The organism is Mycobacterium sp. pW045, from assembly GCF_041287085.1.
GTDB classification, from domain to species: Bacteria; Actinomycetota; Actinomycetes; order Mycobacteriales; family Mycobacteriaceae; genus Mycobacterium; species Mycobacterium algericum_A.
In genome coordinates, this window is record NZ_JBGGKU010000005.1 from 169,802 (window position 1) to 226,006 (window position 56,205).

Consider the following 56,205-nt stretch of genomic DNA (forward strand, 5'->3'; position numbering starts at 1 on the left):
GGACGGGGCTCGAGGCGGCTGCGCGCCGCCGCCGCGTTTACTCGCAGGTGGTGTCGGCGGCGTTGGTGACCGTCAGGTCGTCGGGCAGCTGGGTGGGTTCGACGCTGGCGCCGCGGTTGAGTTGCACGTTGATCTGCGAGCCGGCGACCGCCGGCCTGCTGACGGCGCGGAAATCCGCACCCAGCACCACTCGCACGATGCTGCCCAGCCCGGCGACCCGTTCGATCGGCGCACCGGTCAGCGCTGAGGCCACGGTGGCGGCGGCCTGTTCATTGCCCGGGGAGAACAGCACTTTGGTGGTCTTGACGGTTGCCGGGTAGTCATCGGCGCTGTCGACGTCGAAGCCCCAGTGCTGCAGGCCCTCAGAGGTGGCGGCGGCCAGGCCGGACTGGTCGGTGGCGTTGGACACCCGCACGGTGACCTCGCCGGGGGAGGTGGTGACCGCCCGGACCTGCTCGCTGTACGGCTTGGCGGTCGGGCTGGCCGGTGTCGCGGCGGCCTGGGTGGATTGCGGAGTCGGGCTGGTCGCGGTGGTCGGGACCGACGTGGCGTTGTGATCGTTCTCGCCGGGCAGCGGGTCGTCGTTGATGATGGCGTCGAACAGCGCTCGCATGTCGTCCATCCGAGGGACCTCGTCGCCGTTCTCGTCGGTCTCACTGGTCGGCACGGTGACGAAGGTGATGTGCCCGGCGGACACCTTCTGCAGCGACTGCCCCAGGTTCACCAGGTCCTTGGTCTTGATGTTGTCCACGTAGCTGTCGCCGATAAACATGTTGACCACGTTGTTGAGCTTGGTCGGGGAGAAGAAGGTATTGGTGGAGATCAGCGAGCGCAGCAGTGACGACAAGAAGAGCTGCTGGCGTTTGATCCGGCCGTAGTCGCCGTTGTCCTCGGTGGTGACGTTGCGGGCGCGCACGTAGCTCAGTGCTGTTGCGCCGTTGACCCGCTGGCGCCCGCTGTTCTCCAGCACGCTGCCCAGCTCGAGGTCGTAGAGCGGGCTGGTGGTGCACACCTCCACGCCGCCCAGGGCGTCGACCATCTTGCCGAAGCCGACGAAGTCGACGGCCATGAAGCGGTTGACCGCCAGCCCGGAGAGCTTCTGGATCTCCTTGACCAGACACTTGGGACCGCCGAAGGCGTACGTGGAGTTCAGCTTCGTCTCGGTGTAGACGGTGTCGTCGCTGTAGGTGCCGGTGTTCGGGTCGTAGATCGGGCCGTAGGCGCCGGTCTCGGGATTCCAGACCTCGCATTGAATCGGCGTGATCGCCAGGTCGCGCGGGAAGGACACCACCACCACGCGTTTCCGGTTCGCCGGGATGTTGACCAGCATGATCGTGTCGGACCGGGCACCCTCGGCGTCCTCGGTGCTGCCGGCGCCGATACTGCTGTTGGCCCCGGCCCGGGTGTCGGCGCCGACGATCAGGAAGTTCTCGTCGCCGTACTGCCCGGCCGCGTCGAGGATGTCGTGCGAGTTGGGGTCCAGCGCGCTGACGTGGTTGAGGCTGCGGTTCTTCGAGGCGCTCCACTGCCAGGCCGAACCGGTCAGCACCAGGGCCAGAACCGCCATCATGGCCGCTACCGCCCGCCCGGCCAGCAGCGCCCCGCGACCGGTCTTTCGCGGCCGCGGCTCGTCGGATTCAAGGTCGTCGTGCCCCGGCGGGTCGATTCGCGCCGGCGGTAGCTCGCGGGCCGCGCCCGGCGGTTCAGCGAGGCTCGACGCAGGAGAGGCGAAGCTGGGACCGCCGCTTGGACCCGGCGGTTCAGCGAGGCTCGACGCAGGAGAGGCGAAGCTGGGACCGCCGAGTGAACCCGGTAGTTCGGTGGTGGGCTCGGAGTCGGCCCAGTCGTCGGACCACGCGGTTTCACCGGGCTCGTCGTAGTCCGTGCCGTGAATCCGGTCGAGGTCGGGCAACTCCGAGGGGTAGGCCACCTCGGCGATGTCGGCGGTGGAATTCGGCGCGTCCGTCGCGGCGAAGGCCGCCCAGAGCTCAGGGTCCGGGTCGGGCTTGGTCTCCCCGGGTTCGGCGGCTTCTCCGCCAGTCGCGGGATCGGCAGCCGCCGCTGGCTCGTCGGCGACGGTGACGGCACGGCGCTGGCTGCGGCCACCGGACGGCGGAACGCCGCCGTTGACCCGCGCGATCAGGTCCGCGACGGTCACCGAACCGTCACCACGGTGGCGGCGGCGTGCCGCGGCCGGCCGGGGCGGGGCCGGCGCGGGGTCGTCGGCCGGGGTCTGCCAGCGTTCCCACGGCGCGGGTCCGGGCGGCGTCATCGTCATCAGCTGATGGTCACCGTCGTCCCGGCCCTCTCCAGGCCAGCGTCCAGGAGTGGCGTTATCGCCGTCACTCATGTCCTCACGGGCCTCCGAGTCTTCGGGACTGACGGGCGTCGATCACACGTCAGCCTGGCACGGGTGATCGCCGTCGATTCTCCGTGCCTGTTTTCTGCCCCCGCAGGGGACAACCCCCCCGGGGCAATAAGTTACTTATTCTACTGAGAAGTTTCCAGACACGCGATGTCGAGAACGTCTCATTTCAGCCACCCGAGTGCATAATGTCTGCTCCGCTCGGCACGGTGCAGTCGTCCGGGTCGGCGAGCCACCCCTCGGGCAGGGTGACCTGGGCCGGTGACCCTTGCCGTCCGCGCGGCCCGGTCGCCGCAGTTGGGAAGGGTATCGACCCATCGAGCTGGCTGAGCAGCGCGTCGAGGCTGGCCAGCGTAGTGACCATGGCCAGCGTGCGCCGTAGCTCCGAGCCCGCCGGAAAGCCGTGCAGGTACCAGGCCACGTGCTTGCGGATCTCCCGCATGCCCTTGTCCTCGCCGAAGTGCGACGCCAGCAGTTCACCGTGGCGCCGGATGATGTCGGCGACCTCGCCCAGCGTGGGCGGGGTCGGGATGGGTCGACCGGCGAATGCCGCCGACAGCTCACCGAACAGCCACGGGCGCCCCAGGCAGCCCCGCCCGATGACCACGCCGTCGCAGCCGGTCGCCGCCATCATGGCCAGGGCGTCGCCCGCCTCGAAGATGTCGCCGTTGCCGAGCACCGGGATCGAGCGCACCTGCGCCTTGAGTGCGGCGATCTGCTCCCAGTCGGCCTTGCCGGAGTAGCGCTGCGCTGCTGTCCGGGCGTGCAGGGCCACCGCCGCGGCGCCCTCGGCCTCGGCGATTCGCCCGGCGTCGAGGTGGGTGTGGGTGGCTTCGTCGATCCCGATCCGGAATTTCACGGTGACCGGGATGTCGGTCCCGGCCGTGCCGCGGACTGCCGCTGCGACGATGTTGCCGAACAGCCGGCGCTTGTAGGGCAGCGCCGACCCGCCGCCGTGCCGGGTCACTTTGGGCACCGGGCAGCCGAAATTCATGTCGATGTGGTCGGCCAGGCCCTCGTCGGCGATCATCTTCGCCGCGGCGTAGGTGGTGTCCGGGTCCACCGTGTAGAGCTGCAACGAGCGCGGCGACTCGGCGGCGGAGAACGTCGTCATGTGCAGGGTGGCCGGATGGCGTTCGACGAGCGCGCGGGCGGTCACCATTTCGCACACGTACAGCCCGCTGACCGTTCCGGCCCGGGACTGTTCCAGTTCGCGGCAGAGCGTGCGGAAGGCGACATTGGTCACGCCGGCCATCGGGGCCAGCACCACCGGGCTGGCGAGCGTGAGCGAACCGATCCGCAGCCCGCGCCGCTGCGCGGTCAGCACGTTACCGCCGGTGCCGCCGGTTACGGCGCCGATGAGGCGAATTCCTTCTTGGCGGCGCGCTTCTCGGCCATCTTGGCCTCCCGCTCGAGCCGGCGCTGCTTGGCCACCTCGAACTTCTCGCACGTCTGTTCCAGCTCGGCGACGATCTTGCCGATCTCGTCCTGGTAGCGGGCCGCTTCGCCGGTGAAGTCCCGTTCGAGGATGCGCCACTTCTTCAGCACCGGCATCACCACGTCGTCCAGGTGGATGCGTGGGTCGTAGACACCGCCGACGGCGATGATCACCGCCTTGCGGCGGAACTCCGGGACCACGTATCCGGGCATCTGGAAGTTGGCCAGCACCCGGTGCAGCGAGTACATCGCCTGCTCTGGCGCGATGTCGAAACCGGCCGCGCTGATGTCGCGGTAGAAGATCATGTGCAGGTTCTCGTCGGCTGAGATCCGGGCGAGCAGCTGGTCGGCAACGGGGTCGTTACAGGCCCGGCCGGTGTTGCGGTGCGAGATCCGGGTGGCCAGCTCCTGGAAGGTCACATAGACGACCGAGTCGAACAAGCTCTTGGCGAACAGGTCGCCGGAGACCTGCTGGTTCTGGCCCGGGCTGAAGCCGCGGTTGACGGTCTCCATCCGCAGCGTCTCCAGCTCGATCGGGTCGCAGTTGCGGGTCACGACGAGGTAGTCCCGCAGCGCGATGCCGTGCCGGTTCTCCTCGGCGGTCCACCGGTTCACCCAGGTGCCCCACGGGGCGTCCATGGTGAAGTTCATCGCGATCTCGCGGTGGTAGGAGGGCAGGTTGTCCTCGGTCAGCAGGTTCTGCACCATGGCTGTCCGGGCGACTTCGGACAGTTTCGACTGCTCGATATCCCAGTCCTGCCCGCCGAGGGCGTAGTAGTTCTTGCCCTCCGACCAGGGCACGTAGTCGTGGGGATTCCAGTCCTTGGTCATGGAGAAGTGCCGGTTGACCGCGTTCTCGACGACCGGCTCGAGTTCGTGCAGCAACTCCAGGTCAGTCCATTCGCGCGCCATAACAGCTCCCTGAGTATCTGTGTCGATCAGTTGCAGGCAATATATCTGTGTACGTCAGTGACATCAAGCTCGTTTGGGTGTGTTGCCGTCGCCGTCTTCGGGCCGGCCGGTATTGAGCAGCATGTCGACGCAGAAATCGATGAACTGGCTGCGAGTGGCGGCGAGCCGCCCGTCCAGGTAGGCGGTGAACAGGGCGGTCAACGCGCCGATCAGCCCGGTCGCGACCATGTGCTGCAGCGCCGGATCGCCGATCCGGGTGAGTTTGCGCTGCAGCATCCCGATGAAGTTGGGCATCCATTGCGCCCCGGAGTGGGTCAGTACCGGCTCCGTTGCCGGCGCGAGCAGTAGCACCCGGCCGAGCACGGGATCGTCGACCATCAACGTGACAAAGGCTTCCACGGCCGCTCGCGGCGTCTGGGCCGACAGCAGCGTTGTCATCGCGCGCGTACATACGTCGTCGTAGACCGCGCGGACGAATTCGTCGCGGTCGGTGAAGCTCTCGTAGAAGTAGCGTTCGGTCAGCGCGGCGGCCCGGCAGAGCGACCGGATGGTCAGCGTGGGCCCGTTCTCGTCGCCGAGCAGTCCGACGCCGGCCTCGATGAATTCGTCGCGGCGCAGGGCCGGGCGCTCCGCCAGCGGGACCCCGGACCAGCGGCCCCGGCGTTGACCGGACGGCACTTCAATCTCTCCTCGGGTCTGACAACGGTGGTAGTCGAAATAGCCTGCGGTTGCCGAGTTCCATCATGACGCACCGCGGGTACGGGCCGGCTTCGTCCGGCGGTGATTCGTCCCGGTTCGGCGCCGGTCGACGGGTGTGCCGGTCCGGCCGCGCGGGCCGACGCCGCGGCCGGATGCGTCCACGCACGTCGCCGCAGGCGCTCGAGGCTCGGCCCGTTAGTCCAGACAATAAAACCGCCTGGCCGCTTGTCTCTGCCCTTGACTGCGCCCATCGTGCTGCGGAATAGTGTTCTTCAGAACGAAGAATCACGTATGTTGTCCGGACAAATCTGCATACCCGGTGTCTGACGTCGCCGCCGGAGGGTGCGGATCTGCTGCTTGTGCCAGGAGAAGGCGGGTCATGGCGGATCACTCCAGCCTGCTGAGTCACTCGAGCTTGCTGGGCCTTGATGGCCGCGTCGTCATCGTGTCGGGAGCAGGTGGCGGCGGCATCGGGACGACGGTCACCGCGATGGCCGCGCAGGCCGGCGCCACGGTGATCGCGGTGAGCCGCTCGGCGGAGAACCTCGACGAGCACATCGCGCCGCTGGTCGCTGCCGGCCTGCCGGTGGTATCGGTGGCCGCCGACGCCGGTACCGACGAGGGCGTGACCGCGGTGCTCGACGCGGCGCGCAACGCCGACGGGCAGCTCTACGGGCTGGTCAACGTCGCCGGCGGGGCGGCGCCGTCGACCTGGATGGCCTCGACCCGGGTGGCCCGCTCCGATTGGCGGGAGATCTTCGCGCACAACCTCGAAACGGCGTTCTTCATGAGCCGTGCGGTCGCCGCCGAGCTGCTGGCGCAGCGGCGGCCGGGCTCGATCGTCTCGATCTCTTCGATCAGCGGGATGAACACCGCGCCGTTCCACATCGCCTACGGCACCGCCAAAGCCGGCGTCGTGGCGATGACGCGCACCATGGCCCTTGAGTTGGCGGCCGCCGGCATCCGGGTCAATGCGGTGGCGCCGGGGGTGACCGAGACCGCGGCATCGGGAACCTACGTCGACGAGGACCCCGATCGCGACCGAGGCGCGATCGCGTTGGGACGGCGCGGCCGACCCGAGGAGCAGGCCGGGCCGATCCTGTTCCTGCTGTCGGACCTGTCCAGTTACATCACCGGGCAGACCCTGCTGGTCGACGGTGGACTCAACCTCAAGTGGAGTCACCTCGGCGCGGACAACACCTCGCTGTTCCTCAAAGACGAAACCTTCCGCGCAGCGATGAGGAGGATGTCATGACCGATCCGGTGCACAACGCCGATTCGGCCGAAGAACTGTCGCAACCCATGACGATCGGCGTCGAGGCCTACACCTCGGAGAGCTACGCCCGTGCCGAACGCGACAAGTTGTGGCGCAAGGTGTGGCAGCAGGCCGGCCGGGTCGAGGATCTGCCGGAGGTGGGCAGCTACCTCACCTACGACATCCTCGACGACTCGATCATCGTGGTGCGCACCGGCTCGACCTCAGGCTCGGACTCTTTTCGGGCCCACCACAACGTCTGCCAGCATCGCGGCCGCCGGCTGGTCGACACCCCGGCCGGGGAGAAGAACGCCTGCGCGCGCACCCGCAAGTCATTCGTCTGCGGCTTCCACGGCTGGAGCTACGGCCTGGACGGGGCATGCACCCACATCCGCGAGCAGGACGACTGGCAGGGCACCCTGACGCCGGAGAACACCCACCTACGCCCGGTGCGCGTCGACACCTGGGGCGGCTGGGTCTGGATCAATATGGATCCGGACTGCGAGTCCCTGGCGGACTACCTGTTCCCCGCCGCCAAGATCCTGGAACCGTTCGGCCTGGAGAACATGCGTTACAAGTGGCGCAAGTGGCTGGAATTCGACTGCAACTGGAAGGTCGCGATGGAGGCCTTCAACGAGACCTACCACGTCTACACGACCCACCCGGAGTTCAACAGGTTCGGCGAGTTCAAGGGCTGGGCCAAGGTGCAGGGCCGCCACAGCAACATCGGCTACGACGCTCCGGAGGATCTGGAGACCACCAAGTCCAAGATCCGGCTGGGCACCGGTGCCGACCCCCGGGTGTCGACCGCGGAGATGCAGATCTACACCATGGAGGAGACCAACGCCACCACCACGGCGACGCTGGTCAACGCCGCCAAGCGACTGGTCGACGAGCTTCCCGAGGGCACGCCGGCCGAAAAGGTCCTCGAACACTGGCTGGCCTCGGCACGCCGCGACGACGAAGCCCGCGGCGTCATCTGGCCGACGATCCCGGCCGACGTGCTCGGGCAGGCCGGCACCGCCTGGCAGATCTTCCCGAACTTCCAGATCGGCCAGGGTCTCACCAGCGCACTGTGTTACAGCGCCCGGCCGCATCCCAGTTACAACCCGGACAAGTGCATCTTCGAGGTCTCGGTCTTCGAGCTGTTCCCCAAGGGCGAGGAGCCGCAGACCCGCTGGGAGTACACCCCGGTGGGGGACCCGCGGTGGCGCTCGGTGCTGCCGCAGGACTTCTCCAACATGGCCGCCGTGCAACAGGGGATGAAATCCCTTGGCTATCAGGGCGCCAGGCCCAACCCCTACCGGGAGCGCGCCATCGTCAACCTGCACCACCAGCTGGCGAAATACATGGCCGCCGGCGCGCCCGAGCAGATCCCGACAGGAAATGACCGATGACGGAGTGCCCGCCGACCCAGACCCCGGACGACTTCGACATCGAAGCGCTCCGTGAGAAGTACGCCGCCGAACGGGCTAAACGCATTCGCTCCGACGGATCGAGTCAGTACCTCGAACTCAAAGACGATTTCGTGGAGTTCGCCGAGGTGGATCCGCACACCGCGGTGACGCCACGTGAACCCATCGACGCCGACATCGAAGTCGTGGTCCTCGGCGGTGGCATCGCCGGACTGCTGGCCGGCGCCTACCTGAAGAAGGCCGGCGTGCGCGATGTGCGGGTCATCGAGATGGCCGGCGACTTCGGCGGCGTCTGGTACTGGAACCGCTTCCCCGGAATCCAGTGCGACAACGACGCCTACTGCTATATCCCGATGCTCGAAGAGCTCGACTTCATGCCGTCCAAGAAGTTCGCCGACGGCGCCGAGATATTCCAGCATTGCCAGAACATCGGCAAGCACTTCGGCCTCTATGACGGCGCGATCTTCTCGACCCAGGTACGCACCGTCCGCTGGGACGAGGAACTCCGGCGCTGGCGGCTGACGACGAACCGGGGCGATGACCTGCGGCCGCGGTTCGTGGTGATGGCCCAGGGCTCCTACAACCGGCCCAAGCTGCCCGGCATCGCGGGCATCAAGGACTTCATGAACGCCGGCGGCCACGTCTTCCACTCGGCCCGCTGGGATTACGACTACACCGGCGGTGACTCAGGCGGTGGCTTGGACAAGCTGGCCGACAAGCGCGTGGCGCTGGTCGGCACCGGCGCGACCGGTGTGCAGCTGGTCCCGCACCTGGGCCGAGACGCCAAGCATCTCTATGTTTTCCAGCGCACCCCGTCGTCGGTGGATTTCCGCGGCAACGAGCCCACCGACCCGCAGTGGGCGGCGTCGCTGCAGCCGGGTTGGCAGGCCGAACGCAAGCGCAACTTTCACCGCTGGTCGCCGTTCGAGGGCGTGGTCTTCGACGCCCCCGATATGGTGTGCGACTTCTGGACCGAACTGGGTCGCAACCTGACCGCCCGCATCGGCGCCAGTCCCGACCCGACGGCGCTGGGCGTCGAGGAGATCATGGCGATGCGGGAGGAGGAGGACTACAAGATCATGGAGCGGCTGCGCCGCCGGATCGCCGACATCGTCGAGGATCCGCAGACCGCCGAGGCGCTCAAGCCGTACTACCGGTTCATGTGCAAGCGACCGACCTCCAGCGACACCTACCTGCCCGCGTTCAATCGGCCCAACGTCACGCTGGTCGACGTGGCCGAGTCCAAGGGCGTCGAAAAGCTCACGGAGAAGGGCATTGTCGCGGGCGGAGTCGAGTACGAGGTCGACTGCGTCATCTTCGCCAGTGGTTTCGAGATCTCCACGGAGATCAGCCGTCGATACGCGATGGACGTCATCGAGGGCCGCGACGGCGTGTCGTTGTTCGACCACTGGCGCGACGGGTTCCGGACCCTGCACGGGATGACCAGCCGCGGCTTCCCCAACCAGTTCCACACCGGTTTCATCCAGGGCGGCGTGTCTGCCAACACCACCGCGATGTTCGAGCAGCAGGCCGAGCACATCGCCTACATCATCGCCGAGGCTTTCAACCGGGGAGCGACGGTCGTCGAGCCCAGTCAGGAAGGCCAGGACGCCTGGGTGAACACCATCCGGGAGTTGGCGTTCGACAATTCGGCGTTCGACTTGTCCTGCACGCCCGGCTATTACAACAACGAGGGCCGGGGGTTCGGCGACGCCAGCCGCTCTTTCCTGGGAGAGGTTTACTCACCGGGCTTCTACGCCTTCGATGATCTGTTGAAGCAGTGGCGCGAGGCGGGCGACCTGAAAGGTATGGAACTGCAGTGACATTGCAGACGACGAGCACGTTGCCGACACGCGACCTCACCGAGCGCATCGCAACCGAGGTCCACGCCGACAAGGCGGCGCTGCTGAGCGGCGACCATGCCGGGGCGATCCGCGAACTGCTCGAGCGGCGCGGCGTGCTGGTGTTCCCGCAGATCGGGTTCACCGACGCCGAACAGATCGCCTTCACCGAGACGCTGGGCACGCTGGCGCCCGAACGGGACGGCGAGGCCGTCTACGACGTCACCTTGGACACCAACGTCAACAAGCAGGCCGACTACCTCAAAGGCTCCTTCTACTGGCACCTGGACGGCACCATGAACCAGGTGCCGATCCTCGCATCGCTGCTGTCGAGCAGGGTGCTGCCGGCCGACGGCGGCGGTGACACCGAGTTCTGCAACACCTACGCCGCCTACGACGACCTCTCCGAGGACGACAAGGACCAGATCGCGTCGCTGCGCGCCATGCACTCCGCCTGGAACTCGCTGCTGTACTACGACCCCGAGCCCGACTTCGCGACACTTCGGCAGATGATGGCGATCGGAGAGCGGGAACTGCCCGTGGTCTGGACGCACCGCAGCGGGCGCAAATCGCTGATCCTGGGCTGCACCGCCAGCAACATCGTCGGCATGGACTACGCGCAGAGCACCAAAACCCTGGTGCGGCTACGTGATTGGGCTACCCAACCACAGTTCGTTTACCGGCACCGGTGGTCGGTCGGCGATCTGGTCATGTGGGACAACACCGGCACGATGCACCGGGCGCTGCCGTACGACCCGAACTCCGGCCGGATGCTGCGACGGACCAAGCTGGCCGGTGAGGAACCCTTCGCTTGAGCACAGGGCAGCCGCTGAACTTCCATGGCCGGGTCGCCGTGGTGACCGGCGCCGGGCGGGGGCTGGGTCGCGCTTACGCGCAGCTGCTGGCCGAGCGGGGCGGGCGGGTCGTGGTCAACGACACCGGTGCCGACCTCAGCGGTGACGGCGTGCGCGAGGACCCCGCCGAGGCGGTGGCCGCCGAGATCCGCGACGCCGGCGGCGACGCGATCGCCTGCACCGCGTCGGTCGCGACACCGCAGGGCGGCCGGGACATCATCGCCGCGGCGCTGCAGCATTACGGCCGGCTCGACGCCGTGATCCACAACGCCGGAAACGTCCGACGCGGCTCGTTGCGGGACATGAGCTCGGAAGATTTCGACGCCGTCCTCGACGTTCACCTGCGGGGGGCCTTCCACGTGGTGCGGCCGGCCTTTCCGGTGATGTGCGATGCAGGCTACGGTCGCATCGTGTTGACCTCGTCGATCGGCGGCCTCTACGGCAACTTCGGTGTGGCCAACTATGCGGCCGCCAAGGCCGGCGTGATCGGGCTGAGCAATGTCGCGGCGCTGGAGGGCGCGCCGGCCGGTGTCCGCTGCAACGTCGTGGTGCCGGCGGCGGTGACGCGGATGGCCGAGGGCATCGACACGTCCGGCTACCCGCCGATGGAGCCCGAACTGGTCGCGCCGGTGGTCGGTTGGCTTGCGCACGAATCCTGCTCGGTCACCGGCGAAGTGCTGATCGCGCTGGCGGGCCGGGTCGCCCGGGCGGTGGTGGCCGAAAGCCCGGGCGTCTACCAGCCGTCGTGGACCCTCGAGGAGGTGGACCGACGGATCGAGGAGATCCGGGATGTCACGGCGCCGGTGGTCTTCCCGGTGGTGCCGGACGGCCACGCCGACCACATCCGATACAGCTTCGGCCTGGCCCACCCGGTCCAGGTGCCCGACGAGACCCAGGGAACCCGGTAGTTCAAAGGAGTGTAGTGATGCGCGAATACCTCAAGTTCTACATCGACGGCCAGTGGGTGGACCCGGTCGAGCTCACCACCCTCGACGTCGAGAACCCGGCCACCGAGCAGGTCGCCGGCAAGATCGCGCTCGGTTCGGCCGCCGACGTCGACCGTGCCGTCGCTGCGGCGCGGCGGGCGTTTGCCGGCTGGTCGCAGAGCAGCCGTACCGAACGCCTGGATCTGCTGCAGTCGATCCTGGCCGAATATCAGCGCCGCAGCAGTGATCTCGCCGATGCGGTGCACGAGGAGATCGGGGCGCCGCCCGCGCTGGCCGGGGGAACCCAGGTGCAACTCGGGCTCGGCCACATGCTGACCGCGATCGACGCGCTGAAGAACTTCGCGTTCGAAGAACAGCGTGGCGACACCCTGGTGGTCCGGGAGCCGATCGGGGTCTGCGGTCTGATCACCCCGTGGAACTGGCCGCTGAACCAGATCGCGGTGAAGGTCTACCCGGCGCTGGCGACCGGGTGCACCATGGTGCTCAAACCCTCGGAGGTCGCGCCGTTCTCGGCCTACATCTTCACTGAGATCATGGCCGCCGCGGGCGTTCCGGCCGGCGTCTACAACATGGTCAACGGCGACGGTCCCGGCGTCGGGGTGGCCCTGGCGCAACATCGCGACGTCGACATGGTGTCGTTCACCGGTTCGACCCGGGCCGGTGTCGCGGTGGCCGAGAACGCCGCGCCGACGGTGAAGCGGGTGACCCAGGAACTCGGCGGCAAGAGCCCCAACATCGTGCTCGACGACGATGCGTTCGCCGCCAGCGTCACCGCGGGCGTGTCGGTCATGATGGTCAACTCCGGGCAGAGTTGCAATGCGCCGTCACGGATGCTGGTGCCCAACTCCCGGATGGACGAGGCCATCGCGATTGCGAAGGCGGTCGCCGAGCAGGTGAAGGTGGGTGATCCCGCCGACGCCAAGGCGATCGGCCCGGTGGCGTCGGCGGCGCAGTTCGCCAAGGTGCAGGGCCTGATCGAGCAGGGCATCGCCGAGGGGGCGACCGTCGCCGCGGGCGGCGCGGGCCGGCCCGACGGACTCGACAGCGGCTACTTCGTTCGACCGACGGTCTTCGCGCACGTGAACAACCAGATGACGATCGCGCGCGAAGAGATCTTCGGCCCGGTGCTGTGCATCCTCGGCTATGACGACCTGGACGAGGCCGTCGAGATCGCCAACGACACCGACTACGGCCTGGCCGGCTACGTGTCGGGCGCCGACCTCGACGCCGCGCGCGGGATCGCCCGCCGGATCCGGGCCGGCTCGGTGGCGATCAACCACGCCTTCGACATGAACGCACCGTTCGGCGGCTACAAGCGCAGCGGCAACGGCCGTGAGTGGAGCGATGCCGGTTTCCACGAATATGTGGAGATCAAGAGCACGTTGGGCTACGGGGCCGCCGCCGGTTGACAACCGGCGGCCGGGCCCGGCCCGACCATTCGATGACTATTCGTAGTGGACGGTGATCGAGCCGCCTTCGGGAACAGCCTGGCAGGTCAGGATGTAGCCGTCGGCGACCTCATCATCGTCGAGTGCGGTGTTGGCGATCATCTTCGCGCTGCCCTCGCTGATGTGGGCGATGCAGGTGCCGCAGTTGCCGGCCTCGCAGGAGAACGGCGGTGTCAGCCCGGCCCGCCGGGCGCTCTCCAGCAGGGTCTCGCCGGCGACGCGCGGCACCGACTCCTTCTTGCGCCCGAGGTGAATCGTCACCGTCCCGCTCACCTCGGCCGCGGTGCCGGCAGCGGCCGGTGCCGCCGTCGGTATCTCGGCGGCAGCGCCGCCGGTGTCGAAGTCCTCGACGAACAGCCGACCCGGGCCCGGCCAGGCCTGGCGCACCACCGCCATGAAGCCCTCCGGGCCGCACAGGTAGCAGTCGGCCCCGGTGTCCGCGCCGACGAACGCGGTGACGGCCGCCGCGTCGAGCAGCCCGTTCTCGGCGTCGCGATGCCGCTGCACCGACAGCCGGCCCGGGTACCGGGCGGTGAGTTCGCTCAGCGCGTCGTCGAAGATCGCCGCCGAGGCGTCCCGGTCGGCGCAGAGCAGCCGTACTGTGCGGTCGGTGGTGGCCAGCGCGCTCTTGGCCAGCGACAGGATCGGCGTAATCCCGCTGCCGCCGGAGAATCCCAGCAGCGGGGAGTCCGAGGAGTCCAGGCAGAAGGTCCCCGCCGCGCGGGTCATGGTCAACTCGTCGCCCTCGGCGAGGTTGTCCAGCAACCAGTTCGACACCTTCCCGCCGGGCACCCGCTTGACCGTGGTCATCAGCTCGGTGTCGGTCTCCGGGGCGCTCGACATGGAGTAGGACCGGTAGAGCTCCTCGCCGTCGACGTGTACCTGGAACGTCGAGTACTGACCGGCCCGGTAGGGGAACGTCCCCTCATGCGGTGCCAGCACGAACGTGTACGCGTCGGCGGTCTCCTTGACGATGCGGGTCACGGTCGCCCGCTGGAAAACATGAGTGACCGCCATGACCACCCCTTCCGGTTTGCGTTCTTCGTTACAGAGAATACTATTCTCTCAAACCGATAGGATCTTCTCAAATGTCTTCTGGGCTGCGTGCGTCATCCACCGCGGTGCTCACGTTCGAGGACCGGCAGTTACCCCTGCCGGAGCTTGACGCACGGGCCGGCGCGCTGGCGGCCGCGCTGGCCGCCGACGGCGTGACGGCCGGTGACCGGGTCGCGTTGATGGCGTCGAACCGGCCCGAGTTCGTCGTCGCCGTGCAGGCCATCTGGCGGCTCGGGGCGGTGGCCGCCCTGATCAGTCCCGCCTGGAAGCGCGACGAGGTGGCGCACGCGCTGGCGCTGACCCAGCCCCGCTACGCGCTCGGCGACCAGTCGGTGCTGGCCGAGCTGATGCCGATGCGGCATCTCGACGACGAGATCGCCCCGGTGACGGCCGTGGCGCCCGCCGATGACCCACCGGAGCCGGGCGCCGACGCACTGCTGGTGTTCAGTTCCGGTACCACCGGCCTGCCCAAAGCGGTACGGCACACCCACGCCTCGCTGGCCGCGGGAGTGCGGCACTGGCGGGATGCGCTGGGGCTGACCGCGGATGACCGGATCCAGGTCGTGACCCCGCCGTCACACATCCTCGGGCTGCTCAACATCCTGACCGCGCTGAGCGTCGGGGCGCAGGTGCGGCTGCACCGCCGCTTCGACATCGACGTGATGCTGGCAACGATCGGCCAAGACCGGATCACCGTGGAGATGGCGGTGGCACCGATCGCGCTGGCCATCGCCGCACACCCGGAGCTGGAATCGTTCGACCTGTCGTCGCTGCGCTACATCATGTGGGGCGCCACGCCCATCACCGCCGCCGTCGCCGAACAGGTCACCCGGCGCACCGGGGTCAGCTGGGTGCCCGCCTACGGCACCAGCGAGCTGCCGGTGCTGGCCTGCAGCCCGACCGACGGGGCCCGCGGGGACGAGGCGGTGCTGGACACCGTCGGTCGCCCGGTTCCCGGGGTGGCGCTTCAGGTGGTGGACATGGCCACCGGCGAGCCGCTGCCGCCGGGCGTCCCCGGTGAGATCCTGGCCCGTTCCGAGTCGTTGATGGCCGGCTATCTTCCCGACGAGGCGACGTCGGAAGTATTGCGCGACGGCTGGTTTCACACCGGTGATGTCGGCTACCTCGACGCCGGCGGTTGGTTACGGATCACCGACCGCTGCAAGGAGATGATCAAGGTCCGCGGTTTTCAGGTGGCCCCCGCCGAGATCGAGGCGGTGCTGCACGAGCATCCGGCCGTCGCCGACTGCGGGGTGTTCGGGGTGCCCGACGAGCGCGACGGGGAGGCCGTCGTGGCAGCGGTCGCGCTGCGCGCACCGGTCAGCGAGGCTGAGCTGACCGAGCTGGTGGCCGATCGGCTCGCCACCTACAAGCACCCGCGCCGGGTCGTGGTCGTTCCCGAGATTCCCCGGCTGCCGTCCGGAAAGCTGTTGCGTCGACTACTGAAGGAGCGCCTATGGATGTCCGGCTGAATGCCGAGCAGCGACAACTGCGGGAGGCCGCGGCGAAGCTCGCCGACGATCTGGGGCCCGGCTCGGTCGCCGAACTCGACGATGCCGGTCGAGTGGCCCGGCTGGAAAAGGCTGTCGCCCAAACGGGTTGGCGCTCGCTGCGCTCCGACGGGGCGTCCGGCGTGGAGGTGGCGATCGTCGCCGAGGAGTTCGGCCGCGGCCTGGTCGACGTGCCGTTCCTCGGTCCGGTGCTCGCCGACGATCTGGGCCGGCACGTGACGCTGGGATCAGCGCCGGCCACGGTCACCCACCACCAGACCGCCGTCGACGCCCGCGGGGCCGAGCAGGCCGTCACGGTGCGCGAGCGCGCGGTAGTGACCGTCCCGCTCGGTGCGCTGCGGTGCGGAGCCGACTTGACCCGGCCCGGCGCCGAACTGGCCGGGGAGCCGCACCAGCTCGGTGAGCTCAGCGCCGAGAGCGCCGCGGCGTGGCAGGCGCTGGCGCTGGTGACCACCGGCGCCGACCTGGTCGGCGCCGCGCGCGGCGCGCACGCACTGGCATGCGACTACGCCAAGATCCGCGAACAGTACGGCAAACCGATCGGCAGTTATCAGGCCATCGCCCATCTGCTCGCCGAGGGTCTGGCACTGATCGAAGGCTCGGTGAGCGTGCTGCGGCATGCCGCCTGGGCGGTCGACGAGGCCGACGCGGCCGACGCGGTCCGTGCCGCCCGCATCGCCAAAATCTACTGCGCCCGCACCGCCCGGACGGTCTGCGAGACCGCGATCCAGGTGCACGGCGGTATCGGCAACACCTGGGAATGCCTGGCGCATGTGTACCTGCGGCGTGCGTTGACCTCGACCGGCCTGTGGCCCGTGACGATTAGGGAGATCGCTGATGGACTTTCGTGACTCGCCCGCCGAGGCCGACTTCCGCAACCGGCTTCGGTCCTGGCTGGCCGAGCGGGCCGGCACCTTTCCCGCCGCCGGCGACGACGAGTACTGGGCGCGCCAGGGCGAATGGCACCAGGCCCTCTACGGCGCCGGCTTCTTCGGGGTGTCCTGGCCCCGCGCCTACGGCGGCCAGGAGCTGCCACCGGTCTACGACGTGATCGTCGACGAGGAACTGGCCGCCGCCGGCGCCCCGCCGCGACCGAGCCTGGGCTATCTGGTCGTCGGGCTGGGTCGCCACGCGAGCAAGGAACTGCAGCAACGGTTCCTGCCCGGGATGATCGACGGCACGCAGCGCTGGTGCCAGGGGTTCTCCGAGCCCGGAGCCGGCTCGGACCTGGCGTCGCTGACCACCACCGCGACCCGCGATGGCGACGATTACGTTATTCACGGCCACAAGATCTGGACCAGCTACTCCGACGTCGCCGACTGGTGTCTGCTGTTGGCCCGCACCGACAAGGACGCGCCGCGGCACCGCGGTATCTCGGCGTTCATCATCTCCATGCACCAGCCCGGCATCGAGCAGCGGCCGCTGCGGATGATCAACGGTGTCACCACCGAATTCGGGCAGGTGCTCTTCGACGGCGCCACCGTTCCGGCGAGCCAGCTGGTGGGCGAACCGGGCGAGGGGTGGAAACTGGCGATGACCGTCGTCGGCCACGAGCGCGAGCCGTCGACGCTGGGGTACTCGGCCCGCTACGGTAAACTCGTTCGCCAGATGGCGACTCGGGTGGATCGTGCCGGTGCCGAGGTGCCCGAGGAATTGGCTTGGGCGGCAGTGGAAACCGAGATGCTGCGGTTACACGTCCGTCGGCGGCTCTCCGAACAGCTTGACGGCCTGTCGCACGGGCCCGAGGGCTCGCTGGACAAGCTGCTGATGACCTGGGTGGAACAGTCCGTCGGCCACGCCGCGCTGGCGGTCGGTGGCGTCGACGACCCCGACCTGCTCAGCGCCTACCTTTACAGCCGCGCCCAGAGTGTGATGGGCGGGACCTCGCAGATTCAGAAGAACATCATTGCCGGCCGAATCCTGGGATTGACCGAGTGATCGCGAACGCGGGCGAAGCCCGGGTGAAGCGGGTCACGACTATTGACCGAGTGATCGCGAACGCGGGCGAAGCCCGGGTGAAGCGGGTCACGACAAGATAGGGGAGTCTAGACATGTACGACATGCCTGCTGAAATCGACGTGCGCGCCGATGGTCCGTTGCGGATCATCACGCTCAACCGCCCCGACGCGCTGAATGCCGTCAATGACGCACTGCACTGCGGCCTGGCGAAACTGTGGACACAGCTCGACGAGGATCACGATGCCCGTGCCGCGGTGCTGACCGGCAGTGGGCGGGCGTTCTCTGCCGGCGGCGACTTCAGCTACCTCGACGAGATCCGCCGCGACGACAAGCTGCGCGCCAAGACGATTGCGCACGGTCGGGAGATCGTGCTGGGGATGGCGCGCTGCCGCACCCCGGTGATCGCCGCGGTCAACGGGCCCGCCGTCGGGCTGGGCTGCAGCCTGGTGGCGCTCAGCGACATCGTCTACATGGCCGAAGGCGCCTATCTTGCGGATCCGCACGTGCAGGTCGGTCTGGTCGCCGCCGACGGTGGACCGCTGACCTGGCCGTTGCAGATGAGCCTGTTGCAGGCCAAGGAGTACGCGCTGACCGGAGCCCGGATTCCGGCCGCCCGCGCAGTCGAGCTGGGCTTGGCCAACCACGTCGTGGAAGATCCGGTGGCCGAGGCGATCTCGTGTGCCAAGCGCATCATCGAGTTGCCCCGCCAGGCGGTGGAGAGCACCAAGCGGCTGCTCAATATCCACCTGGAGCGCGCCGTGCTGGCCACCTTGGACTTCGCGAACATGGCCGAGGAACAGTCGTTTGGAACCGACGACTTCAACGCCATCATCGATCGGCTCACCGCGAAGCAGAATTGACCCCGCCGATGCAGATCGCCGAGTTGCTCGTCGCGGCGCGGGCCGGCTCGGTGCGTGCCACCGGCCGGCTGCTCAGCCTGGTCGAAAGCGGCCGGCGGACCGAGGTGCTGTCCGCCGTCGGGCCCGCCGCCACCCGGGTCATCGGAGTGACCGGGCCGCCCGGCGCCGGCAAGTCCACCACGATCGCGGCGCTGGTCGGGGCGTATCGCGAGCGTGACCTGCGGGTGGCGGTGCTGGCCGTCGACCCGTCCTCGCCGTTCAGCGGCGGCGCGCTGCTGGGTGATCGCATCCGGATGGCCGCGCACATCAACGATCCGGCGGTGCTGATCCGCTCGGTGGCCTCTCGCGGCCACCTGGGCGGGCTGGCCGAAGCGGTGCCGGCGGCCATCCAGTTGCTGGCCGGGCTCGGCTACGACGTGCTGCTGCTGGAGTCGGTCGGGGTGGGCCAGTCCGAGATCGAGATCGCCGCGATCGCCGCGCCGACGATCGTCGTGCTCAATCCGGGTGCCGGTGATGCGGTGCAGGCCGCCAAGGCCGGACTGCTGGAGGTGGCCGACATCGTGGTGGTCAACAAGGCCGACCGCGAAGGGGCGCAACAGACCGTACGCGACCTCCGGGTCGAGCTGAAGCACACCGGCGCACCGATACTCACCCTGATCGCCTCGCGGGGCGAGGGCCTCGGTGAGCTGGTCGACACCATCGAGGCCCACCACCGCACCGACAGCCGGGAGCGCCGGCTGGCGCGGTCGCGGTCACAGATCCTGTCGCTGGCACAGACCCGGCTGCGGTCCCACCCGGCGCTGGGCAGACTCGCCGAGTCGGTCGTCGACGGCAGCGATGACCCCTATTCGGCGGCGGAGCGGCTGTTGTCGCCGGAGGACGAATGAGACTTCAGGACCGCTTCCGGGCCGACCAGCGCGGCAGGTGCAGCGGCAGATCGTTGTAGGTGGCGATGCCCGGCTCGGCGGCCACCACGGCCGGGATGGCGTTGATCGGCGGCATTGCGGTCATGATGTGGCCGAGCTCGAAGAAATCATCGATCGACTTCGCCGAGGCGATCAGGTCCGGCGGCGGCGTGAAGCCGACTTGCATGTTGACCGTCGGGCGGCCGTCGATAGTGATCTTCCAACCGTCGCCGTCGAGTTGCCAATCTGGTTCCAGCGTCTGGCCTTTGCGCCACCGTACGTTGATGTCGATCACGGTCTCACCGCCGGCGATGCCCCGCCAGCTGGCGAACACGCCCGCGACGTGACCGGCCGGGATGGTCCACGACGCCATCGTCAGATCCTCGGTGGTCTGGGCGTATTCGGATACACAGGTGATCTCGTCGAGCTCGACGCCGATCGCGTCGGCGACCAGCTGCACCGCCTCGGCGAACACCGCGGTGCCGTTGGCGGCCATCGGCGCCAGGTCCGGGTCGTCGATGGCGGCACCGAACCCCACCGGGCGCTCGGTGTCGGGGGAGTCATACAGCGTGGTGTCGGCCGTTTCGGTGATGGTGACCTTGTCGACCCGGTCGCAGGCCGTCGCCGCCACGATGGCCAGCAGTTCGGCGAATCCGGGACTGACACCGGAACCGAACAGCGTGGCGCCGCCCTTGCGGCACGCCTCCTCGAGGCGGGCCCGATCGTCGCCGAGGTTGCGACCGGTGATGAACGACGCCGACGTCACCACGTTGACGCCCGCCGACAGGATCTCGACCAGTTCGCCGACGTTGATCCACATCGGGTTGTAGACCACGCAGTCGGGTTTCAGCGCCAGCAGCGCCGCGGCGTCGTTGGTGGCCGGGATCCCGAGCGGATCGATGCCGACCAATTCGCCCGCGTCGCGGCCGACCTTGTCGTCGGACCATGCGAAGAGTCCGACGAGTTCGTAATCGGGATTGGCGGCGATCGCCCGGACGGAACTCTTGCCGACGTTGCCCGTCGTCCACTGGACGATCCGATAGGGGACGGTCGCCATATGTATCACCTTGTCTTGCCTACATCTGCGCCCAGACGACCTTCGTCTGGAGATAGGTCTCGATACCGGCCTTGCCCGACTCGTAGCCCCAGCCGGATTGCTTGTACCCGCCGAACGGCATCGAGTGGTCGAACTGCATCTGGCAGTTCAACCCCACCGTTCCGGCCTTGAGACGCTTGGCCAGCCGGTGGGCCCGGCCCAGGTTGGACGTCCACGCGGTAGCGGCCAACCCGTAGGTGCTGTTGTTGGCCAGCGCGATCGCCTCGTCGTCGTCGTCGAACGGCAGGATCGTGACCACCGGCCCGAAGATCTCCTCCTGGAACAGCCGGCTGGAGTCGGGGTCGACGTCGGTGACGACCGTGGGGTGCACGAAGTAGCCCTTGCGGTCGAGCCGGTGTCCACCGGTGACGAGCTCGGCACCGTCGGACCTGCCTTGCTCCAGGTAGCCGAGCACCCGGGTGAGCTGCTTCTGGCTGATCAGTGGTCCGATCATGACGCCGTCGTCTTTGGGGCCGCCGAGCTGCATGCTGTTGGCCATGTTGGCGACGCCCTCCACGACCCGCTCGTAAACGCCGCGCTGGGCGAAGATGCGCGAGCCGCACACGCACGCCTGCCCGGAGTGCACGAACGTGCCGAACGAGGCCATGGTGATGGCCATGTCGAGATCGGCGTCGTCGTAGATGAGCACCGGCGACTTGCCGCCGAGTTCCAACGTCACCTTATTGAGATTGCTTGCGGCCGAGGCCCGTACGATCTCCCGGCCGACTTCGGTGGAGCCGGTGAACGCGACCTTGTCCACGTCGGGATGCGCGGTGATGGCCGCACCGGCGGTGTGCCCGTAGCCCAGCACCATGTTGACCACGCCGTCGGGCACCCCGGCCTCGGACAGGATCCGGTCCAGCACCAGTGCCGAGAGCGGGGTCTCCTCGGCGGGCTTGACGACACTGCTGCAACCGGCGGCCAGCGACGGGGCCAGCTTGGCGCAGAAGTTGAAGACCGGGCCGTTCCACGGGAAGATCAGCCCGACCACGTCATAGGGCTCGCGCAGCGTGTAGACGTGCTGATGGGATTCGATGCCGGTCAGGCCGCCGGTGTTCACGTCGCGTGCGATGCCGTCGATCTTGGTGCACCAGCCGGCGTAGTAGCGGAACCACTCCGAGCCGACCTTGGTGATGATGGCGGCCTGGGCGGCGGGGATGCCCGCATTGACGGACTCGAGTTCGGCGAGAATCTCGGCGTTCTCGTCGATCAGGTCGGCGATCCGCCACAGCACCCGGGCCCGATCGTAGTCGGCCAGCTTCGACCAGACCCCGGACTCGGCGGTGGCCTTGGCGCGGGCGACGGCGTCGTTGACGGCTTCGGGTCCGCAGTCGGTGAACTCGGTGAGCTGCTCTTCGGTGGCCGGATCGATGATCGGGATCACGTCACCGGTGCCGGGCACCTTCCGGATGTCGTCCAACACCGTCTGCACCGACATCGGTAATCCTCTTCTCGCATGCGGATAATTGGGTTCGCAGCATGAGGCTATGCGCTTCACGAGGGGAAGTCCAGGGTTCCGGAATAGCCGGAGCCGCAGCGGAGCGCTCCGCTCGCGCTCGGCGATCAGCGGGCGGACGAACCGGGTCGAGCGCGGCGGTCAGCTGCGCGCGAAGCCGTTCGCGCAGAAGTCCCACACCTCGTCGGCGGTCAGCGGTTTGACCGCCGGATCGGCTGAGGCCGGGCTGGATTGGGCGTTGAACATGACCGTCTGCATGATCATCGCCGCCACCCGTTTGGGGTTGGAGCCGGCGCGCAGCCGCCCGGCGGCGGCCGCGTCTTTGGTCAGCTCGGTGAGCAATGCCAACAGCGGGGTGTGGGCGACCTTGACCTCGGCGGGGTGGGTCAGCAGCAGGCTCGGGGCGAAGTCGGTGAACAGCGGCCGTTTGGCCGCCGGGTCCGGCCGCGACGACTCGAACAGCAACTCCACCGCGACTTTGAGGCGTTCGAGCGGATCGGTGTAGTTGGCCGCCGCGGCGCGGATCTGTTCGGCCGCGCGGCTCAGGGCGTCCTCGAACAGTGCCAGCAGCAGCTCGTGCTTGCCGTCGAACTGCAGGTAGAAGCTGCGCAGCGATTGCCGCGAGCGGTCGACGACCTCCTGCACGGTGAAGTCGGTGCTGCCCTTCTCGATGATGATCGACTGGGCCGCGTCCAAGAACCGCTGGACGCGTTGCGCCGCGCGAATTTTCGCTGTCTTGATGGAGCGTTCGACCGCGCGCTGCTTCCAGGCGGGTTCTTCGCTCGGGCTGGTCACCGCCACTCCGGGCGGGTGTGCGGTAGGCGAGGCACAGCGCAACTGTACTGGACGGTAACCAGCCGGCGTCGCGCCACACCGGATCGGGGCTGACGATTCTGAGATCGCAACTTCTCCATTCGAGAATGATATTCTCATCGCTGCGTCTATGGAAGCGGACTCGCAACATCCGAGCCGGTCCGGATGGAGAGCCCGAGACGCCCGAGCCGAGGAGTGTCGGTGCAGCTGGCCTTTGATTCCGACGTCGAGAATTTCCGGGCGGAGTTCTCGGCGTTCCTCGACGAACATCTACCCACCGACGCCGAGGCGCTCGAGCGGTCTCGGTCGTGCTCCCACGTCCCGGACTGGGCACGGCGCTGGCAGCGACTGCTGTTCGACAACGGCTGGCTGCTGCCCGGCAACCCGCCGGAGTACGGCGGCCGCAACGCCACGATCCTGCAGCAGTACGTGCACTCCGAGGAGTTGTCACGCCGGCGGATCTACCCCAGCTTCAATCCGCAAGGGGTCGGCATCATCGCGGCGTCGCTGCTCTCATTCGGCACCGATGAGCAGAAGCGGCGGTGGGCCGTCCCGATCCTGCGTGCCGAGATCACGGCGTCGCTGGGCATGAGCGAGCCGGGCGCGGGCTCGGACCTGGCCGGATTGCAGACCCGCGCGGTACTGGACGGCGACCATTTCGTGGTCAACGGCCAGAAGGTATGGACGTCGGGCGCCCACGACGCCGACGTGCTGTTGACCTTCGTACGGACCGACCCGGACGCCCCCAAACACAAGGGCATCAGTGTCTTGCTGATCCCGACCGATACCCCCGGGGTGGTGCGGCGGCCGTTCGCGTCGGCGTGTGACCACGACGACGTCGACTTCAACGAGGTGTTCTTCACCGACGTGGTGGTTCCCGCCGAGAACCTGGTCGGTCCGCTCAACGGCGGCTGGGGGGTGGCCAACGGCTCGCTCGGGCATGAACGGACGCTGCTGTGGATGAGCTTCGCCGATCGGTTGCGTGACCTGATCCACGACTTCCGGCCGGCCGGGGCGCTGAACCGCGACCGTTTTGCGACCTTGCTGATGGATCACCAGGCGTTGCAGCTGCTCGGCTCGGTGGCACTGGCCCAGGCGGCGCGCGGCGAACAGGACGTCCCTGCGCTGTCGGTGTTGAAGCTGCTGGGCTCCGAGGCGGTGCAGACCGCGGCCGAGCACGCGCTCGACGCGGCCGGCAGCGGCAGCCTGGCACACCCGGGCAGTTCCGGCACCTACATGCCGATGAACGAGGACTACGCGACCGCCGGCTGGTTCGATCGCTACCTGCGCAGCTTCTCGGGGACCATCGCCGGTGGCACGTCGGAGATCCAGCGCAACATCATCGCGCAACGGGTGCTGGGCCTGCCGCGGTAAATAGCGCGAGCAGTCCCCCGCAAGCGGGAGGTGCCCCCAGCTAAAGCCCCCTAAAACGCGTGGATTTGGGGGCTTTGGCGTCTGCTCGGCGGTCTAAAGCTGCGCCAGCCGGGGCGCCGAGCCGCGGGCCCGCAGGCCGCCGCCGACCCGGCGCGTCAGTTCCCGGGAGCCGCCGAGCAATCCGTCGAGCACCAGCACCCGCTCGACGTGACGATGCAGGTCGTGCTCGGCGGTGAACCCGATACCGCCCAGCACCTGCTGGCAGTGCTTGGCCGCGGTCAGTGCGGCCTTGCCCGCGGCGGCCTTGGCCAGCATGGAGGACAGGTCCGGGCTTTCCGCGGTCAGCGCCGCCAGCGTCGCCTCGGCGCCCTCAATGGCCACCAGGGTCTCGGCGAGCCGGTGCCGAACGGCCTGGAAGGAGGCGATCGGCTTACCGAACTGCACCCGGTCCAGGGCGTGTTGGCGGGCCAGGGCGAGCATTGCGCGCGCCGAGCCGATCAGCCACCAGCACACCGCGCGCCGCGCCTCGCCGAGTCGCATCAGCTCGCCGTCGGGCACTTCTCGCAGCGGAAGCCCACCGAGGGCGGCGGTATCGCCCTCGTGCCGGCCGCGTTCCCAGATCACCCAGCGGCCACCGGCATAGGGCATCGGCGGCGTGCCGCCGGGCAGGCCACCGATGGTCTCCAGGATCACGTCGTTGAGCACCGATGCATGTGAACCCGTCTCGCCGAGCAGCCGGAACACCAGCGGTATGGCCAGATCCGGGTTCTCGGAGAGCATTTCCGCCCAACCGAGCTCGGCCAGGGCCCCGTCCAGCTCCACGCCGGAACATCCCAGCATGGTCTTGCGGAGGGTGCCCTCCAGCAGGGCCAGTGATGCCGCGTCGATCTCGCCGGACATCATCACTCCTTCCCGAGGTCGAGCAGGCGGCGGGCGATGATGTTGCGTTGCACCTCGGCGGTCCCCCCGTAGATCGTGGCGGCCCTGGAGTACAGGTACTCGGTACGCCATTCGCCCTCGGCCAGCTCGATCGTGCCCGGCAGCAACTCGCGGGCGGTGTCGTAGAGCAGTTGTTCGGCGGCGGCCAGCAGCACCTTGTCGATCGAGGTCTCCGCGCCCAGCCGATGGCCGTCGGCCAGCCGGTGCTGGGTGGCCCGGGAACGGCAACGCAAGGTGTGCAGTGCCAGATACACCGCGCCCAGGTCGTTGTCGATCTCGGCGCCCTGGCGCTTCACCGCGGCGATCAGTGCGTCGAAGCGCGAGTACAGGTAGGCGATGCGCTGCCAGAAGCAGGTGGACCGCTCATAGGGCAGCAGGTCCATGGCGAGTTGCCACCCGTCGCCGGGCTTGCCGAGCATCCGCGAGCCGTCGACGACCACATCGTCGAAATACACCTCGCAGAACTCGTCGACGCCGTGCATGGTCCGCAGCGGCCGCACCTCGATTCCGGGGCTGTCGATGTCGACGAAGAACGCCGTGATCGCCTGGTGGTTGGGCGTATCCGCGTCGCCGGTACGCGTCAGCAGAATGCACCGCTGCGAGTGCTGGGCGAAGCTGGTCCAGACCTTCTGCCCGTTGATCACCCACTGGTCGCCGCGCGGGGCGGCCCGGGTGGTCAGCGAGGCCAGGTCGCTACCCGAGCCCGGCTCGGAAAAGCCTTGGCACCACTGCTCGTCGCCGCGCAACAGTCTGGGGACCATCTCGGCAGCGAGCTCGGGCCGGGCGTAGTCGATCATCGTCGGCGTGAGCACCTCGAGCATGGAGTACGGTCCCGGCTCCGCCAATCGGCGACCGACGACCTCTTCACCGACGATGGCCCGCAGCACGTCCGGGCCGCCGAGGCCGCCGGCGCGCTCGGGCCAGCCGTAACGGCCCCACCCGGCCTCGTAGAGCGCGCTCTGGACCCGGGCGAACTGCCGCATGTGCGCTTCCAGCGAGTCGTCCTCGGACGGCGCCAGATCATTGGCGTCGAGCCAGGCGCGTAGTTGGGTGCGGAACTCGGCGGGATCGTGCAGTGCACTCATCCCGCTTCGGGCCTGCCCACGGCGTGCGGCCGTCCCGCATCATGGGCGCCGCTGCGCCGGATGAACGTCATCTTGCGGGTCCGAAGCCGCCAGCCGTCGGCGGTGCGCACGTAGGTGTCGTTGTAGTAGCCGATGCGCATGTCGTGGCTGGCGTGGTCGATGAAGCACAGCGGTTGGGTGCCGGTCGCGTTGTCGCCGTCGAGTTCGATCGCCGGGGTGCCGGTCATGAACAAGCCTTTGGGGGCGGCATCGACCAGCACTGGAAACCGGTCCAGCGAGTAGGTTTCGCCGAACGCGCTGTAGGTGCCGTCGGGCGTGAACACCGCCACCAGCCCGTCGATGTCGCCCTGGGTGATGGTCACCGCGTAGCGCGCCAGCGTCTGCTGGATCTCGACGAGGTCGTCAGTTCTTGTTGACATACACCTGACCGCCTTTCATGACGAACTGTACGTTGCGGGTAACGGTGATGTCGGACAACGGATCTCCCGGTACCCCGATGATGTCTGCGAGTAGGCCCTCGGCCAGCCGGCCGCGGTCGGCCGCGTTGATCAGTTCGGCAGCGGTCACCGTCGCCGCCTTGAGCACGGCGGCCGGCGGCATCCCCCAGTCGACCAGGGTGACCAGTTCGTCGGCGTTGCGGCCGTGCGGGATCGCCGGTGCGTCGGTGCCGACGGCGATCTTCACCCCCGCCTCGTAGGCGGCCTTGATGGAAGTGCGTGCCTTGGGGAACATCTCGGCTGCCTTGGCCTGCAACACCGGCGGGGCTTTGGAGACGTCCATCGCCTCGGCCAACCGCCGTGTGGTGACCAGGAAGCGGTCGTGCTCGACGAGCATGGCGATCGCCTCGTCGTCCATCAGGAAGCCGTGCTCGATGCAGTCGATCCCGCACGCCACCGCGTGTTTGACCGCCTCGGCGCCGTGGGTGTGCGCGGCGACGCGCAGCCCGCGGCGGTGCGCCTCATCGACGATCACGCGCAATTCCTCGTCCGAATAATGTTGGGCGCCCGCCTCTCCGGTCAGCGACATGACGCCACCGGAACAGCACACTTTGATCAGTTGTGCACCGTGCTTGATCTGGTAGCGGACCGCCTTGCGGATCTCGTCGACACCGTTGGCGATGCCCTCCTCGACCGTCAACTCCAGCACGCCGGGCATGAATGCGGCGAACATCGTCGGATCCAGGTGGCCGCCCGTGGGCGTGATGGCATGGCCGGCCGGCACCACCCGCGGGCCTTCGATCCAGCCGGCGTCGATCGCCTTGCCCAGCGCCACGTCGAGCAGGTAGCCGCCGGTCTTGACGAACAACCCGAGGTTGCGCACCGTGGTGAAGCCGGCCCGCAGCGTGCGCCGCGCATTGCCCACCGCACGCAGTACCCGGGTCGGCGGATCGTCCTGGACCTGGGACAGGCCGGGGTTCTCACCCCGGCCGCCCATCAGCAGGTTGACCTCCATGTCCATCAGCCCGGGCAGCAGGATCAGGTCACCCAGATCCAGCACCTCGTCATCCGTACCGGAGGTCGGGGCCTCGCCGATGCCGACGATCCGATCGCCCTCGACCCGGATGACCCCGGGCCGGATGATCTCGCCGGAGTCGACGTCAAGCAGCCCGGCCGCCTTGAGCGTCAGCACCTTTAGACGACCGGTTCCTTTATGCAGTCGATCCAGGCCGCGCCGCTGTCGGGGACCCGGGCCTGCTTCCATGCCTCGATCGGGAAGGAGACCATCACCAACGACTGCATGACATGCATCAGCGAGCGGGCGTCGTCGGGCAGGTCACGCAGGTCGAACTTGTCCAGGTAGGTGATGGCGTCCTCGAGCCGTCCGAACGCGGCGTCGTAGAACTCCTGCATCTCGCCCATGGTGGAGGCCAGCCGTTTGGCATAGCGCTCCGGTTCGGTCGCCAGCGCCCAGTCGGCGTAGGGCTGCAGGTCAGCGAAGTCAGCGGGTAGCGCCATTGGCGTGCTCCTTCTGGGTCTTGAGGTACTCGGTCACGTAATCGTTGGCGGTCTTGTGCAGGTGACGCAGCAGGATCTCCTGGTCGCACAACAGGAAGTCGTCCACGACCTTCGTGCCGATCATGGTCTGGGTTGCTTCCAGGGTATTGGCGTCCTGCAACGCGTATTCCTTGAACGTCACCGCGGCCAGTTCCTGGGCCAGACGCTCCCGGGCATTGCGCGGCGGCACGAAGTACAGGCTGGCCTCGAAGATGTGCTTGTCGACGGCGGTCGGCCAGTACTGGTAGGTCAGGTACCAGCCCGGCTCCCAGATCAGAATCATGAAGTTGGGGAAGAACACGAAGGAGTCGATGCCCCACTGCGGTACGCGCTTGATGTTCACCGACGGCGGCAATTCCTTGAGCTCGGCAATGAGATCCGGCTTGTCCCAAGGGCCGAACAGCCCGCTGCGCAGCGCACGGTCCAACGGCTTGACCATGTTGAGGTCGGCCGGCGGCGACTGACCACCCCACGTTGATTGCAGGCTGTGTGGTCCGGCCAGCTCGTAGTGCAGCGCCTCGTAGCCGTACTTCTGGATCTTGGCGGCCTCCTCCTTGGTGTATTGCCCCTGGTGCAGGATCGGCGCGTGGTAGAACTCGGTGAAAGCGTCCATGAAAAGCTTCCAGTTGCTACCGATTTCAGACTTGTAGGAGTAGACCTCGGTCATCTCGCCGAACGGGTAGCCCTCGATGCCCTTGGCCAGCGATCCGAGATACTCGTTGAGCGGGCCGGCGTTGTCGTCGAAGTTGACGAAGATGAAGCCCTCCCACACCTCGCAGCGCACCGGCACCAGCCCGTACTGGCTCTTGTCGACGTCGAAGAACTCGCCCTCCTGCTGGATGAACGTGAGGTCGCCGTCGAGGCTGTAGCGCCACGCGTGGTACTTGCAGGTGAACTGTCGGCAGGTGCCCTCGGTCTCCTCATTGGGGAAGTCGTTCCACACCAACTTGTTACCGCGGTGGCGGCAGATGTTGTGGAAGGCCCGGACTACACCGTCCTTGCCCTTGACGATGATGATCGAGGTGCCCTTGCACACCGAGGGCAGTTCCCTGGTGAAGTAGCTGCCGGTCTTGGGCACCCGCTCGACGCGCCCGACGTGCAGCCAGGTGCGCTTGAAGATCGCCTCCTGCTCCAGGGCGAAGTGCTCCGGGTCGGTCGAGCTCGTGTAGTCGACCGGCTCTGTGCCGAGTTCGGGGTAGCTCTGCGTCCAGCTACCCGCTGCGGGCTTGGGGAAATGTGCCACGGAAATTACCTCCCTGATTCGGGTTCTTCATCGAGTTCAACGCCAAAAGTGTTGAAGGCCATGGCCAACATGCTGTAGCAGCCGACCGTGAAGACGAGTTCCATCAGCTGGTGCTCGTCCAGGTGTTGGGCGAGGATCGTCTCGGTGGCGGGGGAGAGCCGGGAATCCTCGTCGAGCTCATCGGCGGCGGTGAGCACCGCCTGATGCAACTCGTCGCGCGCCGCGCCGTGTTGCAGGTCCTCGATGTCGGCGTCGGTGAGCCCGGCCTCTTTGCCGATCGTGATGTGGTGGACCCACTCGTATTCGCAACCGCGGCGGTAGGCGGTCCTCAGGATGGCGAGCTCGCGCAGCTTCGCGGGCAACGACGAACGGTAGAGCAGTTCGACGTTGAATTTCAGGAATGCCCGGGCCAGTTTCGGGTGGTGGACCAGCATGGTCATCGCCGAGCCGGCGTCGCGCGGGTTGCGCCGATCGGCGGTCAGCACCTGAGCGAGCGCGCGCTGGACCGCCTCTTCGTCCCACTGGGACTCCGACAGCGGGGTCAGCCGCATCCGCTCCTCCTCGGTGTGAGAATCACATTCTCATATTTGACCAATAGATTTCCATGTTTCCCACGATTGGTCAACACTCGACCGTCGCCGCAGGCTGGACGGGTAGGGGGGCGCGTTCGGCGGTGCTGCCGTCGCGCCCGGACGGGCCCGGCCCGCCGCCCGGGTCAGAAGGTTGATTCTCCGAAATGGGGAAGCTAGTTTTCATTGAAGGCGACAGAAGCATCAGGGGACCGGCATCGCCGTCGGACCCGGATCGGAGGATGGGCCGTGAACAAGGACGACATGATTCTGATCAGCGTCGACGACCACACCGTCGAGCCGCCGGACATGTTCGCCAACCACCTGCCGCGCAAGTATCTCGATGACGCGCCGCGGCTGGTGCACAACGCGGACGGCTCCGACACCTGGCAGTTCCGCGACGTGGTGATCCCCAACGTCGCCCTCAACGCGGTCGCGGGACGGCCCAAGGAGGAATACGGTCTGGAACCCCAGGGGCTCGACGAGATCCGGCCCGGTTGCTACAACGTCGACGAGCGGATCAAGGACATGAACGCCGGCGGAATCCTCGGCTCGATCTGCTTCCCGTCGTTTCCCGGTTTCGCCGGCCGGCTGTTCGCCACCGACGACCCCGACTTTTCGGTGGCCCTGGTGCAGGCCTACAACGACTGGCACATCGACGAGTGGTGCGGGGCCTACCCCGGGCGCTTCATCCCGATGGGGCTGCCGGTGATCTGGGACGCCGAGAAGTGCGCCGCCGAGGTGCGACGGGTGTCCAAGAAGGGCGTGCACGCCCTGACGTTCAGTGAGAACCCGGCGGCCATGGGTTACCCGAGCTTCCACGATCCCTATTGGGACCCGCTGTGGAAAGCGCTGTGCGACACCGACACCGTGCTCAATGTCCACATCGGGTCGTCGGGCAAGCTGGCGATCACCGCGCCGGATGCGCCGATGGACGTGATGATCACACTGCAGCCGATGAACATCGTGCAGGCGGCCGCGGACCTGTTGTGGTCCAAGCCGGTGAAGGACTATCCCGACCTCAAGATCGCGCTGTCGGAGGGTGGCACCGGCTGGATCCCGTACTTCCTGGAGCGGGTGGATCGCACCTACGAGATGCACTCGGTCTGGACCGGGCAGGACTTCGGCGGCAAGCTGCCGTCAGAGGTGTTCCGCGAGCACTTCCTGACCTGCTTCATCTCCGATCCGGTCGGTGTGAAGCTCCGGCACGACATCGGCATCGACAACATCGCCTGGGAAGCCGACTACCCGCATAGCGACTCGATGTGGCCCGGGGCGCCCGAAGAACTCTGGGATGTGCTCAGCGCCAACAACGTCCCCGATGACGACATCAACAAGATGACCCACCTGAATGCCATGCGCTGGTACTCGTTCGACCCGTTCGCCCATATTCCGCGTGACCAGGCCACGGTGGGCGGCCTGCGGCGGGCCGCCGAGGGCCATGACGTCTCGATTCGTGCGCTCAGCCAGCACAAGCACGGTGAGCGACAGGCGAATGCGCTGATGGACGCCGCGCGGTCGAATAGCTGAGTGGGGCTGCGTTGACGGGCATCCCCGGGTGTGAAAGTGTGTCGATCGTATCCGAGAATGGCATTCTCGGATACGAGATCGAGGAAGTAGGACGGGGACGTGATGAATCCGGATGACATCGATTTCTTTACCGACCAGGCGGTCGTCGGCGACCCCTACCCCTATTTGCGCGCCCTGCGGGAGCGCTCACCGGTCACCCGGGAGCCGCATCACGGCGTGATGATGGTGACCGGGTGGGACGAGGCGTGCGCCGTGGCCGGCAACGCCGAGGTGTTCTCGTCGTGCATCGCGGTGACCGGCCCGTTCCCGGGCTTCCCGGTGCCCCTCGACGGCGACCTGGGCGGCGAGACCGTGGCGGGGCTGATCGACAAGCACCGCGACGAACTGCCGTTCAGCGACCAGCTTCCGACGCTGGACCCGCCGACGCACACCAACCACCGGGCGTTGCTGATGCGCCTGCTGACCCCCAAGCGCCTCAAGGAGAACGAGGACGCCATGTGGGAGCTCGCCGACCAAGTGCTCGACGAGTATCTCGCGCCGGGCGCGGGCGAATTCATCAACGGCTTCGCCGCCCCGTTCACCTTGCTGGTCATCGCCGACCTGCTGGGTGTTCCGGATGAAGACCGCGACGAGTTCGTCAAGAACCTGCATCACAACGTGGGCGGCGGGGTCGGCAGCACCGACGCCAAGGCGCTGGCGCACAGTCCGCTGGAATTCCTCTACGGCACCTTCGCCGATTACGTCGCCGATCGCCGCCGCACGCCGCGCGGCGATGTGCTCAGCGGGATGGCGGAGGCGACGTTCCCGGACGGCACCGTCCCGGACCCGATGGACGTGGCCCGGGTCGCGGCCAACGTCTATTCGGCCGGGCAGGAGACCACGGTGCGGCTGCTCGGCTCCGCGCTGAAGATCATCGGCGAGCGCGACGACATCCAGCAGCGGCTGCGCGACGACCGCAGCCTGATCCCGAACTTCATCGAAGAGGTGCTGCGGTTCGAGAGCCCGGTCAAAGGTGACTTCCGGCTCTCCCGGGTGGACACCGAGATCGGCGGGGTCGAGGTCCCGGCCGGCACGACGCTGATGGTGATCAGCGCCGCGGCCAACCGGGATCCTCGCCGCTTCAGCGACCCGGACACCTTCGATCTCGCCCGTTCCAATGCCCGCCAGCACATCACCTTCGGGCGCGGCATCCACAGCTGCCCGGGATCGCCGCTGGCGCGGGCGGAGACCAGGATCGCCATCGAGCGGCTGCTGGATCGTACGGTCGACATCAGGCTCTCCGAGGAGCTGCACGGCCCGGCCGGCGCGCGTCGGTTCAACTACATCCCGACCTACATCCTGCGCGGCCTGATCGAACTCAACCTGGAGTTCACCCCGACGGGAAGGGGAACGCGATGAAAGCGTGGGTAGACCCGGATCGGTGTGCCGGGCATGGCATCTGCACCACGATCTGTCCCGAGGTGTTCGCGATCAACGCGGACGGCTATTCGGAGGTCACCGTCGATGAGGTGCCGCCGCAGTACGAGGACGCGGTTCGCGACGCCATCAAGCAGTGCCCCGAACACGCCATCGACGATGTCACCGACAAACCGGCGGAGGAGAGCTGATGACCAGCGGGCCCAAGGGATACGTCATTCTGACCGAGGCCATCAACGACCCGTCGGGCATGCTCGCCTACGGCAAGGCCGCCCAACCGACGATGGCGTCCGGCGGCGCGAAGATCCTGGCCGTCGAGACCAAACCCGAGGTGGTGGAAGGCGACTGGCACGGCAGCCAGACCGTGGTCCTGGAGTTCGAATCGGTGGACGCCGCTCGGGCCTGGTACTTCTCCGAGGGCTACCAGCAGGCCGCGAAGCTGCGGCAGGCCGCCGCCGACTGCAACGCGGTCATCCTCTCCGGGTTCCAGATGTCGTTAGCGGACTAGGTGTTCTTGACGGGCAGGTTGTGAACGCGTAGGCGCTCGGTCGGGCTCTTTCCGCCGATGCCGGTGTGGGGTCGGTGGTTGCAGTGATGCAGCCAGTCTTGCTAGGTCACTGCGCGGGCGGCGTTGGACCGGTAGGTGTGGGCGTAGGCCTATTCGGCGGTCAGGGTTCAGTTGAAGCGTTCCACCTTGCCGTTGTCTGCGGCCGGCACGGTCGGGTCCGCTTATGGGCGAGATCTTCGCCCAGTGCGTGGGCGAAAAGTGAACCGCCTGGGTTCGATGCCGCTGCTGTTTGAGTCCGGAAGGATGAACAGCATGCCGAAGAAGATCGAATCTGCGTTGCGTGAACGCGCCGTGCGGATGGTGACCGAGCATCAACAGGAGTATCCGTCGTTGACCGCTGCCTGCGAGGCGGTGGCCCGCCAAGTCGGCGTCGGTAAGGAGTCGGTGCGCCGATGGGTGGTGCAGGACCAGGTCGACTCCGGCCACAGGCCCGGGGTCACCACGTCAGGGGATGACCAGATCAAGCGCTTGCGGGCCGAAGACCACAGGCTGCGTGAGGATGTCGCGATCTTGAAGGCAGCCACACAACTTTCTTTGCGGGGGCCAGCCAGCGGGTCGGAGATATTGTCAAGACCTCTGATCAGTGCTCGAGGGTGCGTCCGAAAATTGCTACTCGATCGGTTCGTCGCCGAGCACCGTGGTACGGAACATCAACCGTGGAGAGTCCACCGGATAAGGTGTCGCTCGGTGGAGTACACCGCGGTTGTTCCAGATGACCGTGTCTCCAACAGACCATTTGTGCCGGTATACCAGCCCCGGTGCAGTTGCCCGGTCGAGCAGTTCGTCCAGCAGCGACCGGCCTTCAGCAGGGTCCATCCCCACCACGTAATCCGCCGAAACGCCGAGGACCAGCGATTTACGTCCGGTGCGGTGTGTCCACACGAGTGGCTGCTCGTGTGTGCTTTTCGACCGCCATTGCGCCAGCAGGGTCGGTGAAGGATCCGGGATGACGCGACGCTGCGAAGCCTCCACAGAATGGATCACCCGAAGCCCGGCGAAACGCGCTTTCTCGTTATCGGCCAACGCGTCATAGGCAGCGTATGCGCTGGCGAATTCGGTCTCGCCGCCGTGTTCGGCCACCACCTTTGCGCTCAGCAGGGTGGCCATCTGCGGGCACTCGTCGCCGGTCGGCGTGCAGCCGTCGATATGCCATCCGAATGTCGCACGCAGGTACGACGCATCTCGGTTTTTCGTCTTGTCCAAGCTTAATGGGTAGATTCCGGGTACCGGGTGTTGCCCGTCGTTGGAATCGTCGATAGGGCCGAGCTGTCGGCAGAAGGCGACCTGGCTTTCCGGGTCGAGATCCAAACCCCGAAACACCAGCACCCCACACTCCTCAAGGGCCTCGAGGATGGCGCGGGCCAGGGAGTCGTCCGATACAAGGCGGCCGGGATCTACATCAATTACTTCGGCTCCGACAGCTCCAGAAAACCTATTGATGCTGAACAGACTCATCGACCGCAGTTCCCTTCTGTGTTCCGACGCCCACGGATCCGGGTCGTCCTCGCCGTTGCCGCTGTGGCAGAACGTACCAACCTACGAAGGGGTTTGCAAACAATATTTTTTAATTCGGATGAACGATCGCTCCAGACAGGCTCGCCGACACCGGCCTGGTTGGCCTAGGCTCATTTCCGCGTATCGATGTTGAGCAGGGGAAACTGCTGTCTGACCAGGGAGGTCCGCCGTGTCAAGTCCGACACCTGCTGCAGCGGACAAACTCGGCCGCCCACGACTCTTCGACGACGAAACCGAGCGACGGATGGTGCTGGATGCTGCGGTCAGGGTAATGACCCAGAGCGGGTACGCAGCCATGTCCGTTGGGGCGATCCTCGCCGAAGCCGGTCTCTCGACGAGCAGCTTTTACCGCCACTTCCGCTCGAAGGATGATCTGGCCGAAGCTCTCATTCGCCGTGATGTCAGCTTGGCGCGACGCACGATCGAACGCAAAGTTGCTGCGACCGAGGATGATCCCGTGGTGCGCCTTGATGTCTGGCTCGACGCGCTGCTGGATATTTTCTATGACTCGTTGAGCGCCAAACGGGTTACGGTGCTGAGCACTGCTGAGATCCTCAGCTCGTCGCGAATGGATGGGGTAAAGGCAGAGATGAAGTGGGTGCTGGCTGAGCCACTTGCTGACGTGTTGCGCGATGGACACCGGCGGGGAGTGCTGTTTTCGCCGACGCCCAACGCCGACGCTCTGAGTGCGGCGGCGTTGATCAGCAGTGCAGTGGCCTCAGCGCAAGCGTTCCCATCGGACCGAAACGCGGCAAAAGCGCACGTCACGCGCTTCCTATGGCCCGCCTTCCAAATCCTGGAACGCGCCCGACTGAGCTGACCCGCGACTTGGCCGGCTTTGCAGGTAGGACTTGGCCACCAAGGCGGTGTTGTCCGGCGGCCGGGCGCAAAATAAAAAATCACCTTTGACAAGTCCCGTGGCCTATGTGAGCATCGAGGTCTGCTGGGTGCGTGAGGCATCTCACAGCGCCACTGTTCGAACCACAAGGTGATCGGAGGCTTTCACGATGAAGCGATTGCAACGCGCAAAGCTCGTGCCCGCCCAGGCTCTTCTCGTCGCCGGGATGGCGGTGACTGCGATCGCCGGAGCCCCGTCGATCGACGCGTCGAGGGTCCTCGTCGGCCCGGTATTGATGTCGGCGGAGTCGTTGCAGCCGCTAATCGACCAGGTCCGGGCTGAGATGCAGGCGGCGTACGACACCGATAGCACGTTGCCATTCGCAACGGCCGCTAACAATGCCATGCTGTCAACCGGTTTGCAGAACTCCCAATTCCAACAACTGATGGTTCTCCTCGGAATCCAGCAAAGCGCAGGCGAATTCGTGTTCGTGACCCACACTCCTGAGGCGGTCGCCGGGGATGCCGCCAATAGTCGTCCGCAGTTCGCCTGGCCCAACCCTGACAATTTTCAGAGCATCGTAAACCTCGCGCCCGGGGCGACCTACGAGCTCACTGGAACTGTCGGCGCGGGCACCCAGAATCTCGCTATCACCAGCTACTCGTCGACGTCTTTTCAGGCCGGCGCGGGTCTGGTCCTCAATGATGGGCTGGTGGTCGAACCCGACGGCACGTTCACCGTCTACATCGGCCCCACGGCGCCTACCGACGCGGTCAACCATATCGATGCTGCCGGTTACGACACACTGTTGGTTCGAGACGTTCTGGGCAGAATGGCACTGGGCCCAAGTGTCCTCGACTTCCAATGCGTCGCGGACTGTTCGACGCCGATGACGGATTCCGCGCTCAGTGGTTTGTCCGAGGCCGAGATCGCCTGGCTGTTGAGCAGCCTGGCCAGTGATATACCTAAGCAGAACGCCATTTACATGGCGATTGCTGCGCAATCGGGAAATCAGCTTGCCGCCAACACAATGAGTCCCTTCGCAAGCCAGGGAGGAGTCACTGGTGGTATAGACACCACGTATGTCTCAGTGGGGAATTTTGAGCTACAGACGGACCAGGCGCTGATCGTCAGGGTGCCTGACGTTGCATCCGGCTACAGCGGAATTCAACTGGAATCCGCTTTCGGCCAAACACTTCCGTATATCTTGTCGCAGACTAGTCTTAACAACACTCAGGCGTACGGCGCCGCTGACGGCTATTCCTACTACGTGATAAGCCCGACCAACCCGGGCGTGGCGAACTGGTTGGACAGCAGCGCAGTCGACTCTGGTGAGATAACCGCCCGGTTCCAGGATCTTGCCGCCGGCGTCGACCCCACGGGACTGGCCGTGACCACCCGGGTGGTACCGGTGGCCGACGTGAGCAAGTATCTGCCAGCCGATACCCCGACGGTGACGCCGTCCGAGTATGCGGCCGATATGACGTCACGCGTGCTGTCCTACAACTACGCGCTGGATACCTCCAGAGATGCCGATTGGCTGACGCTGCAATCGTGGCTCTATGACATCCGGTCGGCGATGGGTTCCGACCACTATGAAGCGGTATTCGGCGTTCAGCCGTTCACCCCGATGTGGTTGAGGCTGACGCCAGCACTGAGCCCCGATTGGGGTACCGTCGCCAAAGGCTTCCTCGCCAATCCGTCCGGTACCATTTCGGCGCTAATGAACAATCTTTCACTAGCAGGCAAAGACGTGGAATTGCCAATGGCGCTGACTTGGTCGCTTATGGGGAAAGAGATCACTCAAACTGTTCAGGCAATGCAGGACGGTCTGTCAACGGGCGACCTTAGCCAGGTGTTCACGGCGTTGGAGTCCGGTGGTCAACAGTTGGGTGCGACCCTTACCGATGCCCTGTTTGATCCCAACATCAGCATCACTGCAGGGATACTGAACGCGCGCGACGACCTGGCGACTGCGGTAATCACTGCCAACGGCGGCTTCCCCACCGAAGCAGGGTTCCTGGCGACGCTGGAATGGGAGGTGATGTCGCAGCTGTCCCAATTGTCCGCGAACTCGTCGCCGGTCGATTTCAGCGATGCGTTCAACGCGGTGATAACCGCTATGGGGGCTCTGCTGGACGCCTGACTCTTGATGATCATGGTGGCCATCCCGACCGGTCGGGAGCCATCTCAGGCCGTTATAGGCCCAGCAAGAACGTTCGAAATCTGTTGGAGTCCCCGCTCAGTCCTGATCGTCGTCGACCTCGACGATCGACAACGCCTGCCGCGGGCACCGGCGGACCGCTTCATTGATGTCGTGTTCGCTCTCCGGCGTGACATCGGGCTTGAGGATGTGCAAGGTGTCCTCGTCGTCGAGATGGAAAACCTCCGGGTTGATGCCCATGCAGATCGCATTGGCCTCGCACAACCCGTAGTCGACGACGACTTTCCGTTTGGTCATTCGCCGAATCCCTACCGGACCACGCGCACCGGGACGTTGAGCCACCCCGAGACGTTCTGCATGTGGACGCGCTGCAGCCCATCCCAATCCACTTCATAGCGGGGCATGAAGTCCAGCAGCTTCTCCAGTGCGATGGCGCTCTCCATCCGGGCCAGCGCCGCGCCGAGGCAGCTGTGGATCCCGTACCCGAGGCCGAGATGCTGCGCCTCGGTCTGGTCGCGGTCGATGTCGAAGGTGTCGGCGTCGGTGAACGCGTCCGGATCGCGGTTCGCCGCGGCGTTCAGCAAGAACACCGGCTTGCCCGCCGGGATGGTGCCACCGCTGACGTGCGCCTCTTTGAGCGTGTAGCGGACGTTGTACTGCACCGGCCCCTCGTAGCGCAGCAGTTCCTCCACCGCGGCCGGAATCTTGCTACGGTCGTCGAGCAGTTTCTGCCACTGCTCCGGGTTGCGGGCGAAGGTCACCGCCGCGGTGCCGACCAGCTTGGTGACGGTCTCGGCGCCGGCACCGCCCAGTAGCGTTGCGAATGCCGTGATCTCGATGTCATCCAGCCGGCGCAGCTGGCCGTCCTCGCCGGGGATCTCGGCGGCGATCAGCCTGCTGAGCATGTCGTCCTGCGGGTCGGTGCGCCGCTCCTGAACCAGACCGTAGTAATACATCGCGGTCTCCATGTTGGCCTGCATGCCTTCGGCGCTGACCTCGATCTGCCCCGGCTCGCGGTGCAGCGAGGTGTCGATCCAGTGCCGCACTTGCTGGCGGTACTCGTCGGGAACCCCGACCATCCGGGTGATGACCTCCACCGGGAACGGCCCGGAGAAGTCTTGCACCACGTCGAAATGCTCCGGGTCGGCGGCGCGCAGGAATCGCTCGACCTGCTCGACGATGGTTTCGCGCTGCGCCTGCATCGCCCGGGGGGTGAACGCCTTGTTGAGCAGGCTGCGCAGGTGTCGGTGTTCGGGCGGGTCCATGAAGATGATGGATTTCTGCGGTGGTTCGCCGGCCCGTACCATCGCCAGGTCACAGCCCCGGGACGACGAATAGGTCTCGAAGTCCTTGAGCGCCGCCGCCACATCCTCGTGCCGGGTCAGCGCGTAGAAGTCTTCCTTCTCGTCGTAGTAGAGCGGAGCCTCGACGCGCATCCGCCGATAGATGTCGAACGGATCGTTGAAATACTCTTCGGAGAACGGGTCGAAAACGAGTTTCGGCTTGGTCATTGAATCCTCCTCAGCGGCCGGAAAGCGGCTGGAAAACGCGGCGACCGGGCGTTAGACCGTATAGCCAACTGTAAGGCATACGGGTCGATACCGGAAGGATAATCGGGAAGTCCCCGACGTCACCGAGGATGATCCATCAGCGCCAGCGCCGCGTCGGCGGCCTCCAGCACCGCCCCGGGCGTCGCCGCCGCGTGCTGCGCCAGGTCGGCCACCAGCCGCACGTCTTTGCGCAACAGTGCCCCGGCCAGCCCCGCGAGCCGGTCCAGCGTGCCGCCGGATCCGCGGATGCTGTTGAGCGCAAAGCTGTTGGCACTGCCCCGCGACACCACCTCGGCGAGCCGATCGGTGGCAACCCCGAGCTGTTCACCCAACGCCAGCGCCGTCGCGGCGGTACCGAGATTGGCGGTGAACAACAGGTTGTTGAGCAACTTGGTCACCTGCCCGGAACCGAGCCCGCCGAGATGCACCACGGGATCGGCGTAGGTTTCGAACACCGGGCGGCAGCGCTCCACCACGTCGTCGTCGCCGCCGGCCATCACCAGCAGCGTGCCGGCCTCGGCGGCCGGACCACCACCGCTGACCGGTGCGTCGATCACCGAAACACCCTTGGCTGCGGCTTTTTCCGCCAGCCGCCGACACGTGTCGGGGTGCACGGTGCTGTGCACCGCGATGACGCCGCCGGACTGCATTCCGGCCAGCACACCGTTCTCACCGTTGACCACTTCCTCGACGTCGGCGTCGCCGACCACGCACAGGCAGACCAGATCGCTGGCCCGGCCCAGGTCCGCCGGCGAGTCGGCGACTTCGGCCGCGGTGTCGGAGAAGGGTTCCAGCGTGCCCGGACGTCGGGCCCACAGCGTCGTCGGGTAGCCCCCTTCGGCGATCCGCCGCGCCATCGGCGCACCTTGGCTGCCGAGTCCGATGAAACCGATGCGCATCAACTGACCTCCGAATCCCGCGCGGCGCCGACGGTCGCGGCGCATTTCTCGACGAACGACAGCACCGACCGGTGGTAGTCCTCCGCGCCGAACCCGACGCTGAGGTTGTGCCCGGACCCGGCCTGTTGATTGGGGGTGAAACTCGGCGCGGCGGTGAAGATGTCGCGGATATCGCGCTGCGCGGCCGGGTCGGCCTGCCAGATCTTCTCGTGTTCGGCGAACGTGAAGCGGACCGGAACCCGGATGCGGCCGGCCAGCGCCGGGAAGTCGGTGCGCGGCCAACCGGCCACCATGGCGGCCTCGTACGGCGTACCCGGCGACGCGTTGGTGATCCCGCGCAGCACCGCTTCGGGATACAGCGACGCCGGCTCCCAGAGCAGTTCGCGCAGGCCGACCGGTCGCCCGCCGGGCCCGGCGTTGCTCAAGGCTTGCGCCGCGGCGGCCTGGTAGCGCAGCCCGGTGCCGGCCAGTTCCAGTCCGAGCAACGCGGCGCCCCGCGCATCGGCGGCCATCCGCAACGCCAGCTCGCAACCGTTGGAATGGCCCAGCAGGAACAGTCCGGAGCCGCGTGGCAGGTCCCCGAGGATCGCCTCGATGGCCCGGTAAGCCAACTCGACGCGATGCTCGGGATCGGTCACCGCCTCGGGATACAGCGCCGAGGAGCCGTAGCCGGGCCGGTCCAGCGCGATCACGGTGTAGCCCAGTGCCGCACCGACTCTCAGCAGTGATAGTTGCGGTTGGCCCGGGCAGTCGAAATACACCGACGTCGTCCCGCCGCCGTGAAATGCGACGAGCACGGCGCGCGGATCGGCAACCTCGGCCAACAGTGCCGACATCGGTACCCCGCCGGCGTTGACCATCCGCGGGCGCACGAGTGGGGTCATGTGTCCGACCGCAGCAATATGACCCCGCTGGGGGTCAACCCGCCGCTGCTGGCCACCGCGACGCGGGCGCCGGCCACCTGGCGGTCGCCGGCCTCGCCGCGCAACTGGGTGACCGCTTCGTGGATCAACCCCATTCCGTGGGTGCGTCCGTGAGAGAGCTGACCGCCGTGGGTGTTCAGCGGCAGCACCCCGTCGCGGGTGATGTTGGCACCGCCGTCCAGAAAGCTCTTGGCCTCGCCGACACCGCAGAACCCCAACGCCTCGATCCACGACAGGCAGTTGAAGCTGAAGCCGTCGTAGAGCTCGGCCACGTCGACATCGGCCGGGCGCAGCGACGTGCGGGTCCACAGATGGGCGGCCTGGCCCAGCACCTGCGGTTCATGGGTCAGTGTGCTCTGGTCCCAGTCCGTCCGCTCGATGATCTGGGTGCCGACGGCCTCCACCAGCACCGGTGGTTTGGCCAGGTCGCGGGCGGCGTCGACGGCCGATACGATCACCGCCACCGCGCCATCGCAGGGCACATCGCAGTCATAGAGCCCGAACGGCGTGGTGATCATCCGAGCCGACAGGTAGTCGTCCATGCTCATCGGGTCGCGGTAGATCGCGGTCGGGTTGAGCGCGGCGTTGGCCCGCTGGTTCAGCGCGATCCAGCCGAGTGTCTCGCGGGTGGTGCCGTAGCGGTGGAAGTGCCGTTGGGCGTTGAGCGCCAACGTGTGGGCCGCCGAGGTGGCCCCGAACGGCATCTGCCAGCTGTTCGTGCGCCGTCCGCCCGGCGGGGAGGCTTTGCCGGCTTTGAGCAGCTCGCTGAACGTTGATTCCCACACGGTTCGGAAACACAGCACATGGCGCGCCAGTCCGGTGGCGACGGCCATCATCGCGGCGATCACCGAGCCACCGGGCCCGAAGGTGTCCATGCCTCCGTTGATCCAGGTCGGGCGCAATCCCAAAGCGCCCTCCAACGCCGTAACGCCGCCTTCGCCCATGCCGGCTACGTCCAAGCTCGGATACGTTGAGAGCCCGTCGATGTCATCGAAGCTCAGCCCGGCATCGGCGACGGCTGCCTGGCAGGCCTCCACTGTCAGCGCCAGCGGTGCGGCCATGAGCCGGCGGCCCAGTCGTGAAGCGCCGACCCCGGTGATCGCCGACTTGTCCTCGAACTTGTCGGCGCTGGCCATCGGGCGCACGTGCTGCGCGAAGTCCTCGGGGGGGATCTCGTCGGTGGGCAGCGGTTTGGACTCGGAGTTGTCCGCTACCGGCCGGAACAGCGGCAGCCACACGTCCTCGATGTGCTCGAAGACCACCTCCAGCTGTTGGCCCAGCTCGAGTTCGCCGGGGTCGGCCTCGATGATGTTGGTGGTCAGCCGAACCCGGGGATCCTCGTTGATCGCCACCTGCGCCACCACATACGGCGCCGGCATACCCGGCAGGCTGAACCGGTGGTTGACGGTGAACCCGGCCAGGGTGGCGCGTCCGGAGACCTCACGCACACCCATGTCGGTACCCCGGCAGTAGCGGCACACCGGTTGCGGCGGATGGATCAGCGCCGTGCAGTCCCGGCATTCCTGCAGGCGCAGCACCCCGTCGGCGCCCGCGGTCCAGAAGAACTCGTTGTCCATGGTGATCGCCGGCAGCGGGCGTCCGGGTGTACTCATGCTTCGTCGTCCTCGGTGATCTCGATGATGGCGTGCACCGGGCAGTCCAGCAGCGCGCGCGTGACGTCGCGTTCGTCGGCCGGGTCGACGGTGCCGTCGCCGGTCATGGAGGCATAACCCCAGTCGTCGAGTGAGAAGTACTTCGGGGCGTGTTTGGCGCAGTAGCCGAACCCGTCGCACAGCGTGCGATCCAGCCGTATCTTCATGCCGTCAACTCCTCGACCGCGTACGGGCGTTCGGCGCGGAAGGCACCACCGCGGCAGGTGTCGCAGGTGCCGGCCAGGTGGCCGGCGACCAAGTCCGGGAACCGGGTCAGCAGGCTCGCCGCCACCGTGGTGGCGCCGTCGAGCGTCCCGCAGGCACCGCGCCCGGGTAGGACCCCGGCCCACCGCTGCAATCGCTCGACGTCCTCGCCGGTCGCGACCCCGTCCCGCAGCGCTTCGGCCACGGCCGCCATCGCCACGGTGCCGTTGAAACACGACCCGCACTGTCCGGCGTTCTCCCGGCCGAAGTAGGCCAGGACCGAGGCGGCGACCGCCACCGGGCAATCGTCGGTGAGAACGGCCATCGCTCCGCAGCCCAGACCGCTGCCACCGGCACGCAGGGTCTCGTGGTCCAACGTGGCATCCAGCCCGTCGCGGTTGAGCAGACCGGCGAAGTAACCGCCCATCAGTAGCCCGCGTACCTGCTCGGCCGGGATCCCGTGCACGCCGAGTAGTTCGGCGATGGCCACACCGTGCGGAAGCTCGTAGAGCACCGGCGCGCGACCGCCACCGGTTACCGTCGCCAGGAACGTTCCCGGCGATGCGTCGGTACCCGCTGAGCGGAACGCCGTCGCGCCGTGGCGCTGCAGGTACGGCAGGTTCGCCAACGTCTCGACATTGGAGACCAGCGTCGGGCGTTGCGCGACGCCCCGCTGATAGGGACGAGGCGGTTTGTCGCTCGGTTTTGCCGGGCCGCCGTTGATCGCCCGCACCGCTGCCGTCTCCTCACCGGCCACATATCCCGGTTCCACGGTGAACACGCTGATCGTCAGCTCGCCCGGCAATTCCGGTGCGACCTCGCCCAGCGCGTCCTCGACGCTACGTGCCGCCGCCGGATCGGAGACGTAGACATACGCCCGCGAGGCTCGCGCCGTCTGCGCGGCCAGCCGTAGCCCGTCGAGCACCAGATGCGGGCGATTGCGCAACAGCCAGCGGTCCTTGATCGACGCCGGTTCGCCCTCCTCGCCGTTGGCGATGACGACGGCGTCCCGGCCGCGCAGGGCCCGGTCACGCACCGAGGCCAATTTGACCGCCAGCGGGAAACCCGCCCCGCCGCGCCCCAGCAGCCCACTGCGATGAACCTCGGCGAGCAACGCTTCCGGGTCGGACAGCGGTCGGTAGCCACCGTCGGCGACATAACACGCACCGTCTTCTGCACCCTCACGCAGCAGGCGCGGCATGCAGCCCGGCCAGGCGGCGACGGTGAAGTCACCGACATCGGCGGTGGGTGTGCTGCTGGTCGTCATTGCCACCTCGTTTGGTTAGGCTCGCGAACGTGAGAACAGCGGTGGTGCGCATCGATGTCGACCCCGGTGGGCGGCTGGCACCCGAACAGTTGACCGTCGGGATGGCGACGCTGCGGGACCTGGCCCGGCAGACCGACATCGACGTGGTGGACACCAGCCTTGCCGCTATGCCGGTGGGCCGGCGCCAGGTCCGCCTGCTGATCACCGGCACCGACACGGACATCATCGATACCGGTATGCAGCTGTGCGCCAAGGCATTTAATACCGTTCCGGTGGCCGGCGTGGTGACCTACGTGAGCCGGGGCACCGATGACGACGTGCACGGGGTACTCGCCGGGCTGGGACTGACGGGCGAGATCTCCCGGACGGCCGGAGCGGACGGCCTGGATGTCGTCCATGTGACGCTGGACGAACCGGATATGGCGCGGGTCGGCGAGAGCCGCATCCACACCGCGTTGGAGGCGTCGCTGAACTGCGAGGTTCACATCCATACCCGCTGATCTCATCAGCGGCCCAGGAATTCCAGGATCGCCGGAGCGGCCTGCACCCAGGTGTCGAACATGTTGAAGTGGCTCACTTTTCCGGCGGCGCGTTCTTCGGCCGCCCGTTCCCAGGCGTCCTCCGGCCAAGGCGGGTCGATCAACTCGGAACCCTTGATCAGACAGTTCACTTCCAGGGAGGTGCGCTTGGGGTGGTCCCAGTCGTTCTCGCCGCCGCGGATGATCAGCGTGGGAACCCGGATCCGATCGAACATCTCGTCGTCGACCCCCGGAATCGTCTGTCCCGGCTTGGATACGAACGCGTTGAGCCAGCGCAGCATCACCTTGAGGAACTCGTCGGCGTCCAGGTCGAGCAACCGCTGCTTGTTGTTCGGGTTCTCCTCGATGCGTTCCTGCCATTCGCGGACGTTCAGCAGCGCCGGCACACCGCTGCCCCGCACCGCCAGGATGTTGGGCACCACGTAGTAGGACCCCAGCACGAACGTGCCGTAGACGCCGCCGACGATGTTCCACAGCACCAACTTGGTGGCCAACTCCGGGTAGAGCATGGTGGTCAGCATCGAGTCCCGCGCACCGCCGGAGCCCCCGGCGATGATGCACGGTCCGGCGTCCAGGGCGGTGAGCAACCCGTGCAGGGTTTCGGCGCGCATGTGCGATTCGGACTGACCGTAGAACTGCACATCCGATGCCCCGCAATTGGGGCGATCCCACAGCAGCACCCGGTAGCCGCCGTCGACCAGGGCATTGGCGAGTGGCCGTAGCCCAGGAATCTCCTTGGAGAACCTGCCGCCGGGTGTCAGGACAATCAGATCACCTGTGTTGCCGAGGATTTCGTAGACAACGTTTCCGCCGTTGATCTCGACAGACGCCATCGATTACTCCCGTTGTGTTAGGCCTGGACCAGGACGTCGTTGCCGACCACCCGCACCGGGTAGGTGCGGATGCTCCACTCGGGTTTGACCGCGGTGGTGCCGGTTGCGAGCTCGAAACCCCATTGGTGCCAGGGGCAGTAGATGTATTCCAGGTCGCGGATCATGGTGGCGTCACCCGGCAAGCTCTCGTCGACGACGGTTCTGCCGCGTAACCGCCCGGAACACAACGGGCCACCCTGGTGCGGGCAGAAGTTCGCGATCGCGTAGAACGTCCCGTTGATGTTGTAGACACCGACACCGTGGTGGCCGATCGGAACCAGTTTCTTTGTACCGGGCGGGATTTCGTCGACGGTGGCAACGATGTGCTCTCGGCCCTGGGCCAGCCGGGGCCGCTGATCGTCGTGGCTCATCCTAGAACACCCGCACCTGACCCTCGAGGGCCGGGACGGTGTCCGGCAGGTGGTAGGTCGCCAGGCCGTTTCTGAACATCACCGCTTCGCGGGCGGCCTTCGGCAGGTGTTTGACCAGCCAGCGTGGGTCGTCGAACGTCCAATGCGGGTAGTCCGAGGAGTACAGCAGGATCTTGTCGCATTCCATCCATTCGAGCGCCCGCGACAGTTCGGTCTTGTCCTCCGGGTAGTCCAGCGGCTGGGTGGTGAATTTGATGTGGTCCTTGACGTATTCACTGGGCTTGCGCTTGATGTCCAGCCAGGACTTGCGGGCCTCATAGATGGCGTCCATGCGCCACATCAGCGGCAGAATCCAGGTGAAGGCGTGTTCGACGAGCACGATGCGCAGTGTCGGGAACCGGTCGAAGACCCCGTCGAACACCAGGCTCATCACCTGGTTGGCCGCCAGCAGCGAGTAGGTGACCATGAAGTCGTGGTTGTAGCTGGGCATGCCCACCGGCGGCATCGGCAGCTCTTCATGGTGGCTGCGGGACAGGTGACAGCTGACGGTGATGTCGTGCTTGGTCGCCGCCGCCCAGATCGGGTCGTACTTGGGGTCCCCCCACGACGGCCGCGGCTCGGCTTTGATCAACACCTGCGCCATGTAGGGGTGGCCCGCCCACTTCTCGATCTCGGCGACGGCGCCGGCGGGGTCCTCGATCGCGGCGCAGATCGAGCCGCGCCACCGCTGATGCCAGTTGTTGTGACCGTCCAGCCAGTGGTTGGCCTGCCAGTCGTTGAGCGCGCACGACATGGCGTGCTGGGCTTCGGGGAAACGGGCGGGGTAGGCGGCGGGTTCCAGGATCGCGAAGTCGGAGCCGGCCTCCATGATGAGCTGCTTGAACGCCAGTTCGGGGCTGCTGCCCGGGAATTCGCCGTCGGGCGGGAACGCATCGACGCGCATCGCGAACGCATGCGCGTAATCAGGGGCGTCGTAGTAGATCTGCTCACCGATACGTCGGGTCAGAAAGTACTTGCTGCGCCACGGCTCGGGGATGTACTGGGTCAGGTCGCCGCGTCGCGGCACCGGGTGGACGTCGGAGTCCACACACCGCACGGCGACGCGCTCGGCCGCGGGCTTACGCTCTGTGGCTGTCACGGTCATGCTGATCTCCTTTGATCCCAGCTGTTTCTCTAGTGTGCGCCCGCGGGGGCCGCGACGTCGATGCCGTAGAGCCGACCGGCGTTGAGCCAGCACAGCTTGTCGCGTTGGTCGGCGCGCAGCGCGCTCGGTGTGGCCAGCTCGTTGCTCTGCCAGTGCGGATAGCTCGATCCGTACATCACCATGTCCTCCTTGCCGGTGAAGCCGAGCCACTCTCCGGCGAACTCGGTGTCCCCGGGACCGTCCATGGCGCCCTGCACGAAGAACACGTGACCGGGCAGGTAGTCGCTGGGCATCTTGGGCGCCCACGGTGTCTGCTCCAGGTGTGGCCTGCCGAAGGTGTCCATCCGCCAGATGAACGGGGTCAGCAGGTCCGCGGCGCCGTCGGCCCAGACGAACTTCAGCGACGGCATCCGCTCGAACACGCCCTCGGCGATCATGTTCATCAGGTGGTACAGGTAGTTGCACGCCATGAAGCTGACGTAGTGCTCATAGGTGCGGGGGACCCCGGACGGCGTCGGGGACGCGGCGACCCCCGACCCCACCTCGATGTGCGCGGCCACCGGCAGGCCCGCGTCGATGGCGGCCTCCCACAGCGGCCAGAACTGCGGTTTGCCGTAGAGCTCGCGCGACTGCAGCGGCACGCCGATCTGCACGACGCGGGGATGGTTCTTCCACCTCTCGATCTCGCGCAGAGCTCCGGCGATGTCGTCGGGGTTGACCCGGATGGTGCCCCGGAAGCGCTCGCCGTGTTCGTTGTGGTCCAGCCAGCGCGACACCAGGATCTCGTTGTGCGCCGCGGCGATCGCCGAACCCAGGTGCCGGTCGGGCATCACGCCACGGGTCATCGGGTGCAGCACGGCCACGTCGACACCGCGGTCGGCAAACAGATGCTGAGCCACCACGTCGGGGTCCGAACCCGGGTATTGGCGATCGGGGCCCTCGGTGCCCGGCGCGTACTCGCCGCCCGGCGCGCCGTACCAATCCATCTCGTAGTCGGGGAAACCCCGGCTACGGTACGGCTCCCGCAGGACGCCGCGCAGGTCCTTGTTGGAAGCCGCGAAGATGTGCACGCTGGCGTCGATGACCGGCGTGCGGGCGCCATCCGAGTGTTCGATCATCAACGCCGCCCTTCGTCATGTCACCGCCAGTTCTGCGCCCGCCCGGACTGCCGTGCGGAAAGTCGCCGGGAAGGCCGACTCCCGGTGAGGCCCATTGTATAGGTGTATTCTTTGCTGGCAAGAACTGGATTCTCGCTTTTGTTCCGTCCGGCCGGCGCCGGTAGCCGCGGTGCTGGACAGCTGGACTCGCGATACGCTGCGACAGCAAGCTATCTCAGAATGAGATCGTTACATCCAGCATCGAGAATGTTATTCTCGGTCGGCGCCTGAAGGAGGTGACTGCAATGCTGCTGGAGTTCGACGAAGATCAGCGTCTGTGGCAGGGCACGGTGCGCGACGTGGTCGGCAAGCAGTGCACACCCGCGTTGGTGCGCAGCGTCGCCGAAGACGGAGCGGGCGAGGCGATCGACTCGCTGTGGAAGGTCTACGCGGACTTGGGCTGGACCGAGCTGCATGAGCCCGAAACCGCCGTGGAGCTGGCGATCGTCCTCGAAGAGCTGGGCCGCGCCACCGACCCCACGCCGTTTCTGGCGACCATGACGCAGTTCGCGCCGTTGGTCGGCGAGCGTCATCGTCCCGACGGTTCCACCGGGGCCGCGGTCTTCGGCGGCGTGGCCGCGTACCGCAATGCCGCCGGCTGGGTGTTGGAGGGCACCGCCCAGCACGTGCTCGACGGTGACCGGGCCGAGCGGTTGGCCGTGGTCACCGAAGCCGGGGTGTTCCTGGTTGACGCCGCCGCGGTCACAGCCCGCAAGGCCTCGGTGTTCGACCCGACGCTGCATGTGGCCGACCTGTTCTTCTCCGGCGTCGAGGTGCCCGACAGCGACCGGGTCCGGGTCGACGTAGACCGGGGGCGCCATGTGGCGCTCACCGGCATGGCGATGACCATGGTCGGTGCCTGCCAGCGCATCCTTGACCTGGCGCTCGAACACGTCCGCAGTCGTCAGCAGTTCGGAGTGCCGATCGGCTCGTTCCAGGCCGTCCAGCACAAGGCGGCGGACATGCACGTGGCGATCGAACGTGCCCGCGCACTCGCGTACTTCGCGGCGCTGACGATCGCGGCCGACGACCCGCGGCGGCGGATGGCCTCGGCGATGGCGAAGGCGGCGGCCGGAGAATGCCAGTCGGTGGTGTTCCGGCACGGGCTGCAACTGTTCGGTGCGATGGGCTTCACCTGGGAGAACGACCTGCAGTTCGCGCTCAAGCGGGCCAAGGCGGGCGAGCTGATGCTCGGCGGCGCCGCGGAACACCGCGCGGCCATCACCGAGGAATATCTTGCAACTCACGTTTGACGCAGAGGTCGAGGAGTTCCGGGCCGAGTTCGCCGCCTTCCTGGATGCGAATCTGCCCGACAAGGCCGACACGCTGGAGCGTCCCCGCTCGGTGTCGCACATGCCGGATTGGGCGCGCCGTTGGCAGCGGCTGCTGTTCGACAACGGCTGGCTGCTACCGGGCAACCCGCCGGAGTTCGGCGGCCGCAACGCCACATTGTTGCAGCAGTTCGTGCACCTCGAGGAGCTGTGCCGACGCCGGATTTATCACAGCTTCAATCCCCAGGGCGTCAACATCATTGCGGCGTCATTGCTTTCGTTCGGTACCGATGAGCAGAAGCAGCGCTGGGCGGTGCCGATTCTGCGGGCAGAGATCACCGCGTCGCTGGGGATGAGCGAGCCCAGCGCCGGCTCGGACCTGGCGTCGTTGCGCACCAGGGCAGACCGTGACGGTGATGACTTCATCGTCAACGGCCAGAAGGTGTGGACCTCCGGTGCCCACGACGCCGACGTGCTGCTGACGTTCGTGCGCACCGATCCCGATGCGCCCAAGCACAAGGGCATCAGTGTGCTGTTGATCCCCACCGACACCCCGGGGGTGGTGTGTCGGCCGTTCCCCACGGTCTGCGGGATCGACGACAAAGACTTCAACGAGGTGTTCTTCACCGATGTGCGGGTGCCGGCTGAGAACCTCGTCGGCCCGCTCAATGGTGGTTGGCGGGTGGCCAACGGATCGCTGGGGCACGAGCGCACCATGATGTGGCTGGGTTTCGCCGACCGACTCGACAACCTCATCGCCGACTTCCGGCCCGAGGGCGCCTTGCAGCGTGATCAGTTCGCCACCGCCGTCATGGATTACCAGGCGCTGCGGCTACTGGGGTCGCGGGCGCTGGCCCGGGCCGCCCGCGGCGAGGAGGACGTTCCCGCGCTGTCGGTGCTCAAACTGCTCGGTTCTGAAGCCGAGATGTTCGCCTCGGGTTACGCGCTGGACGCGGCCGGCGCGTCGGCCCTGGTGCATCCGGCGGATTCGGGGCGGTATGCGCCGATGAACCTGGACAGCTACTTTGCCAGCTGGTTCGAGCGCCACGCCCGCAGCTTCTCGGGGACCATCGCCGGTGGCACCTCGGAGATCCACCGCAACGTCATCGCCCAACAGGTGCTGGGACTGCCGCGCGGCTGAAGCTCGCCAAGTGTTCCGCCCACTGTGCGGTTTCGTACGCACCCCGCGGTGTGTCGCGTACGAAACCGCACAGTGGCGGCACGAACTCAGTCGATGACCACCGATTCCTTGCGTTCGGTGATCGGGCGGGCGCACTCCTGCTCGTCGCAGATCCGCTGCAGCTTCTCCAAGGTCTCGTCGAGCCCCGGTCCGATGCGCTTGCCGGGCGTGAAGGTGGCCGGCAGATGCCGCATGCCCTGGATGACACCGATGGTGTCGTAGTGCACGGTGCCGGCGGGATCACAGCGGTAGTCGGGCATCCGGTCGAGCACTGCGAGCATCATCGACCGGAACACCGCACGGGCGACGTGCGAACCGATGCAGCGGTGCACACCCAGGCCGAAGCTGAAGTGCCGGTTGCCCTTCCGGTCCATGATGAGCCGGTTGGGATCGTCGAACACCGATGGGTCGCGGTTGGCCATCGCCCAGGAAAGCCACAGCCGCTCACCCTCCTTGACCTGAACCCCGGCCACTTCGACATCCTCGGAGAAGGTGCGACCGTCACCGGGAGCCGGCGTGAAGTACCGCAGGAACTCCTCGGTGGCGTGGTTGAACAGCTTCTCGCGCTCGCGACTGAGACGCTCCCGTTCCTCCGGGTGCTCGGCCAGCCACTCCAGGCTGTGAGCGGTCAGCGCGGTGGTGGTGTCGAAGCCGCCGCCGATCACCACGCCCACCATCGAGAGCCCGTCGAGGTCGGGGATCGGCTCACCGTTCCGCACGGCCTGGGCCAGGGCGTTGACGATCCCCGGACGCGGATTCTGTTTGACCTCAAAGTAGTTGGTGGCCAGATCCAGACCCATCTGCCGGTGCAGGTCGGCGACGCGCACCGAGTCAGGGTCGTGTTCGGGGGTGTACACCGCCGCGTGCACCGGTTCGCAGTAGATCGTCCAGTTCTTCAGCGGGATGCCCAGGATCGCCAGCGTGAAGACAGCCGGAACGACATTGGCCAGGTCGTCGACGAAGTCGATATGACCGTCCTCGATCTTCTCGTTGATCGCCGCACGCGTGATCTCGTTGATGAACGGAATCCAGCGCTTGATGGCCGCGGGTGACATGTAGGGGTTGAGCAGCTCGCGGTAGAACTGCTGCTCCTCACCGTCCATCTCGAGGACGCCGCCCCGATTCTGGGCGCGCTTGGCCGGCGGGATGGAGATGCCCTTGTAGCCGCGACGCTCGTTGTTGATGTCGTGGTCGTTGGAGACGTACGGGCATCGGGCCAGCTCGAAGACTTCCGCGGCACCGGCCGCCACCCAGTGGCCGTCGTAGGTATCGGTCCAGGCCATCGGACACTTGGCCTGCATCTCGTCGGTGATGTCGAGGAACCGATCACGGTATTCCGGCGCATGGCGGTCGAAATGGTAGTTGCGCTGCTTCTTCTGCTCGTTCACTGTGCGGCCCAATCCGGTTGCCCCGCACCGGTTGCGACCTGGCCGGTGGAGTCCTTTCCGTCGACGAAGATCGCGCGTTCGGGACACGATCGCATGGCTTCGATCACCACTTCCTCTTGACCTGTCGCGACATCCTCGCTGACCGCCGTGGAGTGACCGTCGATGTCGTCGAGGTCGAAGGAATCCGGCGCGATCATCTTGCACAGGCCGTGGCCCTGACAGCGCTCCGGGTCAACCCAAACTTTCATGCTGCTCCTATCGAACGTGCCGATGTCCGTGATTCACGCCTCAGACGTGGTAGTCGTACCACTTCAGGTATCCGCCGGCGTCGACTCGCAATTGCATGCCGGTGACGTACCGGGCCTCCTCGGATGCGAGCCACAGCACCGCATTCGAGATGTCTTCGGGCTCGATGAACGGCACCTTCATCGCTTGCTGCACATAGAACACCGGCTCGGCATCGGCGCGGGTCGGGTGATCCAGGTCGGGGCGGAAGGACCGGTACATCGGCTCGCTCTGCAACATGTCGGTGTTGCAGTTGGTCGGGTGAATGACGTTGGCGCGTATGCCGCGTACCGCCAACTCGGTGGCCAGGTCGTGAACATACTGCGCCATAAGGCGTTTGGAGGTCATATAGGCCATGCCGCCCGGGTCGTTGCCGGGATTGGCCTTCTGATGCGCGTCCATCAGCGCGGCCGCCGACGAGGTAGCGATGATCGACGCCCCCTCGCCCAGGTGGGGCAGCGCGACCTGGATGCCGTTGATGGTCCCGACCAGGTTGGTGTTGATGACGTCGATCCACGCCTGCAGCGGCGGGTCGCCCTTCATGCCGGCGACACCGGCCTGGGCGACCACGATGTCGAGCTTGCCGAACTGGGCGATCCCGGCGTCCAGCGCGGTCCGCAGCGCCGCCGCGTCGCGCACGTCGGCCTGTGCGGTGACGATGTTGCGCCCGGTCTTCTCGACCAGCTTGGCGGTTTCCTCGAGGTCCTCCGGCCGCGCCATCGGATAGCCGATGGTCTCGATGTCCTGGCACAGGTCGACGGCGATGATGTCGGCGCCTTCCTCGGCCAGCCGCAGTGCGTGACTGCGGCCCTGACCGCGGGCTGCCCCCGTGATGAATGCGACCTTTCCGGCAACGCGTCCCACAGCTGTTCCTTTCGTTATTGCACAGTTGGTCTGACTCAGGTATTCCGACCGCCGTTGACACCGAGGATCTGCCCGGTGATGTAACCGGCCTCCTCGGAGACCAGGAATGCGCATGCCGCCGCGATGTCCTCGGGCTTGCCCATGCGACGCACCGGCGTGCGGGCGATGTTGTCCTCGATGTCGCCGAGGAAGCCGTGGCTCTCGGCGTTGCGCAGCATCGGAGTGTCGATGAAACCCGGGGGTACGGCGTTGACGGTGATCCCGTTGGGCCCGTATTCCAGAGCGAGGGTCTTGGTGAGTCCGTTGACGGCCGATTTCGCGGCGACGTAGTGCGCCATATAAGGAGTACCGGAGTGCGTACTGGATGAGGAGATGTTGACGATGCGGCCCCAGCCGGCCGCCAGCATGTCGGGCAGCACCGCCTGGACGGTGTGGAACACGCCGTTGAGGTTGACGTCGATCACCCGTTGCCAATCGGTGAAGCTGATGTGGCTGAATTTCTTGAAACCGTCCAACCCGGCGGCATTGACGAGGATGCCGACCGGCCCCAACTGGTCGCGGATCTGTGTCAGCGCGGCGTCGATCTGCCCGCGATCGGTGACGTCGGCAGCGAAGGCCAACGCCTGTTCGCCGGGTTCATGCGCCGGTCCCAGCTTCGCCTCTCCTCCGTCGAGGCTCGCTGAACCGCCGTGTTCATGCGCCGGTCCCAGCTTCGCCTCTCCTCCGTCGAGGCTCGCTGAACCGCCGGGCTTGAGATCGATGATCGCCACCCGGTGGCCGTCGGCGCGCAACCGGTTCGCCACGGCCGCGCCGATACCCGAGGCGCCCCCGGTCACGACAGCGGTCCGCACGAGGTCCGTCTCGCTCACAAAGAATCTCCCTTCCAAGGCATGAGAATCGTACTCTCGTACAAGTGTTTCTGGCAAGGCTCGAACGAACCCGCTCCCAGCAGGGAAAATGCTGGACCGACGGCAATTCGTGTGGCCGAAGCGCGTCGCGGAGGGGTTCCGGCGACCGCTTGAATTCTCGCGTTTGAGATGTATGATTCGCCGCACATGAGAATGTAGTTACCTCGGCGGGAGGCTTGGATGGGTTCGCAGGACACGGCAACGGGCTCCAGCGGTGGACAGGCTGCTGAGCACGTCGCCGCCAGGCACCTGCTGGTCGACGGCAAGCTGGTGGGCGCGGACCGGACCTACCCCTCGCTGAACCCCGCTACCGGGCAAGTCCTGGGCTACGCCCCCGAGGCCAGTGTCGAGCAGGCCGGGGCGGCGGTCGAGGCGGCGCGGCGGGCGTTCGACACCGGCGACTGGGCCACCGACGTCGCGCTGCGGGTGCGCTGTCTGGATCAGCTGCACCGGGCACTCATCGAGCACCGCGACGAATTCGCCGCGTTGACCATCGCCGAGGTCGGCGCCACCGCCGCATTGACCCAGGGCGCACAACTGGACGGGCCGATCGCGATCGTGCGCTACTACGCCGATCTGCTCAAGGACTATCCGATGACCGAGGACCTCGGCAACATCGAGAGCCGCGGCATGCTGCACCACCGCTGGGTTGAGAAAGAGGCCGCCGGCGTGGTCGCCGCGATCATCGCCTACAACTACCCCAACCAGCTGGCCTTGGCGAAGCTGGCCCCCGCGCTGGCCGCCGGGTGCACCGTGGTGCTCAAGGCCGCTCCGGACACCCCGCTGATCACGCTGGCGCTCGGTGAGCTGATCGCCAACCACACCGACATCCCGGCCGGGGTGGTCAACGTGCTCAGTTCGTCGGACCCTGCGGTCGGCGCGGCACTGACCACCGACGCGGGCGTCGACATGGTCACCTTCACCGGTTCCACCCCGACCGGGCGGGCGATCATGGCCGCGGCCAGCGAGACGCTCAAACGGGTCTTCCTGGAGTTGGGTGGCAAGTCCGCGGCGATCGTGCTCGACGACGCCGACTTCAACATGGCCGCGGTCTTCGCCTCGTTCTCGATGGTCACCCACGCCGGCCAGGGCTGCGCACTGACGTCGCGGTTGCTGGTGCCCAACAGTCATCACGACGAGATCGTCGAGCTGATCAAGACCAACTTCTCGCATGTGCGCTACGGCGACCCGACCGACCCCAAGACGTATATGGGTCCGCTGATCAGCGCCAAGCAGCGCGACAAGGTCGACGGCATGGTGCAGCGCGCGGTGGCCGCGGGCGCCACCCTGGTGACCGGGGGCGAGAAGGTCGATCCCGGCTTCTTCTACACCCCAACGCTGCTGACAGGAGTCGATCCGGACAGCGAGATCGCTCAGGAAGAGGTCTTCGGGCCGGTGCTGGCGGTCATCGGCTACGACGATGACGACGACGCGGTACGCATCGCCAACAACTCGATCTATGGGCTGTCCGGCGCGGTCTTCGGCAGCCAGGACCGGGCGGTGGCCGTGGCGCGCCGGATCCGCACCGGAACGTTCTCGATCAACGGCGGCAACTACTTCAGCCCGGACGCGCCGTTCGGCGGCTACAAGCAGTCCGGCATCGGCCGCGAGATGGGCGTCGCGGGGCTCGAAGAGTTCATGGAGTCCAAGACCTTCGCCGCACCCGT

At 66.9% G+C, this 56,205-nt stretch carries 51 protein-coding genes and 4 pseudogenes (1 of these 55 running past the window's edge); 23 read left to right on the forward strand and 32 right to left on the reverse strand.

From position 1 onward, the window contains the following. Positions 1–37: 37 nt before the first annotated feature. The 4 genes from ACAG20_RS10055 to ACAG20_RS10070 form a co-directional block, all read right to left on the reverse strand. Entirely contained in the window at positions 38–2,350 is a 2,313-nt protein-coding gene (locus ACAG20_RS10055) for an LCP family protein (protein WP_370492430.1), read from the reverse strand. 184 nt (positions 2,351–2,534) lie between these two features. After that, positions 2,535–3,668, reverse strand: coding sequence for a tRNA dihydrouridine synthase DusB (gene dusB / locus ACAG20_RS10060; RefSeq protein ID WP_370492520.1), 1,134 nt, complete (start codon positions 3,666–3,668; stop codon positions 2,535–2,537). 44 nt (positions 3,669–3,712) lie between these two features. Next, positions 3,713–4,714 carry an acyl-ACP desaturase gene (locus ACAG20_RS10065; RefSeq protein ID WP_013830451.1) on the reverse strand — a complete coding sequence of 334 codons (1,002 nt, stop codon included), beginning with the start codon at positions 4,712–4,714 and terminating at the stop codon, positions 3,713–3,715. Between the two features lie 63 nt (positions 4,715–4,777). Next, the gene (locus ACAG20_RS10070) at positions 4,778–5,392 is read right to left on the reverse strand and encodes a TetR/AcrR family transcriptional regulator (RefSeq protein WP_083037575.1); all 615 of its coding nucleotides are present in this window, start codon (positions 5,390–5,392) and stop codon (positions 4,778–4,780) included. 400 nt (positions 5,393–5,792) lie between these two features. Between ACAG20_RS10070 and ACAG20_RS10075 the strand changes: the two genes are divergently transcribed. From ACAG20_RS10075 to ACAG20_RS10100, 6 genes are read left to right on the forward strand one after another with little or no spacing between them, the layout of a single operon-like run. After that, positions 5,793–6,668, forward strand: a complete 876-nt coding sequence (locus ACAG20_RS10075) for an SDR family NAD(P)-dependent oxidoreductase (protein ID WP_083037576.1) — start codon at positions 5,793–5,795, stop codon at positions 6,666–6,668. Continuing rightward, positions 6,665–8,065, forward strand: coding sequence for an SRPBCC family protein (locus tag ACAG20_RS10080; protein WP_013830448.1), 1,401 nt, complete (start codon positions 6,665–6,667; stop codon positions 8,063–8,065). Before ACAG20_RS10075 ends, ACAG20_RS10080 begins: the two co-directional genes overlap by 4 nt. After that, complete coding sequence (locus tag ACAG20_RS10085) at positions 8,062–9,906, forward strand: NAD(P)/FAD-dependent oxidoreductase (RefSeq protein ID WP_013830447.1); 1,845 nt, start codon at positions 8,062–8,064, stop codon at positions 9,904–9,906. The genes ACAG20_RS10080 and ACAG20_RS10085 overlap by 4 nt, the downstream gene beginning before the upstream one ends. Then, positions 9,903–10,739 carry a TauD/TfdA family dioxygenase gene (locus ACAG20_RS10090; RefSeq protein WP_013830446.1) on the forward strand — a complete coding sequence of 279 codons (837 nt, stop codon included), beginning with the start codon at positions 9,903–9,905 and terminating at the stop codon, positions 10,737–10,739. Before ACAG20_RS10085 ends, ACAG20_RS10090 begins: the two co-directional genes overlap by 4 nt. After that, entirely contained in the window at positions 10,736–11,686 is a 951-nt protein-coding gene (locus tag ACAG20_RS10095) for an SDR family NAD(P)-dependent oxidoreductase (protein WP_013830445.1), read from the forward strand. Before ACAG20_RS10090 ends, ACAG20_RS10095 begins: the two co-directional genes overlap by 4 nt. Before the next feature lie 17 nt (positions 11,687–11,703). Further along, positions 11,704–13,134, forward strand: coding sequence for an aldehyde dehydrogenase family protein (locus ACAG20_RS10100; protein ID WP_013830444.1), 1,431 nt, complete (start codon positions 11,704–11,706; stop codon positions 13,132–13,134). A gap of 36 nt (positions 13,135–13,170) precedes the next feature. Here ACAG20_RS10100 and ACAG20_RS10105 read toward each other — a convergent pair whose 3' ends face one another. Further along, positions 13,171–14,190 (reverse strand): 2Fe-2S iron-sulfur cluster-binding protein, encoded by a 1,020-nt coding sequence (locus ACAG20_RS10105; protein ID WP_370492431.1) that lies wholly within the window; start codon positions 14,188–14,190, stop codon positions 13,171–13,173. Positions 14,191–14,261: 71 nt separating this feature from the next. On the opposite strand from ACAG20_RS10105, the gene ACAG20_RS10110 reads away from it, so the two are divergent. From ACAG20_RS10110 to meaB, 5 genes are all read left to right on the forward strand, one after another. Then, positions 14,262–15,701, forward strand: coding sequence for a class I adenylate-forming enzyme family protein (locus tag ACAG20_RS10110; protein ID WP_013830442.1), 1,440 nt, complete (start codon positions 14,262–14,264; stop codon positions 15,699–15,701). Further along, positions 15,686–16,591: an acyl-CoA dehydrogenase family protein gene (locus ACAG20_RS10115; protein ID WP_370492432.1), complete on the forward strand. Its 906-nt coding sequence runs from the start codon at positions 15,686–15,688 to the stop codon at positions 16,589–16,591. Before ACAG20_RS10110 ends, ACAG20_RS10115 begins: the two co-directional genes overlap by 16 nt. Continuing rightward, complete coding sequence (locus tag ACAG20_RS10120) at positions 16,578–17,678, forward strand: acyl-CoA dehydrogenase family protein (RefSeq protein ID WP_370492433.1); 1,101 nt, start codon at positions 16,578–16,580, stop codon at positions 17,676–17,678. The genes ACAG20_RS10115 and ACAG20_RS10120 overlap by 14 nt, the downstream gene beginning before the upstream one ends. Positions 17,679–17,791: 113 nt before the next feature. Further along, on the forward strand, positions 17,792–18,559 hold the full coding sequence (locus ACAG20_RS10125) for an enoyl-CoA hydratase/isomerase family protein (RefSeq protein ID WP_112686486.1): 768 nt from the start codon (positions 17,792–17,794) through the stop codon (positions 18,557–18,559). Positions 18,560–18,567: 8 nt separating this feature from the next. After that, complete coding sequence (gene meaB, locus ACAG20_RS10130) at positions 18,568–19,446, forward strand: methylmalonyl Co-A mutase-associated GTPase MeaB (protein WP_370492521.1); 879 nt, start codon at positions 18,568–18,570, stop codon at positions 19,444–19,446. 4 nt (positions 19,447–19,450) lie between these two features. On the opposite strand, the gene ACAG20_RS10135 is transcribed toward meaB, so the two are convergent. The 3 genes from ACAG20_RS10135 to ACAG20_RS10145 form a co-directional block, all read right to left on the reverse strand. Beyond that, a complete protein-coding gene (locus ACAG20_RS10135) occupies positions 19,451–20,521 on the reverse strand; it encodes a dihydrodipicolinate reductase (protein ID WP_112683984.1) in 1,071 nt (356 codons plus the stop codon). A gap of 19 nt (positions 20,522–20,540) precedes the next feature. Next, positions 20,541–21,998 (reverse strand): aldehyde dehydrogenase, encoded by a 1,458-nt coding sequence (locus ACAG20_RS10140; protein WP_112683983.1) that lies wholly within the window; start codon positions 21,996–21,998, stop codon positions 20,541–20,543. A 159-nt stretch (positions 21,999–22,157) separates the two neighbouring features. After that, a complete protein-coding gene (locus ACAG20_RS10145) occupies positions 22,158–22,811 on the reverse strand; it encodes a TetR/AcrR family transcriptional regulator (RefSeq protein WP_370492434.1) in 654 nt (217 codons plus the stop codon). Between the two features lie 219 nt (positions 22,812–23,030). On the opposite strand from ACAG20_RS10145, the gene ACAG20_RS10150 reads away from it, so the two are divergent. Continuing rightward, positions 23,031–24,203 carry an acyl-CoA dehydrogenase family protein gene (locus tag ACAG20_RS10150; RefSeq protein WP_370492435.1) on the forward strand — a complete coding sequence of 391 codons (1,173 nt, stop codon included), beginning with the start codon at positions 23,031–23,033 and terminating at the stop codon, positions 24,201–24,203. 93 nt (positions 24,204–24,296) lie between these two features. On the opposite strand, the gene ACAG20_RS10155 is transcribed toward ACAG20_RS10150, so the two are convergent. Genes ACAG20_RS10155 through ACAG20_RS10185 form a run of 7 tightly spaced genes read right to left on the reverse strand, consistent with a single transcriptional unit; the run spans position 24,297 to position 30,015 of the window. Beyond that, the gene (locus tag ACAG20_RS10155) at positions 24,297–25,103 is read right to left on the reverse strand and encodes an acyl-CoA dehydrogenase family protein (RefSeq protein ID WP_165824909.1); all 807 of its coding nucleotides are present in this window, start codon (positions 25,101–25,103) and stop codon (positions 24,297–24,299) included. A 2-nt stretch (positions 25,104–25,105) separates the two neighbouring features. Beyond that, positions 25,106–26,227 (reverse strand): acyl-CoA dehydrogenase family protein, encoded by a 1,122-nt coding sequence (locus ACAG20_RS10160; protein WP_370492436.1) that lies wholly within the window; start codon positions 26,225–26,227, stop codon positions 25,106–25,108. Continuing rightward, positions 26,224–26,646: a nuclear transport factor 2 family protein gene (locus ACAG20_RS10165; protein ID WP_370492437.1), complete on the reverse strand. Its 423-nt coding sequence runs from the start codon at positions 26,644–26,646 to the stop codon at positions 26,224–26,226. The genes ACAG20_RS10160 and ACAG20_RS10165 overlap by 4 nt, the downstream gene beginning before the upstream one ends. Beyond that, the gene (locus tag ACAG20_RS10170) at positions 26,630–27,856 is read right to left on the reverse strand and encodes an amidohydrolase family protein (protein ID WP_112683981.1); all 1,227 of its coding nucleotides are present in this window, start codon (positions 27,854–27,856) and stop codon (positions 26,630–26,632) included. The genes ACAG20_RS10165 and ACAG20_RS10170 overlap by 17 nt, the downstream gene beginning before the upstream one ends. 2 nt (positions 27,857–27,858) lie before the next feature. Continuing rightward, positions 27,859–28,182: a hypothetical protein gene (locus ACAG20_RS10175; RefSeq protein WP_370492438.1), complete on the reverse strand. Its 324-nt coding sequence runs from the start codon at positions 28,180–28,182 to the stop codon at positions 27,859–27,861. Then, positions 28,166–29,464 carry an aromatic ring-hydroxylating dioxygenase subunit alpha gene (locus ACAG20_RS10180; protein WP_370492439.1) on the reverse strand — a complete coding sequence of 433 codons (1,299 nt, stop codon included), beginning with the start codon at positions 29,462–29,464 and terminating at the stop codon, positions 28,166–28,168. The genes ACAG20_RS10175 and ACAG20_RS10180 overlap by 17 nt, the downstream gene beginning before the upstream one ends. A gap of 5 nt (positions 29,465–29,469) precedes the next feature. Then, complete coding sequence (locus tag ACAG20_RS10185) at positions 29,470–30,015, reverse strand: carboxymuconolactone decarboxylase family protein (RefSeq protein WP_370492441.1); 546 nt, start codon at positions 30,013–30,015, stop codon at positions 29,470–29,472. A gap of 267 nt (positions 30,016–30,282) precedes the next feature. On the opposite strand from ACAG20_RS10185, the gene ACAG20_RS10190 reads away from it, so the two are divergent. From ACAG20_RS10190 to ACAG20_RS10205, 4 genes are all read left to right on the forward strand, one after another. Beyond that, positions 30,283–31,563, forward strand: a complete 1,281-nt coding sequence (locus ACAG20_RS10190) for an amidohydrolase family protein (protein WP_370492442.1) — start codon at positions 30,283–30,285, stop codon at positions 31,561–31,563. A 102-nt stretch (positions 31,564–31,665) separates the two neighbouring features. Further along, positions 31,666–32,961 (forward strand): cytochrome P450, encoded by a 1,296-nt coding sequence (locus ACAG20_RS10195; protein WP_370492522.1) that lies wholly within the window; start codon positions 31,666–31,668, stop codon positions 32,959–32,961. After that, on the forward strand, positions 32,958–33,170 hold the full coding sequence (locus ACAG20_RS10200; protein ID WP_370492443.1) for a ferredoxin: 213 nt from the start codon (positions 32,958–32,960) through the stop codon (positions 33,168–33,170). The genes ACAG20_RS10195 and ACAG20_RS10200 overlap by 4 nt, the downstream gene beginning before the upstream one ends. After that, the gene (locus tag ACAG20_RS10205) at positions 33,170–33,487 is read left to right on the forward strand and encodes a DUF1330 domain-containing protein (RefSeq protein ID WP_370492444.1); all 318 of its coding nucleotides are present in this window, start codon (positions 33,170–33,172) and stop codon (positions 33,485–33,487) included. Before ACAG20_RS10200 ends, ACAG20_RS10205 begins: the two co-directional genes overlap by 1 nt. Here the strand turns inward: ACAG20_RS10205 and ACAG20_RS10210 are convergent. Next, a pseudogene (locus ACAG20_RS10210) lies at positions 33,484–33,743 on the reverse strand (integrase core domain-containing protein); the annotation flags it as partial. The gene ACAG20_RS10205 and the pseudogene ACAG20_RS10210 overlap by 4 nt on opposite strands. Positions 33,744–33,799: 56 nt before the next feature. On the opposite strand from ACAG20_RS10210, the pseudogene ACAG20_RS10215 reads away from it, so the two are divergent. Further along, positions 33,800–34,090 (forward strand): annotated as a pseudogene (locus ACAG20_RS10215) (IS3 family transposase); the annotation flags it as partial. 66 nt (positions 34,091–34,156) lie between these two features. Here the strand turns inward: ACAG20_RS10215 and ACAG20_RS10220 are convergent. After that, entirely contained in the window at positions 34,157–35,002 is an 846-nt protein-coding gene (locus ACAG20_RS10220) for a TauD/TfdA dioxygenase family protein (RefSeq protein ID WP_370492445.1), read from the reverse strand. A gap of 229 nt (positions 35,003–35,231) precedes the next feature. On the opposite strand from ACAG20_RS10220, the gene ACAG20_RS10225 reads away from it, so the two are divergent. Together ACAG20_RS10225 and ACAG20_RS10230 are read left to right on the forward strand one after the other, a co-directional pair. Further along, positions 35,232–35,882, forward strand: a complete 651-nt coding sequence (locus tag ACAG20_RS10225; protein ID WP_370492446.1) for a TetR/AcrR family transcriptional regulator — start codon at positions 35,232–35,234, stop codon at positions 35,880–35,882. Between the two features lie 187 nt (positions 35,883–36,069). Then, complete coding sequence (locus ACAG20_RS10230) at positions 36,070–38,046, forward strand: hypothetical protein (RefSeq protein ID WP_370492447.1); 1,977 nt, start codon at positions 36,070–36,072, stop codon at positions 38,044–38,046. A 96-nt stretch (positions 38,047–38,142) separates the two neighbouring features. On the opposite strand, the gene ACAG20_RS10235 is transcribed toward ACAG20_RS10230, so the two are convergent. From ACAG20_RS10235 to ACAG20_RS10265, 7 genes and pseudogenes are all read right to left on the reverse strand, one after another. After that, positions 38,143–38,361, reverse strand: coding sequence for a ferredoxin (locus ACAG20_RS10235; protein ID WP_370492448.1), 219 nt, complete (start codon positions 38,359–38,361; stop codon positions 38,143–38,145). An 11-nt stretch (positions 38,362–38,372) separates the two neighbouring features. Then, complete coding sequence (locus tag ACAG20_RS10240) at positions 38,373–39,575, reverse strand: cytochrome P450 (protein WP_370492449.1); 1,203 nt, start codon at positions 39,573–39,575, stop codon at positions 38,373–38,375. Between the two features lie 119 nt (positions 39,576–39,694). Then, complete coding sequence (locus ACAG20_RS10245) at positions 39,695–40,513, reverse strand: NAD(P)-dependent oxidoreductase (protein WP_370492450.1); 819 nt, start codon at positions 40,511–40,513, stop codon at positions 39,695–39,697. Then, a complete protein-coding gene (locus ACAG20_RS10250; RefSeq protein WP_370492451.1) occupies positions 40,513–41,397 on the reverse strand; it encodes an alpha/beta hydrolase in 885 nt (294 codons plus the stop codon). The genes ACAG20_RS10245 and ACAG20_RS10250 overlap by 1 nt, the downstream gene beginning before the upstream one ends. Next, positions 41,394–43,049, reverse strand: coding sequence for an OB-fold domain-containing protein (locus tag ACAG20_RS10255; protein ID WP_370492452.1), 1,656 nt, complete (start codon positions 43,047–43,049; stop codon positions 41,394–41,396). Before ACAG20_RS10255 ends, ACAG20_RS10250 begins: the two co-directional genes overlap by 4 nt. Before the next feature lie 11 nt (positions 43,050–43,060). Beyond that, a pseudogene (locus tag ACAG20_RS10260) lies at positions 43,061–43,255 on the reverse strand (ferredoxin); the annotation flags it as partial. Continuing rightward, positions 43,252–44,559: an NADH-ubiquinone oxidoreductase-F iron-sulfur binding region domain-containing protein gene (locus ACAG20_RS10265; RefSeq protein ID WP_370492454.1), complete on the reverse strand. Its 1,308-nt coding sequence runs from the start codon at positions 44,557–44,559 to the stop codon at positions 43,252–43,254. The pseudogene ACAG20_RS10260 and the gene ACAG20_RS10265, both read right to left, overlap by 4 nt. Before the next feature lie 29 nt (positions 44,560–44,588). Between ACAG20_RS10265 and ACAG20_RS10270 the strand changes: the two genes are divergently transcribed. Next, positions 44,589–45,059: a hypothetical protein gene (locus ACAG20_RS10270; RefSeq protein WP_370492455.1), complete on the forward strand. Its 471-nt coding sequence runs from the start codon at positions 44,589–44,591 to the stop codon at positions 45,057–45,059. A gap of 5 nt (positions 45,060–45,064) precedes the next feature. On the opposite strand, the gene ACAG20_RS10275 is transcribed toward ACAG20_RS10270, so the two are convergent. From ACAG20_RS10275 to ACAG20_RS10290, 4 genes are read right to left on the reverse strand one after another with little or no spacing between them, the layout of a single operon-like run. Next, positions 45,065–45,931, reverse strand: coding sequence for an alpha/beta fold hydrolase (locus ACAG20_RS10275; protein WP_370492456.1), 867 nt, complete (start codon positions 45,929–45,931; stop codon positions 45,065–45,067). A gap of 17 nt (positions 45,932–45,948) precedes the next feature. Beyond that, positions 45,949–46,341, reverse strand: a complete 393-nt coding sequence (locus ACAG20_RS10280; protein WP_370492457.1) for a Rieske (2Fe-2S) protein — start codon at positions 46,339–46,341, stop codon at positions 45,949–45,951. A 1-nt stretch (position 46,342) separates the two neighbouring features. Further along, a complete protein-coding gene (locus tag ACAG20_RS10285) occupies positions 46,343–47,485 on the reverse strand; it encodes an amidohydrolase family protein (protein ID WP_370492458.1) in 1,143 nt (380 codons plus the stop codon). A 29-nt stretch (positions 47,486–47,514) separates the two neighbouring features. After that, on the reverse strand, positions 47,515–48,603 hold the full coding sequence (locus ACAG20_RS10290) for an amidohydrolase family protein (protein WP_370492459.1): 1,089 nt from the start codon (positions 48,601–48,603) through the stop codon (positions 47,515–47,517). Positions 48,604–48,887: 284 nt separating this feature from the next. Here ACAG20_RS10290 and ACAG20_RS10295 point away from each other — a divergent pair, with 284 nt between their 5' ends. Further along, a complete protein-coding gene (locus ACAG20_RS10295; protein ID WP_370492523.1) occupies positions 48,888–49,895 on the forward strand; it encodes an acyl-CoA dehydrogenase family protein in 1,008 nt (335 codons plus the stop codon). Then, on the forward strand, positions 49,879–51,054 hold the full coding sequence (locus tag ACAG20_RS10300) for an acyl-CoA dehydrogenase family protein (protein ID WP_370492460.1): 1,176 nt from the start codon (positions 49,879–49,881) through the stop codon (positions 51,052–51,054). Before ACAG20_RS10295 ends, ACAG20_RS10300 begins: the two co-directional genes overlap by 17 nt. An 86-nt stretch (positions 51,055–51,140) precedes the next feature. Here the strand turns inward: ACAG20_RS10300 and ACAG20_RS10305 are convergent, their stop codons facing one another. From ACAG20_RS10305 to ACAG20_RS10320, 4 genes and pseudogenes are all read right to left on the reverse strand, one after another. Beyond that, positions 51,141–52,481: a cytochrome P450 gene (locus ACAG20_RS10305; protein ID WP_370492461.1), complete on the reverse strand. Its 1,341-nt coding sequence runs from the start codon at positions 52,479–52,481 to the stop codon at positions 51,141–51,143. Positions 52,482–52,543: 62 nt separating this feature from the next. Then, positions 52,544–52,729: pseudogene (locus ACAG20_RS10310) on the reverse strand (ferredoxin); the annotation flags it as partial. Between the two features lie 40 nt (positions 52,730–52,769). Then, complete coding sequence (locus ACAG20_RS10315) at positions 52,770–53,630, reverse strand: mycofactocin-coupled SDR family oxidoreductase (RefSeq protein ID WP_370492462.1); 861 nt, start codon at positions 53,628–53,630, stop codon at positions 52,770–52,772. Between the two features lie 35 nt (positions 53,631–53,665). Then, on the reverse strand, positions 53,666–54,685 hold the full coding sequence (locus tag ACAG20_RS10320) for an SDR family NAD(P)-dependent oxidoreductase (RefSeq protein ID WP_370492463.1): 1,020 nt from the start codon (positions 54,683–54,685) through the stop codon (positions 53,666–53,668). Positions 54,686–54,718: 33 nt separating this feature from the next. Here ACAG20_RS10320 and ACAG20_RS10325 point away from each other — a divergent pair, with 33 nt between their 5' ends. Further along, positions 54,719–56,205, forward strand: partial view of an aldehyde dehydrogenase family protein gene (locus ACAG20_RS10325; RefSeq protein ID WP_370492464.1) — the 5' portion only. Its footprint extends 16 nt past the window's final position; the window shows 1,487 of its 1,503 coding nt (coding positions 1–1,487); the start codon lies at positions 54,719–54,721; the stop codon falls past the right edge of the window.

What these genes read in the sequence shown, in the direction of transcription:
- ACAG20_RS10055 (WP_370492430.1), bottom strand. Translation starts at nt 2,350, where the DNA reads ATGAGTGACGGCGATAACGCCACTCCTGGACGCTGGCCTGGAGAGGGC.
- ACAG20_RS10065 (WP_013830451.1), bottom strand. Translation starts at nt 4,714, where the DNA reads ATGGCGCGCGAATGGACTGACCTGGAGTTGCTGCACGAACTCGAGCCG.
- ACAG20_RS10075 (WP_083037576.1), top strand. Translation starts at nt 5,793, where the DNA reads ATGGCGGATCACTCCAGCCTGCTGAGTCACTCGAGCTTGCTGGGCCTT.
- ACAG20_RS10080 (WP_013830448.1), top strand. Translation starts at nt 6,665, where the DNA reads ATGACCGATCCGGTGCACAACGCCGATTCGGCCGAAGAACTGTCGCAA.
- ACAG20_RS10085 (WP_013830447.1), top strand. Translation starts at nt 8,062, where the DNA reads ATGACGGAGTGCCCGCCGACCCAGACCCCGGACGACTTCGACATCGAA.
- ACAG20_RS10100 (WP_013830444.1), top strand. Translation starts at nt 11,704, where the DNA reads ATGCGCGAATACCTCAAGTTCTACATCGACGGCCAGTGGGTGGACCCG.
- ACAG20_RS10105 (WP_370492431.1), bottom strand. Translation starts at nt 14,190, where the DNA reads ATGGCGGTCACTCATGTTTTCCAGCGGGCGACCGTGACCCGCATCGTC.
- ACAG20_RS10110 (WP_013830442.1), top strand. Translation starts at nt 14,262, where the DNA reads ATGTCTTCTGGGCTGCGTGCGTCATCCACCGCGGTGCTCACGTTCGAG.
- ACAG20_RS10115 (WP_370492432.1), top strand. Translation starts at nt 15,686, where the DNA reads ATGGATGTCCGGCTGAATGCCGAGCAGCGACAACTGCGGGAGGCCGCG.
- ACAG20_RS10120 (WP_370492433.1), top strand. Translation starts at nt 16,578, where the DNA reads ATGGACTTTCGTGACTCGCCCGCCGAGGCCGACTTCCGCAACCGGCTT.
- ACAG20_RS10125 (WP_112686486.1), top strand. Translation starts at nt 17,792, where the DNA reads ATGTACGACATGCCTGCTGAAATCGACGTGCGCGCCGATGGTCCGTTG.
- meaB (WP_370492521.1), top strand. Translation starts at nt 18,568, where the DNA reads ATGCAGATCGCCGAGTTGCTCGTCGCGGCGCGGGCCGGCTCGGTGCGT.
- ACAG20_RS10135 (WP_112683984.1), bottom strand. Translation starts at nt 20,521, where the DNA reads ATGGCGACCGTCCCCTATCGGATCGTCCAGTGGACGACGGGCAACGTC.
- ACAG20_RS10140 (WP_112683983.1), bottom strand. Translation starts at nt 21,998, where the DNA reads ATGTCGGTGCAGACGGTGTTGGACGACATCCGGAAGGTGCCCGGCACC.
- ACAG20_RS10155 (WP_165824909.1), bottom strand. Translation starts at nt 25,103, where the DNA reads ATGTCCGGCGAGATCGACGCGGCATCACTGGCCCTGCTGGAGGGCACC.
- ACAG20_RS10160 (WP_370492436.1), bottom strand. Translation starts at nt 26,227, where the DNA reads ATGAGTGCACTGCACGATCCCGCCGAGTTCCGCACCCAACTACGCGCC.
- ACAG20_RS10165 (WP_370492437.1), bottom strand. Translation starts at nt 26,646, where the DNA reads ATGTCAACAAGAACTGACGACCTCGTCGAGATCCAGCAGACGCTGGCG.
- ACAG20_RS10175 (WP_370492438.1), bottom strand. Translation starts at nt 28,182, where the DNA reads ATGGCGCTACCCGCTGACTTCGCTGACCTGCAGCCCTACGCCGACTGG.
- ACAG20_RS10185 (WP_370492441.1), bottom strand. Translation starts at nt 30,015, where the DNA reads ATGCGGCTGACCCCGCTGTCGGAGTCCCAGTGGGACGAAGAGGCGGTC.
- ACAG20_RS10195 (WP_370492522.1), top strand. Translation starts at nt 31,666, where the DNA reads ATGAATCCGGATGACATCGATTTCTTTACCGACCAGGCGGTCGTCGGC.
- ACAG20_RS10200 (WP_370492443.1), top strand. Translation starts at nt 32,958, where the DNA reads ATGAAAGCGTGGGTAGACCCGGATCGGTGTGCCGGGCATGGCATCTGC.
- ACAG20_RS10205 (WP_370492444.1), top strand. Translation starts at nt 33,170, where the DNA reads ATGACCAGCGGGCCCAAGGGATACGTCATTCTGACCGAGGCCATCAAC.
- ACAG20_RS10220 (WP_370492445.1), bottom strand. Translation starts at nt 35,002, where the DNA reads ATGAGTCTGTTCAGCATCAATAGGTTTTCTGGAGCTGTCGGAGCCGAA.
- ACAG20_RS10230 (WP_370492447.1), top strand. Translation starts at nt 36,070, where the DNA reads ATGAAGCGATTGCAACGCGCAAAGCTCGTGCCCGCCCAGGCTCTTCTC.
- ACAG20_RS10235 (WP_370492448.1), bottom strand. Translation starts at nt 38,361, where the DNA reads ATGACCAAACGGAAAGTCGTCGTCGACTACGGGTTGTGCGAGGCCAAT.
- ACAG20_RS10240 (WP_370492449.1), bottom strand. Translation starts at nt 39,575, where the DNA reads ATGACCAAGCCGAAACTCGTTTTCGACCCGTTCTCCGAAGAGTATTTC.
- ACAG20_RS10245 (WP_370492450.1), bottom strand. Translation starts at nt 40,513, where the DNA reads ATGCGCATCGGTTTCATCGGACTCGGCAGCCAAGGTGCGCCGATGGCG.
- ACAG20_RS10250 (WP_370492451.1), bottom strand. Translation starts at nt 41,397, where the DNA reads ATGACCCCACTCGTGCGCCCGCGGATGGTCAACGCCGGCGGGGTACCG.
- ACAG20_RS10255 (WP_370492452.1), bottom strand. Translation starts at nt 43,049, where the DNA reads ATGAGTACACCCGGACGCCCGCTGCCGGCGATCACCATGGACAACGAG.
- ACAG20_RS10265 (WP_370492454.1), bottom strand. Translation starts at nt 44,559, where the DNA reads ATGACGACCAGCAGCACACCCACCGCCGATGTCGGTGACTTCACCGTC.
- ACAG20_RS10275 (WP_370492456.1), bottom strand. Translation starts at nt 45,931, where the DNA reads ATGGCGTCTGTCGAGATCAACGGCGGAAACGTTGTCTACGAAATCCTC.
- ACAG20_RS10280 (WP_370492457.1), bottom strand. Translation starts at nt 46,341, where the DNA reads ATGAGCCACGACGATCAGCGGCCCCGGCTGGCCCAGGGCCGAGAGCAC.
- ACAG20_RS10285 (WP_370492458.1), bottom strand. Translation starts at nt 47,485, where the DNA reads ATGACCGTGACAGCCACAGAGCGTAAGCCCGCGGCCGAGCGCGTCGCC.
- ACAG20_RS10290 (WP_370492459.1), bottom strand. Translation starts at nt 48,603, where the DNA reads ATGATCGAACACTCGGATGGCGCCCGCACGCCGGTCATCGACGCCAGC.
- ACAG20_RS10295 (WP_370492523.1), top strand. Translation starts at nt 48,888, where the DNA reads ATGCTGCTGGAGTTCGACGAAGATCAGCGTCTGTGGCAGGGCACGGTG.